Here is a 57,671-nt window from a genome sequence, read left to right on the forward strand (position 1 = left end):
ACCTTGACCAAAAAGGGCGGGAGGAATACAGGTGATCGAAGTAGACCGGGTAAGCAAGCGGTTTGGACACCTGACAGCGGTCGATGACGTCTCCTTTTTCGTGGAAAAGGGAGAAGTGTACGGGCTGCTCGGAGAAAACGGAGCGGGCAAAACGACGACGATGAGGATGATGGCTACCATCCTCCGACCGACGTCAGGTGATATCCGGATTCGCGGTTACTCAGTTCTGAGCGAGCCGGTGGAGGTACGCCGCCGCATCGGGATATTGTTTGGCGGAGATGTGGGCCTTTACAGCAGGCTTACGGCTCGGGAAAACATTGCTTATTTTGGCAAGCTGTACGGCTTGGCCGACGATGCCCTCGAAAAGCGGGTCGAACAGCTGGGCGAAATGCTGCATATGAGCGAGTTTATGGATCGCCGGGTGGGCGGCTTTTCACGCGGGATGAGGCAAAAGGTAGCCATTGCCCGCACGCTGGTGCACGATCCGGATGTCATTTTGCTGGATGAGCCGACGACCGGCCTTGATGTGACTGCCGCCAACATGTTTCGCCGGATGGTGGCCCATTTGCAGGAGGAGGGCAAGACCATTCTGTTTTCCAGTCACAACATGGGGGAAATCGAGAGGCTGTGCAATCGGATCGCCATTATGCACAAGGGCAGGCTGAGCTATGCGGGGACGATTGACGCCCTCCGTGACCAGGTGAAGATGAATGATCTGGACGATATCTTCATGACCATGGTAGAAGGAGGGGGGCGGTAGTGGGAACGAACATCGTCTGGACCGTTTTCCGCAAAGAGCTGACCGATCTTCTTCGCGACCGCAAAACCTTGATTGGCACATTTGTCATACCCATGGTAGTTATTCCTTTTGTCTTTTTTTTATTGGGCACGTCTTACAACAACGTTGAAAAGGAAGCACGCTCCTACGTACCGATTTCGATCAGCGGTCAGTCTGTGCTTGTCGACTACCTGAAACAGACTCCTGGTGTGAAACTGTTGAACTCGCCGAATCCGGAAGCGGACTTGCAGCAGGGCAAGCTGCGGGCCATCATCTCCATCCCGGACGGCTTCGATCAGCAGGTAAAAGCGGGGAAGCCCGTAAAGCTGGCGGTCGCTTACGATTCCACCAACCAAAAATCAGTGTACGCCCGTTCCATCATTGAAGAAGCGGTAAAAAAATACAGCTCCGAGATTGTGGCCAAGCGGTTGCGTCAGGCGGGCTTGTCCGAGCAGGCGATCAAGCCGATCGAGACCGTATATGACAATACGGCGTCCAAGGACCGTCAGGCGGGCGGCATGCTGGCCGGGATCATCCCCTTGATGCTGGTGCTGTCGCTGGCCTCTGGCGGAATCGCTGCTGCTACAGACCTGGTGGCGGGAGAAAAGGAACGCGGGACACTCGAGGCGCTGTTGACTGCTCCCATCGCGGCGAATCAACTGCTGACAGCGAAGCTTCTCGCGGTCATGGTCATGAGCTGTATCAGCGCGACAGCATCGCTGCTTTCCCTCTCGTTTGTGTTTCGGATGGGCCCGCTGACCAAAGCGGAAGCGGCGTTTTCCTTCAGCTTTTTGGAGCCTGGCTCGCTCGTGGTTTTGGCGGGAACCATTCTCTTGCTGGCGGCGATGTTTGCCGGTCTGGAGCTGACTTTGAGCACGATAGCCAAATCGTTTAAAGAAGGACAGACCTATATGACTGGTGTGGTCGTTCTGGCCATGATCCCCTCCTACATGATGATGCCGCTCAATCCCGTGGACATCCCCGAGTGGTATTACGTACTTCCCGTTTTCAGCGGTGTTGCGTTGTGCAAAGAGGTCTTTTACGGAGCGATTGACCCTTGGCACGTGATCGTCGGATTAGGGACCTCGCTGTTGTATGTGGCTGGCATTCTGGCCTTGTCCGCCCGCCTCTTCCGCCGGGAGGGTGCAGTGATTAAAGGATAGGCAGGCTGTTCGGCCTACGCCGCTATGCAGTGCCCCAGCGTAGGCCGGGAGAGGTGAAACGCTCAGAAAGGCCAAATGACGGGCGACATCGCTCGGATATTTTTCACAAGCTGGATCAATACGCAGAAAGCTGGTGACAGAAAATGAACGCGCTCTATGCAGGAGTGCTCTACGTATTTGCGTCCGCAGCAGGATTTGGCGTCATGTCCATCTTTGCGATCTACGCCTACGAGGCAGGGGCGTCGGTGTCTACCCTGTTGTTCCTGCGCTTTTTGCTGGCGGCGCTGCTGTTTTTTGTCTGGATGGCGGTAAAGCGGGAGCCGCTCAGGATTAGCAGGCAGCAGGGATTGGCCCTGTTTTGCCTGGGAGGAGTCTTGTACACGCTGCAGTCACTGAGTTTTTTCTCGTCAGTGCAGTACATTCCGGCCTCTATGGCGGCCCTGCTTTTGTACACCTTTCCCGTCTATGTGGCGGTCTTGAACTATTTCGTCAATAAAGAAGCGCTGCGAAAGCAGACGATCGGTGCCATGGCTTTATCGCTTGCGGGACTTGTTCTGGTTCTCGGCCTTTCATTTGACGGCATTCAGCCGCTCGGAGTCGGACTGGCTCTGGCTGCGGCAGTACTGTACTCCGTCTACTTCATCGTCGGCAACCGCGTCGTGACAGGTCTTTCTCCATATGTAACGAGCGCCTATGTGTCGTTGTTTGCGGCCATCTCTACCTTTGGGCTGGCGCTCAAGGACGGGGAGCCGGCATTGGATTTCAGCGGTCAGGGGTGGCTCGCATTGGGGGGCATCGTTCTCTTTTCCACGATCCTCGCGATGGGCTGCCTGTTTCGCGGAATTCAGCTCATCGGCTCTACGCGGGCGTCCGTGCTCAGCACGCTTGAGCCCGTGGTGACAATCGGTTTTTCGGCACTGCTGTTCGGGGAGAGACTGGGGTGGCTGCAGATGCTGGGCGGGTTTGCGGTTCTCCTCGGAGCCGTTCTGATCGTGCGCAGCCAAAACAGGCAGGCAGGCCAGCAGACGGAGGAAGCAGATGCAAAACAGATTACGTGATTGGCTGGGGGATATTGGTTAGCTGGAGAAAAGGCCTTGTACGAATTTTGTTTAACAGATTTCCCCTGCTCCCTAGGAGTGGTATGGTCCGTTTATCGGTGTTTGCGAGGGGCTAGAGGTGGGCCAGAGGCAGTTTAAAGGTGTTTGCCGGGGCTAGGGGCTGGCCAGTTCGGTTTATCGGTGTTTGCCGAGGCTAGTGACGGGCCAGTTCGGTCTATCGGCGTTTGCCGGGGTTAGGGGCTGGCCGGGGCATTCAGTGTATCGGCATCTACCGGGGCTTGGGACGGGTCGGCGAATAGCCGTGCTGCTCCCGGTATGCTTTTCGCTCCCCGGTAAAATCCCACCACTGTTTATCGCTTCCCGGATTTTCCGCATGGTGGATGACACAGCGGAGCTGGTCCTCGACGCACGGATCGATCTGGCAGCCGTATTTGCCCTCCAAGGCGTCGATGAGGTCGGCGCCTTTTAGACCGTGCAGTTCGCTTAGGCTGTAGTAGCCGAGCAGCACCAAATCCTCGGCCAGTTTCGGGCCAATGGAGGGAACGGACTGGAAGGCGGCGAGAGCGATCAGCTCCCTTGCTCGTTCAAAAGAAGTGCCGAGCTGAGCCGACAAGTGTTCGGGATGCTGTGAACCGACCTCTGTCAGCAGCAGCTTGGCGCGGCGCAGTTGGGTTCGTTCTGCCTCGGTCAGCGGCAATTTTGGCGTTTTTGTTTTTGCTTGTGAACGGATCGGCATGGGAGAACTCTCCTTTTTTTCTATTCATCATTTATTGTTCATTATTCATTGTTAAGTGCCAAGTATCGCGGGCCAAACAAAGACGGAGGCAAGAAAGAAGACAGTCGTAAAGGGAAGGACTAGCTTCCTATGTATGCAAAGGACGCCGGGAGAACAGAAGCCCTCGAAGCGTCCTTTTTTCGTTCCCGGGAACAGTTACGTACGGGAACGGATCAGCCAAGCCGCGCCAATCACACCGGCGTCATTGCCCAAGGTCGCGGGAAGAATCTCCGTCGCCTCCACGACATATGGGAACGGCACAAAGCGGCAGAACGACTCGCGAACGCGGGCAAAGAGAAAGTCGCCCGCAGCCGCAACCCCTCCGCCAATAATCAGCTTGGCCGGGTTCAGCAGAATCGCCAAATGGGACAATGCCAGCCCGAGATAAAGTCCCGCCCGGTCAACGATGGCAAGCGCCCCTTTGTCTCCTGCCCTGGCGGCATCCAGAACATCTTTAGCCTTGACCTCTCCGTTGCGGGAAAGCAGCTCGGCCAGATAAGGGCTTGTTCCGTTTTCAGCCGCTTCTCGTCCAGCGCGTATGAAAGCAGTAGCTGACGTGTAGGTCTCCAGACAGCCCGTTTTTCCGCAGTTGCAGAGCGGACCGCCCTCCGGTGCCATCGAGATGTGGCCGATCTCTCCGGCAATGCCGTTGATGCCTTCGACGATCTGGCCATTGCAAATGACGCCGCCGCCCACACCTGTTCCAAGCGTAATCATCACCAGGTCTTGAGCGCCTTGGCCGGAGCCTTGCCACATTTCGCCCAAAGTAGCGGTGTTGGCATCGTTCTCTACAGCTACCAGCAGTCCTGTACAGGCGGCCAATTTGTCGCGCAGTCGAACAGGGCTGCGCCAGTTCAGGTTGACCGCTTCCCGGACGATTCCGTTTTTTCCGTCTACAGTGCCAGGCACCCCGACGCCAATTCCTGCCACGTGCTCTCTATGCAAACCTTGACCTTGCAGCAAATGATCCATCATATCGGCTACTTTTTGGACGATTCCGTCTTCGCCTTCTGCTACCGGCGTAGGCTCCTGTGTTTTGACCAGCATAATCCCGTCCATGTTCAGCAAAGCCATTTTGATTGCAGTGCCACCGATGTCGACGCCTACGATGACCGTATTCACATCAAGCTCCTCCATTCATACCCGAAGGTTATCTTTTCCTATCTTATCATGCCGTCAGCAGCATAGCGATTCCCAAAAATGGCTATACAGGATATGATGAGTAGAGAGAATACCAAGAGCGTGACAGGAAGAAGGGAATGCGTTGAAACGAGCCAGATTGATATACAATCCCAGCTCCGGGCGGGAAATCATTCGCCGCCGTCTTCCGGAGATACTGGATCTGCTGGAATCGGCTGGATATGAGACGTCGTGCCACGCGACAAAAGGAGAAGGCGATGCCACCGAGGAAGCTGCTCGTGCCGTTTCCCGCGGTTTTGACGTCATCATCGCTGCAGGCGGAGACGGTACCATTTACGAGGTCGTCAACGGCATGGCCGAGAAAAAGACTCGCCCTGCCCTCGGGATCATCCCGTGCGGCACCAGCAACGATCTCGCCCGAGCCCTCGGCATCCCCCGCTCTGTTGGCAGAGCATGCCGCATCATCGCTTCTGGAAAAAAGAAAAAAGTCGACATCGGACGGATCAATAACCGTTATTTTATCAATATTGCCGGCGGGGGATCATTGACCAACCTGACGTATGAAGTGCCGAGCAAGCTGAAAACCGTCATGGGCCAGCTCGCCTATTACGTCAAAGGGCTGGAAAAACTGCCTTTTCTGCACCCGATTCACGTGCGGCTGGAGACGAAAAATGAAGTCCTCATCGACGAAGAGATCATGGTCTTTTTGATCGCCAACAGCCATTCGTTCGGCGGCTTCGACCGCCTGGCGCCAAACGCCAATCTCAGCGACGGCAAGCTCGACCTCATCGTCGTGAAGAAAACGAACATCGCCGAGTTTATCCGTCTGGCGACGCAGGCTATGCGAGGGGAACACCTGAAAGACCCGTCCATCCTGTATTTTCAGACCGACTACCTGAAAGCGACCACGCCGGGAGGACAAACGGTGCAGCTCAACATGGACGGCGAGCTCGGAGGACAGCTTCCTTGCGAGATCAAGGCGCTGCCGGGGCATTTGGAGTTGTTTGTGCCGTAGCGGAAATGTCAGGGAAGAAGAGAATATGAACAGTGAACAAGGAAAAGTGAATAGTGAACAGAGAAAAATGAACAGTGAACTAGCAATAATGAAGCAGTAACAGGCATGTGGGTCAAACGTGCAAAAATGACGGGGCGTCATGCAGCGAAATGGCGCCGCTTCCGTTTTCTAAAAGGAGAAAAGATTTGTGGCTAAGACAGCAAAGGATCAGCGTGGAAAACAGGCGGCAGCCAAGGCGAAACAGCCGAAGCAGCCAAGGCAAATAGAGCAGGGGAGACTAAAGCAGCCGAAACAGCAAAGCGATGCGAAGCAGCAAAACCAGAGGAACCAGCACAATCCTGCAGAGCAACGAAATCAGGCAAAACAGCCAGCGCGGCCAAAGCACCCCAAGCAGCTAGCGGGATTGCCCGTGCAATTGGGGCAAATCGTAGACGTGGACATTACCGGATTGAGCCACGAAGGAGCCGGTGTCGGACGGGTGGAAGGGTACACCTTGTTTGTGCCGGGAGCACTGGCGGGAGAACGGGTTCGCGTCCAGGTCAATCACGTCAAAAAGAATTTCGGTTTTGCCGAGCTGCTGGAAGTGGTGGAGAAGAGTCCGAGCCGGGCTCTCCCGCCCTGTCCGGTGTACGACCGCTGCGGCGGATGTTCGCTGCAGCATCTCGCCTACGAGGAGCAGCTCGTCCATAAGCAGCAGATCGTCAAGGACAACCTGCGCCGCATCGGCGGCTTCTCCGTAGAAGGGGAGGGTGCTGTGACGGTTCATCCGACACTGGGTATGAGCGATCCGTGGAGATACCGCAACAAGGCACAGGTCCCGATCGGCGAGCAGAACGGGGCTTTGGTCGGCGGCTTTTACGCAGAGCGCTCCCATGAGATCATCGATATGGACGAGTGCATGATCCAGCATCCCGCCAACGACGAAGCGGTAGCGGCCGTCAAGAAGCTCGCAGCAAGGCTGCAGATCAAGCCATACGACGAAGTGAACCATACCGGACTTTTGCGTCACGTGGTCGTCAAGGTCGGCGCTCGCACAGGCGAGGTCATGGTCGTCCTGGTGACGACGGAGGAATTTATCCCGCAAAAGGAAAAGCTGGTCGCGTCCATCCGTGAGCAGCTTTCCGATGTGAAAAGCATCGTGCAAAACATCAACCCGGCCAGGACCAATGTCATTTTCGGGGACAAGACGGTTACGCTGTGGGGAAGCGACGTCATCTACGACTATATCGGACCGATCAAGTTCGCTATCTCTGCCCGCTCGTTTTATCAGGTGAATTCGGTGCAGACCGAGGTTTTGTACAACAAGACGCTGGAGTATGCCGGGGCTACGGGAACAGAGACCGTGATCGACGCCTACTGCGGGATCGGGACGATATCGCTCTTTCTGGCGCAGAAGTCCCGCCATGTGTACGGGGTGGAGATCGTGCCAGAGGCGATTGCCGACGCGAATCGCAATGCCGAGCTGAACGGGATTGAAAATGTGACGTTTGAGACCGGACCAGCCGAGGCTGTCATCCCGGCCTGGAAGGAGCAGGGCATCCGCCCGGATGTGATCGTGGTCGACCCGCCGCGCAAGGGCTGTGACGAGGCGCTGCTGACGACGATCCTGGAGATGAAGCCGGAGCGTGTAGTGTATGTCTCCTGCAATCCGTCGACGCTGGCGAGGGATTTGAAGGTGCTGGCGGAGTTGTATGAGGTGAAGGAAGTGCAGCCGGTGGATATGTTCCCGCATACGGGGCATGTGGAGTGTTGCTCGCTGTTAGTGCGGAGGGATATTGCTGTAAACTAAAAAATATATATTCCCCACTATAAAAAAGAGGCATTATGGGCTGAGCAGAACAGGAGGTAAACGATGACAAGAGATCGTTTAGCAGAAGCCATTCGCCTGCGGGAAGAAGGGCGGGCCAAGCAAGACCAGGTGATTCTGCAGGAAGCCAGAACACTTCTTTTAGAGTTGGCGGCAGCATACCCCGATGACGCGGAGATACTCTTTCAGACCGGAGTGGCGCATGACAACTCCGGGTTGGGGGCACAGGCCGTTCCGTACTATATACGTGCCCTTGAATTGGGACTCTCGGGACCGGACCTGGAGAGATGCTTGCTCGGTCTGGGCAGCACCTGCCGCTATTTGGGAAACTACGAGCAAGCGGAGGAGGTACTGCGACGAGGTGTGAAAGAGTTTCCGCATAACCGGGCGATCCAGGTTTTGTACGCGATGGTTCTGTACAATACGGAACGTTACAAGGAAGCAATGGAAATCGTTTTGACTAATTTGCTGGAGACCACAAATGATGAGAAACTTCAGTATTTCAAACGAGGACTATTATACTACTCAACGCATCTTGACGAAAGATCATCATGAATGAGCAACCAAGTTTAAACGTACTGTTAAGTTTGACGAGATACATTTCTAAACTCCACCATACGTATACATAACGCAGCCAATTCGGCTGTGTTTTTTTTCGCAGTTCGTGGAGTTGATGAAGGGGCAGATCGGATGCTTCGTTCCACACGTAGTTTGCCTGGCAGGACGAGCAAGACAACGAAATTGTCGATGAAATTGCTGGGTGCAACAATACGAGACGATCCAGAAGTCAGAATTACTCATTTACATACATTCTGTATGTATGTATAATGAGCTTACCATACCGAGAGGGGTTTTATCATGAAAGTATCCAGCTTTTATCCCGTCGTTCTAACAGAGCAAGTTGCAACCACGGCCGCATTTTACATAGAACACTTTGGATTTGAGAAGGTCTTCGAGGCGGATTGGTATGTAAGCTTGAAAATGTCCGGCAATGACATCCCATTCGAGTTGGCAATTCTCGACGCAGCTCATCCGACCATTCCCGACGAGTATAGAAAGAAAGTAAAAGGGTTAATCCTTAACTTTGAAGTTGACGACGTTGATGCCGAATACGAACGTCTGATACGGGGAGCCAAGCTTCCCCTCGAGCTTGAGATCCGAAGCGAGGATTTTGGACAGCGGCATTTCATTACTTCCGACCCCAACGGAGTCTTGATCGATGTCATAACCGTCATTCCTCCGACAGGTGATTTCAACAGCCAATATGTCGAAGAAATCTGGAAATAAGGGGCCGCCAACATTGGGAGTGAGCAGGGAATGTTCACTGAAGGTTACTTCCTGATGCCTGTCGCCAATTTCGTGGAACCATATGGGGTGAGCATTTCCAGATTTCAATGGACGCCTTGTATGAAATTACAAAACGCCATACCGCGGAATATGCAATCCGCCCTTATCTCTACTGCTATCCGGAGAAATGTATGGAGACACTTAAAACCTGGTCGTACGATCCCAATTTTCATGTGCGTCGTTTGGTCAGTGAAGAAACTCGACCTCGTCTTCCTTGGGCGAAGCGGATGAACGCACTCGGCGGAGATCCCTTGCGAAATCTTGACTTGCTTGAGCCTTTGTTGAATGACGGTTTGGGCTATGTCAGACGGTCTGTGGCCAATCATGTGAATGATTTGACGAAGGATTACAAACGGGTCACTATAACATGGATAGCCGATAAGCTGTGCAGGGGGTGGGAACATGGTCCGAGCGTGGTCCGTCATGCATTAAGGTCGCAAGTGAAGTCCGGAGATCCGGATGCGTTGGCAATAATAAAGGAACTGTAGTAATCTTGGGAGCATATGTGCTGATGAATGGAGAAGTTGTTTAACATGAGGAGAAGCAAAGCGGAGACAACGGAAACGATACGTAAATTGATCGAAATCGCCAGAACCCATTTTACCGAGTATGGTTATGCGAATACGGTATTGGAATCGATTGTCCATGAAGCGAAACTAACGCGAGGCGCGGTTTATCATCATTTTCGCAGCAAGAAGGAATTGTTTCGAGCCGTATTGGAAGATGTCCAACGAGAAGTTGCCAAGAGAGTGGAAGCGGAAGCCTCGACGAGCGAAGATCCATGGCAGCAGCTCTACTTAGGTTGCCGGGCATTCATTATGGCTGCTGTTGAAGAGAGCAATAGGCGAATCATGTTGGTAGACGGTCCGGCGGTTCTCGGTTGGGAAACCTGGAGGGAAATGGACCAGAACCACTCCATGCGTTTATTGAGAGAGCAGCTTGCTATCATGCAGAAACAAGGACATTTTCGAATGATTCCCCTCGATGTCCTGACCCATTTTATTTCGGGCGGTTTGAATGAAGCGGCCCTCTGGCTTGCCAATGAATCCGCGCAGCCGAAAGCTTTGGATGAAACAATGGAGGTTCTTTCTGTTTTCTTGGAAGGATTCAAGCAAAATACAATTCACTCCCCCGGTGCGACGTGAACCAGCTTATGGTAGTGAAATTGGTGAGCGGGAGATCGCATCGCTGGCAACGATACGGTTTAGGGTTAGATTCTCCCTTGTCTCACCACACAGACCAAAGATATAGGTAATTTCCCAATATTTACGTACACAAGTCATGTGGGGAGTGTGGCGCTACTATTTTGATGTTCTATTGCCCAAACCTAAACGAAAACATCTTTACTAGAATCAGGCTATTTTATTGGACAGGACGCTTCAATTGTGTTGTTTACTATGCGTCAGGAATGATTCATAACAAGTTCTACCGGTGCGAGCCCCTTCCAACCATTGGAAGGGTTTTTGTCTTTAAAATGGAATAATAGTCCAAGTCAAGCCGATTGAACGGAGGAGTACAATGGGACACCGAGCGAATCTGATCATTGTGAGAAATCATTCATACGAGTTGTATTACAGCCACTGGTGTGCAAACACCTTGCCCAAAAATATATTTTGGGGAGAACAATACGCTATCAAATTTATCGAAATGCAGACGAAGGTAGATGAGTCTGGATGGTTGAATGATGCTTGGGCTGAAGGCGGAGCCATTCTTGATGCAGATAAAAAAAAGGTAATGTTCTATGGGGGCGAAGATATACGCTACAACATTCCGCTAAGAGATCTCTATGTAAAACTTATGGGATACATTTGGGAGGGGTGGGAAATCAAATGGGCTTACGAAGGTATTGTAGACCTGGCAGCCTACGTAGGTTACCCAAAGGAAAAAGTGCTAACGGGTCGTAAAAACGATTGCGCTCATACGAGCTTAGCTCCTCCGGAGGAGAAAGACTGGGTTGATACAGTGGCAAGCGTAAAGTTTTCTCCAAACGAAATGCTACTGTTTCCATTATGGGGAGGGATCGATAATTATTTGCCATATGGACCTGATTTGGTAAATCGAATAGATAAAGCCTATGGGTATCCACGTATATCTTTAAGTGAATGGTCCCATGATTTTCCGATCGGAGGCTTCCATATTGATATGGAACGGAGAAGATTGGAATTTTGGCATGCAAATGTAATCCCAAACATCTCCCAACAACTTCAAGAGAAATGGTCTGATTGGGAGGTTGTCAATCATTATGGAGATTACGAATCGCAATGCAGGTGTACAGACGGGCTGTTGCAGTTCCAGGATATGAGCCACCATCACTTGCTGGAGACCTTGAAGACTCAACTGCTGAAAGAATCATCGAATCCAGTGGATTCATTAGCTCTCTTCGTTCAAAAAGAGGCAGAGGCAGGAAAAAAGGTAGAAGTAAACCCTTACGCTTTGAAGCATGACACATACGAGCTGTCCAGGAATGTGAAAGAACAAATACTAGACGAAGCTATGGAGAAGCTACAATTCTAGTACACGGAGCCCTCCCGACAGAGTGTATTGCTGAATGATCGGGTCGACAAATGGGATAACTGAGAGGTTTACACTACAGCAGGGGAGAAAGCGGGGGAACTGCTGGTCTGAAAGGCAGCCGAAAGTCCCTCGAAAGAAATTATGCTTCAAAAAAACTGCCCGACCAAAAGCGGGCAGTTTTGACATCAAGCAATGGATGTGATCGGATGTTTAACGTATGGGGGGTAGATGTTACCCTCATTTGCTCTTACAAATAAACCGCCATCATAGATCTCGCTTTTTACTTCGATCCCCTCATAGTCAGGAGTGAAATGGAACGTTACTTTTTCCGTATCGCTGCCTGCAATCTTGGTCAAAATATCGTGAATGTTGACTTCCTTCGTGCTAATGACATCGAAAAGATCGAGGTAATTGTTTTCCTTTTTATAGATCGCAAGAACGTCCTCGTTTTCCAAGTAATACAGATCGTCGCCAAATACGTTCAGGCAATAAAACATGAAGATTCCTTGAGCGCCATCCGTTCCAAAACGCTGAGAAACAGGCAGCCTTTCTGAAGCAAGCCTGTAAATGAAACGAAGATCAGCTTCATCCTTTACAGTAAGCTTTCGAATGCCTGTATCCGCACTAGGGCTCGGACTTGGCGTAAAATCCATCGAAAAGAGATGCTCTTCTGCCGGTTTGAATCCAAACCGGGGATAAAAATCGAGAACCGTTTTGTTCGCAAAAAGGTACATGAAATCATACTGATTTTCATATTCCTCTAAAACCTTGTTCATCAACCTTGCAGACAGTCCCTGTTTTCGATATTCCGGATGAGTCATGACCGTTCCGATTTGTATCGCTTTTTTCTTCTCGCCATCCATAATGAGCGAAAGCAGGTTAACAGAAACATTTGCGACAACGGTTTCTCCCTCAACAAATGAAAAGGGTATGTACCGTTCATTCCAAAACCCTTTTTGATACCACGTTTCAAATTGGATGCCAAAAGTGCTGGCAGCAAGTTCGGATAAACTCCTTCGAAGTGCCTCGTTGGTTTTATAATTCTTCATAAATGCAAGTTCACGCATTCCAGTTGCCCCCTGAATTAAAAAATTGAGGATAAACAGGCAGTTCGAGCAAGCTTCTCTCCTAGCTTACCACTGTCACACCTCGCCGGCTTATGAAGATTGACGATTACTTGCGTGGAATATAGCGTATTGCAGCAAAAAGGAAAAGGGAAAAAGTGGAGAGTGAGCGAAAGTAACATTATCCCAATCAGCCATTTCACCGTAATTCTCGGGATGATCTTAGGCAATTGCGAAAAGCCTGCTGTTTCAATACTTGTAGCACGATACCAACGACGCCGAAAGGGAAGGATCACGTATGGATACGAATGCCGTTTTCGATGAGTTTCCGATCATAAAATCCGACCGTTTCATCCTGAAAAAGATTGATGCCAATCATCTGGAGGATGTATTTGAGATTTACAGCAATGACAAGGTGTTTGAATATTGCGGAATCATCCCGAAGCACAATAAAGAGACGGTGAAGTCGATGATCGGGCATTTTGAGAGGGACTTCAATAAAAAGTCCCGAGTAAAATGGGGCATATTCACTCATGTTGAAAGCGACAAACTGGTTGGCATCATCGAAGCATTCGATTTTAACCAGAAGGTGAATATGGTGACGATCGGGTACTTTTTGGCGGAAGCGCACTGGGGGAAAGGGATTGCTACAGAGGCTGTGAAAGCATTGGTACGATTTCTGTTTCATGAAGTGAACGTAAACCGAATACAGGCCGAAGTCATGCCTCCAAACGAAATTTCAAAGAAGGTATTGATAAAGAATGGGTTTGTCAAAGAAGGCACACTGCGACAAGCAACCGTATGGTCGGGGAAGGGCGTAGTTGACCTGGAGATCTACAGCATTCTAAAAAATGAGTATAAAAATGAATAAAACAAAAGGGTTTGATATGTATTTGACACAAAAAAACGGAAAGCGGGGAAAAAAGGGCGCGTACCAATTCCCTTCCCGTGCTGATCAGGGGCGACGAACAGCATCTCGAATTTCGGCCCATTCAGTCCAATAAATCCGGTTGGTTCTTGAAGCTCGTTTACTGCCACCCAGACCTCAAGTTCTTTCATTGCTTCGTTTTGAACGATGTTTTTGTAAAACTGAATATCTTCTTCCGTCAGGAAAGTGTGGGTGCGAACTACAGCCCGGTACCAAATATCTACCAATCTTTCATGATCTTTTTCTTGGCAACCGGCAATTTCACCCTCCCATAATATGCTGACAAACAAATCAGCCTCTTCAAACGAGAAGAGGCTGAATCCTTTTTTCCTTCCATCGTATTTCCTTCACATTGCACATCTTGCGAGTAGCGAAGCGGCATAAATTCAACGTTCAGATTGTTTGTCTCAAAATGCTTGAACTGTTATACGAAAAGATAATCCTACTCGTCTTTGAACAATTCAACAATCTCCCGGAAGACCGTAATCTCTTCTCCCAAATCCTCTTCGGAAGAATTCACGCTAGTCTTCACGATAATCATATTTTCATTCTGGTTGACGTAAATATTTTGTCCATAAATGCCGTTGGCCAAAATTTCCTTATTGTCCGGGTCGGGGCTTGGCGGAATCCACCATTGATACTTGTAGAATGGGAAGCCTTCACTGCCGATATACGTTTCTTTTACCCAATCCTCGGAGATGATCTGTTTTCCGTTCCAGTTGCCGTTATTCAAGTACAGCCGGCCAAACTTGGCGTAATCCCGCAGGGAGGCATTCAGATAGGCAAACGTCATGTCATCGCCGTGCAGGTCGGTGTTCCAGTATGCGGAGTGTTCCATGCCGAGCGGCTTCCAGATTTTTTCCTCCAGATATTTGGATGGCTGCTTGCCTGTTGTTTTCTTGATGAGCATGCCAAGCACTTGCGTATCGGACCCTTTGTAGGTAAAGGTGCCGGGGGATGCGTCCGAAGGCAGGGTCGTCATCATCTCATTGAAGGATTCCTTCTCCACAAATAGTCGATTGTACCATTCGGTGATAAAAGGCTCTTCATAGACCGGATATTTGACGCCGGAAGCCATGTTGAGAATATCCTTGATCGATACGCCGTCATAACCGGAATCCTTCAGCTCCGGAAGATAATCCGTGATGGGATCATCGACGCTGTTTATGTAGCCTTCGTCAATGGCGATGCCGACCAGTGCAGAGGTAAACGACTTGGACATGGACCAGGATGTATTCAATGTTTTCTGGCTATTTCCGTGGTAATATCGCTCGGTAACGATTTTATCGTCTTTGATGACAAGCAGGCCGGTTGTTACCGTTCGCTTCAGCAGATCTTCAAATTTGTGCTGCTGCTTGTTGTAGGTATAGGTGAAATTGGGCAAATCGCGGAGCTTCTTTTTGAACGTAAAGGTGTTCTTCTTATCGTTTTTGATCTTGTGGCTGGGAAAAATTTTATTCATGGATCGGAAGTTATTAATGATTTTATCTTTGTCAAAAAGTGTTAAAAATTTGGTGTGATCATACTTGGAACGAACGGAAGACTCGTTATCCTCTTCGATAACAGAATCTTCGAGATTGCCCTCTTCGGTAACAGAATCGTCGAGGCTGCCGTCCTCGGTAACGGAATCTCCGACGCCATCTTCTTCGGTAACGGAATCTTCCAGGCTGTCTTCTTCAGTAACGGAATCTCCGAGACTATCTTCTGCGGTATCAGAATCTCCGACACGATCATCCTCTTGGTCGAGGTCTTGTCCGATCTGAGAATCAGGATTAGGTGTTTGTGCAGATGCATGCGATGGCAAAAGAAAAGAGTGAGTGGTGAGTACACCTACCAACAAGGCGCTGACTGCCAGTGGCAACAACTTCTTTTTCTTGGACATGAATAGAAAACACTCCTTTTTATTTTGTAACAACATCACAAATATGTATATATATTACATTGCAATTCCGGTAAGAACAACAATTTATTTGAAAATATAAAAACTTTTAAAAAATTCTTTAAAAAACCGTTAGACTTCTGGCCACTGGAGTGTTCTTGAAATAGAGTGGAAACTCTTGCTTCTTGAGATAGTTGCATGAAAAAAAGCGACCGCCAAGAAGCATAGAGGACATTTCTTGGCGGTTGTTTCTGTTTGGAGTATGGAATGTGTGTTCATAACAGGCCACGAGACTTCTCGCTTTTCGGAAATACGGTATACGACAGAGCGAATATGCTGTCGATGACAAAAATCAAGGTCCAAATCCTGCTGAGGTTATTGACTGTCGGATTGGCAAAAGGCAGGAGGCCTTCCTTGGCTGAGAAAAATTCACGGAAAAAATCGCCCATACTTGTTATTTCGTAGAACCGTGAGGACAGCCCGAACAAAAAATAGAAAACCAGGTGGGCTATTGCATAGACAGAGAAGTGAATGTAAAAATGTTTCCGTTCTTTTTGGGCGTGTTCCCTTCCCACCAGCTTCTTCGGCGGTTCGATATTGGGAGCAGGCAGTCCCTTCCACTTGGCAACATAGATTTGGATATAGTAATCAAGCTTTTTGAAGTCGCTTTTTCCATACGTGATGGCATATACAAAAACAACCAGCACAACGATTTGATAACTGGAAAACTGCCCTGTATGCAAGTAGTCAAAAAAACCTAAAGAAGCGATCCATAGGTCATTGACGATAAACAGCAGAAAAAAAACAAAGCTGAGAGTTTTTTTGCCGAACCAATATCTGGCGATCAAGAACGTAATGATGGAAACCCAAAAGATGACTTCCGCGACAATAAGGAAAGCCCATTTATGCGTTAAAATATAATCCATTTGCTGCCTCCTTTTAAAAAAAGTGTGCGAGTACATGCTGTGTTTATTCAACATGCTGATATAACCAGGTAAACAATCCCTCCCATCCTTTTTTCCCTGAACATAGATGAACTTGCCAGGAAGGCACTGTTCCTTTTTTCAAGGAATGGAGCAATCCTTTCGCCATTCCCTACTGAATTGTATGTGGCCGGACTTTTTGCAGTAATCATTGGCTGTTGCTCACGATTTATATACTGAGAGTATACACCACATGGTGCTTTTATCAAGAAAATAATGTAAAAATAGGGATTTAGATACTTTGTATGCTCCCAGCTATGGGATGAATGAATTACTTCCCTTGCAATCGTTGGGTTGTGAATTGTTGCGGGATTTACGGATGTCTGAGAAAACCTCCCTTTGTATGATAGGTGTAAATTGTTGGAATAAAGGGGACTCATCATGAAAAAACGTGTAGTTGTTACCGGGATGGGTGTCGTTACGCCAATAGGAGTAGGTGTCAAAACTTTTTGGGAAAACGTTGTACGGGGCGTGAGCGGGGTTGACTACATTCAAGCTTTTGATGCCGAAGGGTTTCCGACGACTATCGGTGCAGAAGTAAAAGGCCTTGACCTCGATGAATGGTTTACCCCAAAAGAAAAAAATCGGATGGAAACTTTTACACAGTATGCGATCGTGGCTGCCAAGCAAGCTATCTCCCAGGCAAAATTGGACATGCGTCAACTAGACCCCTACCGCGTGGGAGTGATTGTCGGAACAGGCATGGGTGGAACGAGGCTCATTCTGGAAAACTATCAGGACCTGCTTCAGCACGGGTATCGAAAAGTCAGCTCTTACTTGGCATTTGCCTCGCTGGTGGATGCCCCGACAAGCGAAGTTTCGATCATGGTAGGGGCAAAAGGCAAAAGCGGGGCCTGGGGTTCCGCATGTGCAACAGGAAACAACTGTATTGGCGAAGGCTGCCGAGCGATTCAATACGGAGAAGCGGATGTTATGATTGCCGGCGGAACGGAAGGCCAATTCACGCCTATTGACTTGGCCTCTTTTTGTAAAATAAAGGCTTTATCCACTCGGAACGACAATCCGCAAGCGGCCAGCCGCCCTTTTGACAAGGACCGGGACGGCTTCGTGATTGGTGCGGGATCGGGAATTGTTGTGCTGGAGTCGGAGGAGTCTGCCAAGAAAAGAGGAGCCACGATCCTCGCGGAAGTAGCCGGATACGGCTCCACTACAGATGCCTATCACGTCACGGCACCTGATCCGGAAGCGAAAAGCGCGATTATGGCGATGAAAAATGCAATTGCGGATGCCAATCTTGCACCTGCTGACATCGACTACATCAATGCCCACGGTTCCAGTACGCGATTGAACGACCAAATCGAAACGCTGGCGATAAAGAAGCTGTTTGGTGAAAAGGCCAGGTCCATTCCCGTCAGCTCCATAAAGTCGATGACAGGGCATTTGCTGGCAGGGGCCAGTGCAGTCGAGCTGATTGCCTGCATCCTGACTCTGCAGCATCAAATCGTGCCGCCAACGATTAACCTCCACGAGCCCGATGAAGGATTCGATCTCAACTATGTGCCAAATGAGGCGCAGGCGCATCGAGTACGGGCCGTTTTGAACAACTCGTTTGGTTTTGGCGGGTACAATGCTTGTATCGTTGTTAAGGAATGGCAAGGGTAAGTTGTGGGAGGGAGAGCTATGAGCGTGATTCATATACAAGAAAATCGCATGAAGCTAGAGCAGTTTTCCAACATGGACGCATGCATTCATCATTTGATCGAACAGCAGGCGGCGATGACACCCAATCAGACAGCAGTCATTTATGAAGCAAGTGAGCTCAGTTATCAGCAGTTGAATGAAAAAGCCAATCAGTTTGCTCATTACCTGGTACAATGCGGGCTGCAAATTGAAGAGCCTGTCGCTGTTTGCATGGACCGCTCTCTGGAGATGGTCATTGTATTGCTGGGAGTGCTAAAGGCCGGAGGCGCCTACGTTCCCATTGACCCGAACTATCCGAAAAAACGTTTGGAATATATGTTGACGGATGCGAAGGCCCCCATCATTGTTACGACGCAGAGCAGAGAAATGATCTTTGCGGATCAGCAATTGGGAGATGCAAAGCTTGTTGTTGTCGACAAAGGGGAGGAATGGAGCAAGCAGCCCTCCCGTAATCTTGACATACCAATGACAGGCGACAACCTCATCTACATGATTTATACGTCGGGCTCCACTGGAAATCCCAAAGGGGTCATGAATACACACCGGGCTTTAAACAACCGTCTGCAGTGGATGCAAAAAGAGTTTCAATTAAACAGTTCTGATCGCATCCTGCAAAAAACGCCGTTCAGCTTCGATGTGTCAGTCTGGGAATTTTTTTGGCCGTTGCTTGCCGGGGCAACCCTTGTCATGGCCAGACCAGAAGCGCATAAAGATCCCGAATATCTGATCCAAACCGTTCAAGCGATGAACATTACGACCATGCACTTCGTACCGTCCATGCTGCAAATTTTTCTCGATACGTATCAAACAGAAACGCCGCTCCCGTCTCTCAAGCGGATTATTTGCAGCGGGGAAGCACTGACGAAGTCGATGGAGCTCGCCTTTTTCTCAAAATTTGACAAGGTTGAGCTGTACAACTTATACGGTCCCACAGAAGCGGCTATCGATGTCACCTACTGGAAGTGCACAGGCGATAAACGTGAAAAGGCAGTGCCCATCGGGTTTCCGATCAGCAATATTCGCTTGCATATTATCGATGGGGAAAACCTGATAACGGAGCCAGGGGTCGCAGGCGAACTGCATATTGGCGGAATCGGACTTGCAAGAGGCTACCATAACAAACCGGAGCTGACCGAGGAAAAATTTATTGCTGATCCCTTCCACGAAGGCGAGCGTCTGTACAAAACGGGCGATTTGTGCAGATACCGCGAAGACGGTGCCATCGAATATATCGGCAGGATCGATTTCCAAGTAAAAATACGCGGATACCGGATTGAACTGGGTGAAATTGAAGCAGCCATGGAGCGCTTGCCCAATATCAAGCAGTGTGTCGTTACTGCCGTTCGCGAAGGCGACCACACCTTCCTTGTTGCTTATGTGACCGTCCTGGACGACGAGAAATGGGAAGAAAATAGCGTTCGTAAACAAATGGAGGAGCAGCTGCCTGATTATATGATTCCTTCATTTTTTGTCCGCTTGGATGGGTTCCCCTTATCGTCCAATGGAAAGGTTGATCGAAAAAGTCTGCCTGCTCCCCAGAAAAACAGGATTGTTCCTGCAGAGCGTCAACCACAAACGGAGACCGAAAAAATAGTGGCTTCATTTTGGAAAGAGCTTCTGTTTTTAGACGATGTAGGTATTGATACACCGTTTCTCCATGTGGGGGGCAACTCGCTTTTTGCTGCCCGTTTTGTGACTCGCTTAAAGCAGCGGCTGCCAATCCATCTTACGTTGAAAGATGTTTTTCAGCATCCTACCATTCGTCAATTGAGTGCATTTATCGATTCACAATCTTTTATCTCGGAAGAGCAGACTTTGCTGCCGGCGAAGAACGACGAGAAGAAAAGAGAGTTGTCGTTTGCGCAAAAGCGGCTCTGGTTTATTAATGAATGGCAGGGAACCAGCTCCTTGTACAACTTGCCTACCTATTTCGAAATAACAGGACCCTTGCAGTACGATGCTTTTCTTGCCAGTCTGGAGCATTTGCTTGCGCGGCATGAAGTATTAAGGGTCAACTTTATCGAAGAGGACGGTCGTCCTTTCCAAGTGATTGATGATTCGAAGAAAAGCAATTTGGAACGGATCTCTTTATCTGATCAGCCGTATGAGTTAGCGAAACAAACAGCGCTGCAAGCGATGGAAGAAGACGCGAAGATTCCATTCGAACTGACATCCGACCCGCTGTATCGGTTTAAGCTGTATAAGCTGTCTGATAACCAGCATCTCTTTTATTACAATGTTCATCATATCGTCTGGGATGGCTGGTCGAACTATGTTTTCCAATCAGACCTTCTCAAGAAATACAACGAAATAGTAGGCGGCACAGACTGTGAAGTACAGGAAGCTATGGAAGGGCAGGTCCAATATAGTGACTACGTGACCTGGCAGAATGCTTTTATTGATTCCCCGGTTTACCGGGAGCAGATGGACTTTTGGAAAACACAACTGGGCACCGAGGCTCCTTCTATCAAGTTGATGGCGAATCAGAAGAAGACGCATCCGGATGGTCATAATGGGGCCGTCAGCACGTTCCAGATTCCGAACCAGGTGTTAGAGCAACTGAAAGCGTTTTGCAAACAGAACAATACGACCCTTTTCATGGCGATGCTTTCGCTCTTTAAATTGTTGATTTATCGCTTGTCACAGGAAAAGGACATTGCGATTGGGACAACGGCTGCAGGGCGAAATCACGCCAAACTGGAAGGGTTGCTCGGATTTTTTGTAAACACATTGGTGATTCGAAATGAAATTCGCGAAGGCACCAGCTTTGTTGAACTTGTCCAGCAAGTAAGCGATACGGCGGTAAAAGCGTTCTCCCATGGAGACGTTCCTTTTGACAAAGTGGTGGAGGAGCTTCAACCGCATCGTTCAGTCAACCAGCAGCCTCTGTTTCAATATATGTTCACCTTCCAGGATTTCGCGTTTGACCCGGCGCAGGGAAATCAACTGGCGGTCAGCGAACCGATTTCGCTCCATAACGACACCGCCAAGTTTGATCTGACGCTGTTCATGGAACGGAGTGGCGAAGAATATATCGGAAAATGGGAATATCGGACAGACCTGTTTGAGGAAGAGACGATCAAACGATTTAGTTCGCATTTCCTGCAGCTATGTGAGCGAGTATTGGCACAGCCATTTACTGCTGTTGAACAGCTTCCCGTGCTGAGCGAGAGAGAAAAGGCGTTCATGATTCACACGTTAAATGAGACAGCATGCGAATTTCCGGATGTTGCCTTGCATGAATGGTTTGAAGCCCAGGCGATGAAAACGCCGGACAACATCGCCGCCGAGTATGAAGGGGAGTGCCTGACCTACAGGGAGCTTGATGAGAAGGCGAATCAACTGGCTCACTTGCTCCGTGAAAAGGGCGTAGCTCCCGACACGCCGGTAGGCTTATGCATGGAACGGTCTTTGGAACTGGTCGTGTCCATGATGGGAATCCTGAAAGCGGGCGGTGCTTTTCTGCCAATTGATACGGAAGTCCCTTGGGAACGGGCTTACGCCATTTTGCAGGATGCGGGGGCTTCGATTTGCATAACGCAGCCAGGGACAAGGCTGCAGGAAACAAAAGATATCGAGCTGCTTTCCTATCTGATACAGGAGAGCCTTTTGGAAGGATATCCAGTCACGAAACCGGATGTTCAAGTCACCCCTGACCATCTCGTTTCGATCTATTACACGTCAGGCTCAACGGGAAAACCCAAAGGCGTCAGCAACACGCATAAAGGCTGGGTTAACCGGATGAACTGGATGCAGAACAAGCATCGTCTACAGGCACACGAAGTCGCATTGCAGAAAACAATCCTGACGTTTGATGATTCCGCCGTCGAGATTTTCTGGCCGTTGACAGTCGGAGCGAAGATCGCGTTTCTGCCCAAAGGAGCGCACCGGGACCCGGTCAGTATTATCGAATATGCAATCAAGCACAACGTTTCCTTGCTTCAGTTTGTTCCGAGCATGCTGAAAATGGTGCTGGAGCAAATCACACCGGTTCAAAGACAGCAGTTGACGAACCTGCGCATTGTCGTATCCAGCGGGGAAGCATTGCATGCCGACGTGGTCCGCTCGTTCTATGAAAAGATGCCAGGCAAGCTGTTCAACACATGGGGAGCTACGGAGGTCTCGATTGATTCCACATGTTTTGATTGCGAGCCGGATGTGGAGAACAGCTCTGAAATTGTTTCCGTCGGACGTCCGATCGACAATAACCGCATTTATGTACTGGACAAGTTTTTAGAACCGGTTCCGCCTGGCGTCCCTGGTGATTTATACATTGCCGGCATCGGCCTGGCCAGAGGGTATATCAACAATCCGGAAAGAACGGCTCAGTCCTTTATTCCCGATCCGTTTTATCCGGGGGAGTTCATGTACCGAACCGGTGATAGAGGGTACTTGAAACCAGATGGAAACATTATGTTCCTCGGCCGCCAGGACAATCAAATCAAGCTAAGAGGAATGCGTGTCGAACTCGGTGAGATCGAAACCACGCTGAGGGCTATCGCGGGGGTTTCCGAAGCTGTCGTCATCGTCCATAAAACCGAGTCTGACATTCAATATTTGGCTGCCTACTATACGTCCGCAGAAGGCGACATACAACCCGGCGTATTAAAGCATGAGCTGAAAAAGGTGCTGCCTGATTATATGGTTCCCAGCTATTACGTTCAACTGCAGGCGTTCCCGTTAAATGCGAATGGGAAAATCGATCGGCACCAACTGCCAAAACCATCCGAGCAAAATCTTGCTGCTGTTGGCGCTTACGTTGCCCCCAAGAACGACAAGGAACAAGCTATTTTGTCCATTTGGCTTGAGAAATTGGGCGTACAAAAAATAGGAGTCCAAGATAACTTCTTCGAGTTAGGCGGACATTCCTTATTAGCGGTTCAGATTATCTCGGAAGTAAATAAAAAGTTTGAGTCAAGGCTTTACGTGAAAGATCTGTTCGAAAATCCAACGATTGAAACATTGGCTGGCGTTTTGGAAAAGCGCAAGAACAGTGATGCGAGCAGCCCGGTTATGGAATTGGCTGATCGCAATCAACCGTTCCCTCTTTCGGATGCCCAAAAGCGGATTTGGTTTTTAGACCAGCTCTACCAAGACACAAAACATAATATGCCGCTCGTTTTAAAATTCCATGGATCTGTCGATTCAGAGAGATTGCAGGATTGCCTGAACCAACTGATTGACAGGCATGAATCATTGCGCACCGCTTTTCTCAATAAAAACGGCGAGCCAATCCAACGCATCTTGCCCCACGCCACAATTTCTTTGCAGGTGGAAGAGTGGGGAGATCGGGAATTGCAACAGATCGTGCGACGAGAAATGTCCATTCCGTTTGATCTTGCTGCGGCACCCTTGGTCAGAGGCACTCTGGTGAAAGGGAAGTCGGCGGATGTCCTGGTGCTTACCTTCCATCATATTATCAGTGATGGCTGGTCTCTAAAGGTTGTGAAAGAAGAGCTTCTGAAGCTGTATGCGGGTGAACGGACATTTTTAGAGGAAAAGCCTGTGCAATATGTGGACTACCTGTTAAGACACAACGATTTTATCAATCAGGCGGAATCTCAGGAGCAGCTTTCCTATTGGAAGAAAAAGTTTGACGGAGAGATTCCCTTGCTTCAGCTTCCCATTAGCAGAAGCCGGCAAAGGGAGGGCAAGACGGGAAATGAAACGCTGAGAAAATCTTTGTCCATGCAAGTATCAAGCGACATAAAAGCTTTCAGTCAGGAACAGAGAGTCACACCTTTTATGACGCTGCTATCCGTATTCGGCGTACTGCTGTCCAGACTGTCCCAGCAAACCGATTTGATCATCGGCACTCCCGTAGTCAATCGGAATACCTCAGAATTGGAGAAGTCCGTAGGTCTCTATTTGAATACATTGCCATTGCGGATGGAACTTGATGCAAATGCGACATACAGAGATGTGTTGGATCAGGCAAAACAGACGGTGCTGGAGGCGTTTGCCAATCAGGATATTCCTTTTGAAAAAATTGTGGAAGAAGTGAATCCGAAGCGGAACCTTAACCGCAATCCGTTATTTGATGTGTCCATTAACTATCGCAGCTTCGATGAACCTAAGACATACGCAGCCGATAATGTGGTCGTGGAAGAGATCGAAGTGGATGAAATTGAATCGAAGTTCTTCATGACGCTCTATATTGAGGAAGCCGCAGACGGATTCCATCTAACGCTCGCCTATCAAAATCAATTGTTTGAAAAAGAGCGGATGGCTGAGTTTCTGAATCAGTATATCCACTTGTTGCAGCAGGCGATGAAACTGGCAGATCAATCCATCCAATCCTACTCATTGGTCACTGAACAAGCCAAACGCATTTTGCCTGACCCAACGGCGAGACTTCAACAGATCGATTATCCACGTATTATTGAACAAGTGAAGTACTGGAGTGAGCAGGCTCCCCATCAGGTTGCCGTAGAAGATAACGAAAAATCGTATACCTATCGGGAATTGTTCCAAGATTCCCTGCGGATTGCAAAAGGTTTGCGCCGCCGAAATGTACATTCCGGAGATGTAGTAGCTCTATATGGAGATAGAAGCTATGAAATGATTATCTCGATGATGGGCGTACATTTGGCAGATGCCATTTTTATGAACATGGACACGCAAGTACCGGAAAAAAGATTCGAGTCCATGCTACAGATTGCAAACGCACGCGTGATCGTAACGAGCGAGACACTGGGCCAAACATACAAAGACGCACTGGCAGCAAGTGGAGTCCAATCATTTGAAGTGAGTGACCTGCTAAAAGAAGAAGCAGAGACGGGCACTGATCTGCCTCCAGCGTATACTTGTCCGGATGCCTATATTTTCTTTACATCAGGAACAACGGGAGAGCCGAAAGGAATCCTGGGTACACACAACAGTATCTCTCACTTCTTGAACTGGCAGCGGCAAGAATTCGGTGTCACGACTAAGGATCGCAACGCGCAGCTCATTCACATTACATTTGATGCGTACCTGCGAGATGTCTTTTTGCCATTGACAAGTGGAGCGTCTCTCTTCATTCCTTCGAAGCAAGAAACAGATATGCTCGATTGGCTGGCGAAAAAAGAGATTACGATGCTCCATACGGTCCCATCGCTCGCGGGCCATTGGCTCAAGCAATCAGCAAAGACAAAGTCATTGCCGTCATTGCGACATGTATTTTTTTCAGGAGAACCTTTGCTTGCCAGTCTCGTTCATGCTTGGCGTGAAATCACGGATGCCCAAATGAATAATTTCTATGGCCAGACAGAGACGACTCTGATCAAGTGCTTCTATGTAGTTCCAAAGGAGCTTGCCGAAGAGGTCCAGCCGCTAGGCAATCCAATGCCAGACACGCAATTGCTGATTGTCAATCAGGAAAAACAGCTATGCGGGATTGGGGAACCTGGAGAGATAATGGTTCGCACTCCTTATCGGACGAAAGGATATTTGAATAAGGAACTAGAGGCGTTTATCCCCAACTTTTTTGATCCAGAAGATGATATTTACTTGTATCGCAGCGGTGACATGGGACGCTATCGACCGGATGGAAGCTTGGAAATCATAGGTCGAGCAGACGATCAAATCAAAATAAGGGGCGTCCGTATTGATAAAAACGAGATTGTCGCAGCTATTCTGAGACAGCCATACACGAAACAGTGCATCATTTTAGATGCAAAACAAGCAGATGAGATCCAGTTGAATGCCTATATCGTAATGGAGGACGGCCACAAGCTCTATCCGGATCAGCTGCGGAAAGTTTTGCGCAATGAATTGCCACTGGTTATGATTCCGAACCGATTTATCCAGATTGATGAGGTGCCTGTAACCTCCATAGGCAAAATCGATCGAAAAAAACTGGCGGCTCTTGAAGTTTTTGAAGAGGCAGAATCAGATGACGTTTTCCAAACTCCTTTGGAAATGGAGCTGGGAAAAATTTGGACAAAGTTGTTGCCTGTGTCATCCGTAGGGCCCAACAGCAATTTCTTTGAATGCGGGGGGCATTCTCTGCTCATTGTAAAAATGATATCACGCATAGACAGCCTCGGTTATGAGATCAGCTTAATGGATGTCTTCGAATATCCCACGATCAGAGGCTTAGCTGCCCTCATGCCAGAGAGAAAGAAAAAGGATCTATCTATTCGAAAAGTCACACGGATTAAGCAAAAGTTATAAACTTCATTATGAATGAAGGCAGGGATAACATGGGTTCGCTATCCGTAGAAAATGAAGTCTATCTGCTTCCGTCTTCCTATGGTCAAAACCGAATTTGGTTTTTTGAACAAATGCTTCCAAATAGTCCTACCTACCATATACCGATTCTCCTGAAAATAACAGGAGATCTACAGCCAGCCGTATTAGAGAAAACGATTCAAAAAATAATAGAACGACATGAAGTTCTTCGCACTACTTTTTTAGAAGTCGAAGGGGAACTGAAACAAAAGGTTTCCCTTCACTTCCCTTCTTTTCGATTAGACGTGAAGACAAAAGAGGAGCTGGAAGAAGAGAAGCCTTTGACGGAGCATCTCAAGGAATTTGCTCTTGAGCCATTTGATTTGGAAAAAGGTCCGTTAATCAAATTCCAGCTTGTCCAGCTAAGCGCTGACCAATATTATTTGCTAGTGAATATTCACCACATTATTTTTGATGCTTGGTCTTTGGAAGTATTGCAGAAGGAAATTGTTACCATCTATACGATGGTTGAACAAGGCCGAGAAGCTGAATGCGGGGAACTTCCCCTCCAGTACGCAGACTACGCAAACTGGCAAAAGGAAATGTTCGAGGGAGAAACGCTGCAAAAAAAGTTGAATTTTTGGCAACAGCATTTGGATAATATCCCCTCCTTGCTGGAGCTTCCAACGGATCGGCCGAGGCCTAAAGAAATAACTTACGCAGGAGACATTGTCAAATTTGACTTGCCATTGGATGTAATTGAGCCCATAACGACTTTTTGCCGGACCCATCAAGCTACCCATTATACATTCTTTCTTGCCACGTTTAATGTGTTGCTTTACCGGTATACGGGACAAAAAGATATTGTGATCGGGACACCGATCACCAATCGACCTAATCAGATGATTCAAGATTTAATCGGTTTTTTTGTAAATACACTACCGGTGCGGACGTTTATCAGACCGTATAGCAGCTTTTTGAATATCTTGAAAACCACGATCAAATCATTTCTGCAGACCTATGAAAATAGCGAGGTTCCCTTTGAAAAATTAGTTCAGGAGTTAAAACCTGATCGGGACAGCAGCTACCATCCCATTTTTCAAGCGCTGTTCACTCTCCAAGACTATCAGAAAAAGGAAGTAGAAGTTCCGTTTACGATGGAATATGAAAAAATCAGCACAAATACTTCGAAATTTGATCTCGTGCTGTACATGTCATGCAGCAAACAAACGATGTCGGGTGAGATCGAATACAGTACGGATTTGTTCAATCGAAAAACAATGGAGCGTTTCGCTCAACACTATATTACGTTGATCCGAGAAATCTTGAAAAATCCTGACAAGCCCATTTGCAAATTGAACATTTTGACAGAGGAAGAGAAAAACCATGTTATTGAAAATAACGTCATTCTTGCCGAAATGGGAACAGATCTCATACACCATCTAGTAGATAAACAAGCCCTCAAACACGCAAGCAAGATTGCAGTAAAGGGACATGATCATTCGTTTACGTACGAGGAATTGTATAAAAAGTCGAACCAAATAGCCCATGAGCTGATTCGACGCGATATTCAGCCGGGTAGCATCGTGGGAATCCGGTTGAAACGCTCCCCCGATCAAATTGCTTGTATATTGGGTGTTTTGAAAAGCGGCTGCGTGTATATGCCGATTGATCCTTCCTTGCCGGTTGAACGGGTTGAAATGATGGTAGAGGATTCCAAAGCGGCCGTAATTATTACAGACGATCTTTCATTCAATGAATGGAAAGAGAAAACAATCCTGGAACCCGATGTGGTTTTTAACAATCAGACTGCCAAAGATGCAGTGGAACTTTCTCTGCCACCGGAAGAGGCAGTTGCCTACGTCATCTATACTTCGGGAACAACAGGCAAACCCAAGGGTGTCAGCGTTACGCATGCGGCCCTAATCAACCACGTTCAAGGATTTATTCAGGAGTTCCAGATCGGGGAAGGCGAGATGTTTCTGCAAAACATCAGCTCCAGCTTCGATCCATCCATGAGTGAGATTTTTTGCTCGCTGGTAAGTGGGGGAACATTGGTAATTACTCATCCCGACAAGCAATTTGACATTGATTATTTAGCAGATGTGATAGCGCATGAAGCAATTACGGTAACACATTTGTTCCATAGCTTGATAGAAAAGCTGTTGGATCTTCCTTCCTTCAGGCAAAATAAAACCCTCAAGTATATATTTACCGGGGGCGAAGCATTGCCTAATCAGCTTGTTCGGAAATTTTATGAAAATATGAAAGGGGAGGTTGCATTCGTCAATTTATATGGACCAACAGAAGCGTGTGTGGCCGCAACCTATTGGAGATGTCATCCTGAGCAACAATACCCTACCGCTCCAATCGGCATCCCCTTCCCGAATTATCATCTCGTTGTGTTGGATGAAAACTTGCAGGCAGTCCCACAAGGTGTCGTCGGGGAGTTGTTTATTGGCGGGCATAGTGTTGCCAAGGGGTATGAGAACAATCCAGAGTTGACGGCTGAGGCCTTCCCCCTATTAGACGTGGCAGGTGTGACACGTCGATATTATCGCACGGGAGATTTGGTTAAACAGCTGGATACAGGAGATTACCTCTTCATTTCAAGGAAGGACACGCAGGTTAAGGTTCGGGGTTTCCGTATCGAGCTAGATGAAATTCGTCATGTATTGCAGCAACAGCCTGAGATTGAAGAGGCCGCTGTTCTTGTTGAAGAGGTAAAAGGGGATAAAAAGATCTTTGCTTTTGCCGTGAAGGAGCCCGGCGTGGAGATTTCTGCGAATGAATTGAAAAAACGTTTGGCCAAAAAGCTGCCTTATTATATGGTTCCGCATGTAATCAGGTGGCTCACGGAACTGCCGGTTTCCATTAATGGAAAGCTGGATAAAAAGCGGTTGTCATTTGACGTCAGCGACTTGGCAAGTGGCGAGAAAATACCGCCTCGCAATCAGATTGAGCAACAATTAGCTGATATTTGGAGGGAAGTTCTGGCTATCGACGACATTGGAATAAACGAAGACTTTTTTGATTTGGGTGGGCATAGCATCAAGGTCATCGAGATCGTGGGTCTAACGAGAAAAAGAATGAACATTCAGCTGTCCCCTTCTCAATTATTTCTTTATCGAACAATTGAAACGTTAAGCGAGTTTATACAGAGTGATCAATCTCAAGCTGGCAGCGGACTGATTCTCAAATTAAAAGAAGGCCGTTCCGGTGATCCCCCACTGTTTCTTGTTCATCCAGGGGGAGGGGGAGCAATCTGCTACGTTCCTCTTGCAAGAAATATAGCTCGGGATATCAACATTTACGGCATTCAATCACTAGGGTATGAAAAAAATGTTGAACCTCTGCAAGATATACGGGAGATGGCAAAGCTGTATGTCCATGAGGTACAAAAGATTCAACCGAAGGGCCCTTATCAGTTGGCAGGGTGGTCTTTTGGAGGAACAATCGCTGTTGAGATGGCGAGAATTTTTGAATCAAAAGGGGAAAAGGTGTCGTTCCTGGGATTGCTGGATGCCTACCCGTTTGATCAAGTAGCGAAAAAAAAGCACCGCTTGGATCCGTTAAGCGTGTGGGCAGACAGCTTGTCCATAGAAATCGAGCAGTTTAGCAGCAAACCGAAATTGGAAAAATGCCAGATTATTTTGGAAGCTGCCAAACAAAAAAAGCTATTGCCTCAAACGGCTGAATTGGAAGACGTATTTCGAATTATTACGGTAATGGCAGCAAATAACATGGCAAGCGATCACTATACATTTTCTGCTCCGATTAAAACAGATTTACATGCCTTCACTTGTCAGGAAGTCGATCCCAGAAAACTCCATGAGCTGGTGGATGTTGATAAATGGAGGGGAAGAACAACAGGGAAAGTGTACACCTACCCGATAATGGGGCATCACAATAATCTCATGTCGTCTCCTCAAGTCGAGTATCTCGGACAGAAAATCTCAGAAACTTTGAAACGGGGATAAGCTCATGAAAACACAGGTGACCGGGCGCGTGAAAAAAGCACCGCATGACACGTATACAGCAGCTGTTCTTTACCCGCAGTTTGAATATGAACTGGAAAACTACACAGAGCATTATATCCACATAGAAAAGGCTCTCTTGCAGTCTTACGAGAAAGCGAACATTCTCTCAAAGGATGAGGTCCGTTCCCTCTTGCAAGCAATAGACAGGATTGAGCGAGATGCTTTGTTGCAAAACTCGAAAGAAAATCTAACGGACATCGCCTTGACGTTGGAAAGAGCGATAGAGAAACAGTTGGAACAACCCGTGGTGAAATGGCATATTGATCGAAGCCGTAACGATTTTCAGGCATGTGCCCAACTGATGTTTGCCCGGGAGCAATGGATGCATCTGATTGAAAGAGTTGAAATACTGCGGGATGTCATCCTGGACAAAGCCAAGACATATGATTCCGTAATCATGCCCGGGTACACACATTTTCAGTCAGCTCAAATTATTAGTGTTGCCTTTTATCTTACGGCAGTCAGCAAACACCTTCTTGAAACAGAAAAGAGGATGCTGGGCGCATTAGAATCAATGAACAGGTACTGCCCACTCGGTTCCGGGGCTATGTCTGGTCAGGAGTATCCAGTGGACAACCTGCAATTGGCAAATGCTTTGGGATTTTCATCATACATAGGTCACGCCTTGAGCGGGGTTGCTTCGCGGGACTGGTTATTGGACATTGGAAGCTGCCTGACTTTCTTTGCGAACAATATGAGCCGCTTCTTGACTGACCTGATGAACTGGGGGAGCAGCGAGTACCAATTTATTGATTTTCCTGATGAACTCGCTGGCATTTCATCATCGATGCCACAAAAACGCAATTTTCCTATCTTGGAAAGAGCGAGAGGAAAAACGAGCCATCTCATCACCTACCATGTGGATTTTTTGCTGGGACAACGAAATACGGCCTATAGCAATCTGGTCGAAGTTTCCAAAGAATCAAGCAAAAATCTCCTCTCCCTTTTCAATGAGACGCACGTATTGTTTGATTTACTGATGCTGGTGTTTGAAAACATTTCTTTTCAGAAAGAAAAGATGCAGCAATGCTGCACAAAGGATTACTACGGAGGTTTTTCACTGGCAAATCGAATCACTGAAAAAAGCGGGATACCGTATCGCCAAGCGCAGGTGATAGCAGGACGATTTATCACACAGTCGATCCAAGCCGGACACTCCCCTCAGCATGTTTCGGTTGAGACCTTGCAAGAGATTTGTCATGAGTACGGCTTTGAAAACCAAATTACACAGCAAGAGTTGCAAGCGCTCTTTGCGGTCCATTCTGCCTTAACCATGAAGCGATCAACAGGGTCCACAAATCCGGATGCCGTAAAAGACATGATTGCCTTGCAAATGCAGGAGGCCGCCCAATGCAAGCAGGTATTCAATGGGATTTCCACCGAGGTCAAACGGAGATTGGAAGAATTGGATAGATGGATGATGTCTGAAGGTAAGGAGTATAGCCGATGAGACTGAAAGTAGGCAAAGGGGAAGCTCATGGCACATTTGGTGAGTTGTTGCAAGGCGTTTTGCCAAGCGGTCAGGACTTTTTGGTAACGTTTCCTGTTGACAGGTACTCGACATGCCAGTTTGTCTATTCCGCTCAGGACGAAGATCTGTGTGTACATCCTTCCTGGAAGAGGAAATCTCTGTATTTTGGCCAGAGAATTCTTGATTATTACCACTTGCCCATCAAAGGCACATTGTATCTGGAAAGCCAGCTTCAACAAGGAAAGGGATTGGCGAGTTCTACAGCAGATATGATGGCGACTGTGAAAGCAATTGAATCCTGTTATGACATAAACGTTCCTACCGAGGTGATCGAGGAGATCCTTCGCGATATCGAACCATCCGACGGCATCATGTACCCGGGCATCGTCTCTTATTATCACAAAGAAGTGAAACTGAGAGAATGGATAGGAGAATGCCCACCGTTGACTGTGATTGCTTTGGATGAGGGAGGAGAAGTAAATACAGTCGATTTCAATTGCAAGCCCAAACCATTCACTGATGAAGAGAAGCAAGAATATGGCATGCTGCTTGAGAAGATAACAGCTGCCATACGTGCTCAAGATGCAGAGGCAATTGGCGAGGTCGCTACCAGAAGCGCGGAATTAAACCAGAAGCTGCATCCGAAAAAGATGTTTGCCGAGGTGAAAAGAATATGCCGTTCAATTGAAGGAACGGGGATTGTAACGGCTCATAGCGGAACATTTATCGGGATCCTCCTTTCTGAAAACGACAGTGCGTATTCTGAAAAAGTAAAAGAAGGACTGTCTTTGTTGAAACAGCTTGGCTGCCCGACAGAAATATTCCATTCCATGTCCACTATAGAAAGAAAGAAGGTTCTGGTGTAATGGACAAGAGTCTGATCGAACTGATTGGAACAACGCCGTTAATTCGGCTGCGGTTGGACGAGAACAGCAAAGCCCCTGTCTATGCGAAACTAGAGCTGCTTAATCCCTACGGCATGAAAGACAGGGTAGCGAAAGAAATGATTATGGATGCCAAGAGAACCGGGCAGCTGCAAGAAAATGCACCGATTGTGGAAAGCTCGTCAGGAACGCTGGCTTTGGGCATAACCATGATCGGCACTTATTTGGGACATGAAGTCCACATTGTCACCGACCCGCGCATCGATGAACTAACGTTGGCAAAACTCAGAGCATTGGGAGCGCAGGTCCATATTGTAGAGAAAATGGAGCAGGATGGCGGCTGGCAAAAAGCAAGGCTGAACTACTTGCAAGGTTTGCTGGACAAATATCCAAATGCCTATTGGCCAAAACAGTACGAAAATCCGCAAAATCCGCTGGCCTATCAACAACTGGCCGATGACCTGGTTAAAGAGCTGGGACGCGTCGATTATCTTGTCGGATCGGTTGGAAGTGGAGGCTCCTTATGCGGGACTGCCAAAGCGTTGCGGGAAAGAAATCCCGACTTGACGGTCATAGCTGTAGATGCCGTAGGCAGCGTTATCTTCTACCAAACAGACAATCCGAAGCGATTGCAAAGCGGCCTGGGCAACAGTTTGCGCTCACCCAATGTTGATTTTTCCGTAATCGACGAAGTTCACTGGTTAAACGATGAAGAAGCCTTCACATGGACACGTGAGCTCGCCAAACAGGAAAAAATCTTTGCGGGGAACAGCTCAGGCAGCGTGTACGCCGTATCAAGGTGGCTCAGCAGCCAGGTATCCGAACATTCAGTGATCGCGTGCATCTTCCCGGACAGGGGGGACCGATATATTCACTCGATTTACAACGATGATTTTTTCAATGTCCATCATCTGAATAAGGACAACCTGCGTCTTTCACCCAATCGCATGGAAGAATTAAAGGATGTCTCCGATTGGACCTACTTTCACTTTAACAAGGGGAAATTTCGGCATGAAGAGAAAACTGCTGTTTATTGAGTCAAATACGACTGGCACAGGCATGCTTGCTTTGGACAAAACAAAGGAATTGGGATATGATCCCGTGCTGTTGACCAATAAGCCGAGCCGCTATGAGGGCTTGTCTGACCAAAGCTGCGAAATCGTCATCTGCGATACAAACGATACGGAAAAGCTGGCTGATACAATTCAGCTCCGTTTTACCCTGGAGGATATCGCAGGAATTACGACGACAAGCGAATATTATATTTATACCGTTGCGCTTCTGGCTAAGCGATTCGGTTGGCGTGGCAATTCTCCCGATACGGTGAAAACGTGCAGGAGCAAAGCTGCTGTTCGCGCATTGCTGAGGGACACTCCCGAGCTTTATCAGCCCTGGTTTTTTACAGTCGACAACGTGCAGAAACTAGAGGAGATCAAGCAGCAGATACAATTCCCGTGCATCGTGAAGCCAGTGGATGACAGTGGCTCCAATCAGGTGGTAAAGTGTCTCTCCTACGAAGAGCTGTATCAGCGGGTGACGGACATATTGGCTGTGAAAGAGAATGTCCGTAGGCAACCGGCGGCTGGGGTTGCTTTGATCGAAGAATACGTGGAAGGACCTGAGTACAGTGTCGAAGTTTTCTCTTATGAAGGCCGACATTCGATCATCGGAATTACAGATAAAAGCATTGGGGGAGAGCCTTACTTCATAGAAACAGGCCATATTTTCCCATCCTTGTCTACCGACCAGATCAAAACAATCGTGGAAACGGGTGTGCTGTCCCTGCTGGAAAAGCTGGATTGGCGTTTTGGCCCGTGTCATCTGGAAATAAAAATCGTCAATCAAAAGGTTTTCCTGGTTGAGTGCAATGGACGATTGGCCGGGGGGATGATTCCGGAACTGATCCGGCATGCGACCGGTATGGACGTGTTGAAGGATCAGCTCAAAGCAGCGGTTGGCTTGTCCCCCGAGCTTGGCCGTCCGCCTATTCAATATGCAGGGATTCGCTTTCTGATCCCGCAAGAAACAGGCGAAATTGAGGAAGTGACCGGTATCGAACAGCTTCAGCAAATGCCAGGTGTGAAGGAAGTCGTATGCAGGGCAGAGCCGGGAAAGCTGGTGGATAGAATCGTAAATGCATACGGACGCTTGGGTTACATAATCGCAGTGGAAGCAGACGCAAGCAAGCTTCATCAGCTGCTGAATCTAATTGAAAAAGTCGAACTAAAGATGAAGGAGCGTGTGTCTGTTGCTAAACTTTCTGAGTGACACGGTTACCTTGCCGACGCAGGAAATGATGGATGCCATTCAACATGCCATGCTGGGAGATGACGTGTACGGACAGGATCAAACCGTAAATGAATTGGAGCGATTAGCCGCCAGCATGCTGGGGATGGAAGCTGCTTGCTTTATGCCCAGCGGCACAATGGCGAATCTATCATCGATCATGGCCCATTGCCCTCGTGGATCAAAGGTTTTGGTAGGCAATGAATCAGACATCTACATTTATGAAGCAGGCGGCGCTTCCGTATGCGGCGGGATTGTTTATGAGCCCATACCGACTCAAGCGGATGGACGCTTGTTGCTGGAGGATCTTGAAAGAGCGTTCCCCGTTGATGAAGAGGACCCTCAGTTTGCTTTGCCTGCTTTAATTTGTCTGGAAAATACCCACAATCGCTGTGGTGGAAAAGTTTTGCCGATCGCTTATTTGCAAGAGGTAAAGGAATTTGCAACAGAACGCAATGTTCCTGTCCACATGGATGGTGCCCGCATTTTTAATGCGGCAGTTGCCCTTGATGTGGATGTCAGGGAAATCACACAATATGCCGATTCGGTTCAATTTTGTTTATCAAAAGGATTGTCTGCCCCAATTGGTTCGATTGTAGCGGGAACTCAGTCTCATATAAACAAAGCGAGAAAAGTAAGAAAGATGTTGGGCGGAGGAATGAGGCAAGCGGGAATCGCCGCAGCGCCTGGTATTGTAGCTTTGCAAACAATGATTACGAGGTTGGATCAGGACCACAGGCATGCGAAACAATTGGCCGATGGATTGGCAAAGATAAACGGAATCGAATTGAATGCCCAAGAAGTGCAAACAAATATCGTCATCTTTCGCGTAACAGATCCTCGTTATACATGGAATTCATTTTTGCAGATGGCCAAGTCTCATGGCGTGATTTTTTCAGAGATGGGCTATGGGAGGATTAGAGCAGTTGTTCACAGGCATATAACGAGTGATGATATTAATAGAGCGGTTCAATTAGTAGAAGAGATGATGAAGAAAGGCCCGTCATAGCATACTGATTCTCGGTATGCTCTATTTTTTGTTCCCCTTCATCCAAGTGGTTTCGATCCGCAAGACGCTTGCATATTTTCTGGGTTTTTTGCAAAATGATGCGGCCTTCTTCTTTTTCTCCAAGCTGGAAATGGATTTCTGCAAGACTTCTTCCTGCTCGGGCGTACAATCGCTCGCGAAGCTCATATTTGAAGATGGAAACAGCATGCTCCAGATATTCTCTGGCATGTTCAAGGTTGCCCGTATGGCCATAAACAATGCCCAGCATATGATAGATTTCTCCTGCCGAATAATGCAAGTGATGAGAATATAAGTAGTTGAGCAATCGATAGCCCAGCTCCAGGCAGAGATCAAATCGGTTTTGGTGGTAGTGCATGTAGGCCAAGTTGTAGCCCAATCTGGGGAAAAGGGTTTTGTCCTCTACAAAAGGGAGGTTCTCCAATACATGCATGCTGCTTGTTAACAGTTGGTATGCCTCCGCTTTTTGATCCATTTCGATCAGTAACAGCGCGAGCGTGTTGGCAATATTGATATCCAGCTCATTGACGATTTTGTTGTTGGAAATCAACTTTCGAAAGGTTTGCTCCGCTTTTCGCGGATGGCGGTCAATCCGGTAATACAGAATGCCCTTTTGCCATTCGATAAATCTCAGGAAGCTGCTGTCTCGAAAGTTTTGGTTCTTTTTGATAAAAGCGGTAGCTTCCTCGACGAGGTACTGGAGAGTGGTGTAATCATGAAAATATAGACTTTCCCGGCACAACCGATGAATCTTTGCAACAAAATGAATGAGCGTCTCGTTTTCATAAGAAAGCAGATAATCCACGGGAATCTTTAGTTTCCGGCATATGCTCTGCAAAATGTCCAAACGTGGTATATGGCTCCCCTTTTCAATCCGAAACAGAGTGGACTCGTCACAAATGTCTTCGGCGACATACTTTCTGGAATAGCCTCGTTTCTCTCGAAAATACTGAATTTTATCCCCAAGCGTTTTCATGACCAGTCTCCCTTGTATATCCTCTTTTACCAAATATTGCATGTTTGCATATACATTTTAACAGAATTCTCCCGTATATTTGAAGTATAATTTTTCAAAAATGGGAGGAATAAGATGGGTAGGAAAAAAATACTAGTAAATTCGCTTCAATTATTCCCGTTGTTTCAGCAAACGCCTGTTTGCGGAACCGACATCAGATTACTAGCTACAATCAAGTAGAGGTGAATAAAGAATGGGTGTCCGAAACATCTTAATCGTAGATGAGAGAGAAGGAAAACAGCCATTTTATTCAAATTTACTGTCCGAAAATAGATATGACTGCCATTTTTTGAACAATGAATATTTGCTCTCGGATCCCGTTTTTTTGGAAAAATTCGATTTGGTCATTTTGAGTCTCACGAAGGATAATCTCTCGTTCCATTTAAAAAATAAGCACACTCGGACGATTATCCTGCTGAGCAATAAATATAAGCACTACGTAAAATATATACAAGGCGCACAAGCCATCTTGATGAAGGACTGCCCCAGTGAACTAATGATCGCGATCAATGCTGTGGAAAGAGGAAGCTGCTATTTTTCCAGTGAGTTCATGGAATCTCTCTTTTCTAGCTGGGGAAGAGAAGGGATCGAAGATGATATCGAGATGGATCTCCATTTGCCGGAAACGTTGACAGAAATGGAACTTCGTGTGGCTGAGGAATTGGCGAATGACAGAACCAATCAGCAAATAGCAGATACGCTCTATCTCAGCAAAAGAACGGTGGAGTACCATATTGCTGCATGCATGCAAAAATTAGGGGTAAAAAGCAGGGTAGGGTTAGCTGTGAAAATGACAAAAGCCAATTTGTTTAGACAAATATTGAATAAACGAATACTTTAACAGGTTTCGCAAAGTAGCGGTGCCGACGATGAACAGCTCTGTCATGAAAAATGGCAGAGCTGTTCATACTTTGCGGGAATTACGGGGGCACTCTCCGGGTTGCTTGTTTATGATGAAGATACGACTCTAAAGCGGAGGAGAAGAATCGATGAGGGGTAATTTCGTTAGATTGCAAGCTCTCGAAGAAGAAGATTACAAGCTCTTCTCTCAATGGGTTTGCCCATCCAAAGTCAGTGCGTTGGCAAGAGGGGGGCAAGACTTTGTGACTGAGGAAGAGGTCAGAAGAGATATCGCAAACGGAAATACACGCTACGCCACAGTGGTAACCCACGACGGGAAAAAAATCGGGTTCGTATCTTGGCAAACGCTGAGATACGAGGGGAGCTACATGCTAGGCGGCGTGATAGGAGATCCGGAATTATGGGACATGGGCTACGGTGCGGAAGCTTCGGTATTGCTCATGGACTACCTGTTCCACTTTAAAAATGCGCATAAGATTCAATTCATTAACGGTTTATTCAACATGAGATCCATCCGCTTTTTGATCAAGAACAAAGTGGTGATTGAAGGGATCCTGCGCGATTACTTCTTTTTGGATGGAGAATACCATGACGCGGTTATTTCATCCATTTTGCGCGAGGAATACTACAGTTACGGTGAGCCGCAACCAGAAGATATGATTCCGAAAAGCGAAAAGCAGCAAATCCGGGAGGAGCTGTACGAGTATCTTCAAGGGTATTGGAAGGAAGTGTGTTTGCCAAATTTGTTGAGGCAAGGTGAGAAGGTTGGAAGCTAAAAAAAATGTCGTGCTTGTAACCGGCGCTTCGAAGAGTCTTGGCAAGGCGATTGCAGAGCATTTCGCCGAGTCCGGAGATCAGGTCATCTTGGGATACAGGAGTTCATTGGAGGAAGCTGCCCAAGCAGTTGAAGAGATTAAGGCGAAAACCGGCAATGAGGCAGTTTCATTCGTCAAACTCGACGTAATTGACAGACAGCAAGTACAGGATGCCGTGAAAGAAATCATTGGGCAATTTGGAAGAATAGACGTTCTTGTAAACAACGCGGGAGTCAGCTACGGAGGGGCGCTGATTCCGAGCAATCCTCTCGAAAAATGGGAGGAAATCGTCCAGATCAATGTCATGGGGACCATCAATTGCATCCACGCCGTTTCTTTTCACATGCTGCTGGAACAAAAAGGAGCAATCGTCAACATCGCATCGGTCGCTGGCTTGATCGGGGTGGATCGTTTAAGCGCGTATAGCGCGAGTAAAGCAGGGGTTGTCGGGCTGACGCGTTCATTGGGGAAAGAGTACGCCCCGTACAACGTGAGAGTGAATGCGGTTGCTCCCGGCTATACGGAAGATACAGGCATGGTGGATCGCATTCCTGAAGACCAGATGAACAATTTCAGGAAGCGCATTGCCATGGGAAGGCTGGGAACTGCCAAAGAAGTAGCAGAGGCGGTTTCCTTTCTAGCATCGGACAAGGCCAGCTATATAACTGGGCAAACGCTAGTCGTCGATGGAGGCTTTATGTAAAGAAGGAGCGTGAGAAACAATGAAAACGGCACTGATCTTTCCGCCTTTGGTGAAATTGAAGCAGGGGAGCTTTTTGGACCTTTACGAGAGCTTTCCCAGCGTAAGGGCCAAGTTTGAAGAGGCAAGCGAAATTATGGGAGTCGATCTTGCCGCCAAATTCTTTTTTGAGAGTGAAGCGATGACGAATTTCGGCGTGATTGCCAGGCCCAGCATCGTCACAATCAGCACGGCTCTGTTTGAATTGCTGCGGGAGGAGATCGGGCAGCCGGCGTACTTCCTCGGTCCAAGCCTGGGTCAAGTAACGGCTATTCATTGCGCAGGGGGATTGCCCTTCCCGGAAACGCTTCGCATGCTGAAAAGGATGTGTGAAATGGAGGAAGAGGAGTTTCCTGACAAGCGATACGGCGTCTACTTCTTCTACAACATTGATATCGCTATTCTGGAGCAATCGATCCAAGAGCTTACAGCGATGGGCAGATTTGTCGAGCCCTGTGTGACGGTAAACGCCACGCAAATGATCGTGAACGGTGATCAGGAGAGCTTGGAGCTGCTTCACCAAAAAATAAGTCCTTACGGTGGTCTGGGTGTCACGATTCCGTATGGCCCGCCTGGACATTGCTCGCTTCTTCAAAACGTCAGGATGCGTATGGAAAAAGAGGTGCTGCCGCATATTACCTTCCGCTCTCCCGACGTTCCCTTGATCAGCAATGTGAATGCCGAGGAAATTTCCGATGCTGCCGGCCTGGCAACCGAACTGACAGAGCAATATACCAACAGTGTCTGCTGGTATAAATGCCTGCAGCAATTGTGGAGTAAGGGTGTGGAAAAAGTAATCATGCTCGGTCCCGGAAACTTTATTCACAAATCTTTGGGATTCACGGATATACCATTTGCCGTTCAGAAGCTGCTGGACAGTCATGATGTTGAAGCAGCCCTGACAGCAAAGCAGAAGTAAGGAGGCCCGTACATGATTGGATTGGTATTGCCCGGTCTAGCTCCTTCAAGCTATGAAGAAGTGAAGGATTTTATTGAAACAAACCCGTTTGCGAAAAAGCGTTTCCAAGAAGCAAGCGACATCATCGGGTACTCCTTGGCCGAGGCGTTTCGAGAGGCGACAGAAGACCAGCACGAAGTGATTGAATCCGCCTTTTTGGCGAACTCGATTGCTTTGCTCGATTATTTTTACGAACGATACGGTTTGCACCCGGATTATTCGATTGGAGCAAGTTTTGGCGGCATGTCCGTTGCCGTTCAGTCAGGCGGCTTGACCTTTGGGGAATGTTTGTGGCTGACACACGAAAGCGCAAAACATTCAAAAACCTACTTCCAGCAAATGGATGCGGAGTATCACACTCATTTTATTTTCAATTTGTCCCTTGAGGAGACGGAGGAGTTAATAAACGACTTCCAAGCAAAGGGAATGGAGCTGGAGTTGGTCGGGCATCTGGAAAAAGTCGTTTGCTTATGTGGCGAGAAAAGCGTTGTCCAATCTCTAAAGGAAGTCATCAATCAAAGAAGCAAGTGCTTTTCGTTACATACGATGAAACAGCCCATTCACAGCCGATTGCTGACGGAGCTCAAGCACCAGCTGCGGGACAAATTCTATAGCCAGGTTGTCTTCAAGCCGCTGCAAGTCCCTATTATTTCCGATGTTGACGGACATATTTACAAACAATCCGAAGAGCTGAAGCAAATGCTTCTGGATGGCTACGACCATCCCGTCAGGTGGGATCTCGTCAGCAAATCCATGAAGCAAGAGCATATCGAGACCGCGTATGTGGTTGGTCCACGGAATTTGTTTACACAGTTGTTGAAATACGAATTTGAAACGATTGGAATATCGCCTGACACCGTCATGCATCAGGTGGGAATTTCATGAGGTGCAATCCATGGCTCATATTATAAAGTCGGATGAGACAAGCTGCTCAAAGGAAAGGTTTTTGGGGGATGTACAAAGCTGTGTCGCCCAATTGAGAGGCAGTCATATCACTGATGAGGACAGGGTAATCGTCACAGCCGAGAACTCCTATGAATTTTTAGTCGCCTTTTTCGCCCTGGTTGAAATAGGCTGCTCCATTGCTTTGGTTGATTGTATGGCAGATGCGCGGGAAATCAATGAAATTGCCCTGGATTCAGAGAGTCGAATATGCATTTCCGACCGTCCTTTGCTGCTATCGGATCCGATCAGGACGTTTCTGCTTTCGGAAATCGTGAGAGACGGGGGAGGGAATCCAGCCAGCGAACTGTCATTTTCGACTTGGTCAACAAGAGAAGATGCCCTCATCCTTTATACGTCCGGTTCGACCGGCAAGCCAAAGGGGATTGTAAAGTCCGGCCATTCTTTTCTTTCCAACCTGGAGGAAAGCATGGAAGTCATGAAATACAAAAGCGAGGACGTGCTGCTGCCCCTTATCCCGTTTACGCATTTTTACGGATTGTCGATCGTTTTCATCTGGTGGTTTGCGGGATGCGACTTGATTTTATGCAATTACAAAAACATCCGCACCGTTCTGAAAGCAGTAACGGAAAGAGGAGTTACCGTTGTAGACGGCATTCCTTCGACCTATTATATGCTGACCCAAATGTGCAAAAAGCGGGAAAAGCTGTGTGCAAAAGTAAGGGATTCCGCGGTTCGCATGTGGTGTGTGGGCGGGGCGCCGCTATCCGAGGAATTGGCTGTAAGCTTTTACGACTTGATAAAACAGCCGTTGCTGGACGGATATGGTTTGTCCGAAGTCGGCAATGTCGCTCTAAACACGGGAGATTATCGGGATGGCTGCGGAAAACCGCTGCCCAGCGTGAAGATCAAGGTGGTGGACAACAGGGGAAATGAGCTTCCATCAGGGGAAACAGGCGAAATCTATGTCAATAGTCCGGGCGTCATGAAAGAGTATCTTCATTTGTCTGAAAAGACGGAAGAAGTGTTGGCCGATGGTTGGTTCAAAACCAACGATTTGGGATACCTGGATGAACGCGGAAATCTGCATGTTTTGGGGAGAAAGGGAAATGAAATTGTCCGCAAAGGCTATGTCATCTACCCGGCGCATATCGAGACCAGGCTGGAGAATGAACTGAAGCTGCGGGCGAGAGTTGTATCTCTTCAGGATGAGAAAAAGGGCGCATACTTGATCCTTTTCGTTGAAACCCGGCAACCATTTACGCAGCAGATCGAGAATGCGATCAATGAGGCACTCGGATCTATTTTAAAACCGGACAAAATCATGTTTTTGCCCGCTTTTCCCTATCGTCCAAACGGAAAGGTTGATTTTGTGGCATTGCAAAATCAGGCAATTCAATGGAAGAACGCTAGAGAGGAGGAAGGGAAGTGCATGGTACAACAGTAGACCTGGAGCTGTCTATCCCGCTTGGCCAGCGCAGAGAAGCGATCATCCGCTGCATTCATTTCATCGAGTCCAATCCGGAAATGATCAGAGAGATCCTGACGGAAATCTCGACGTACCAGACGGCGGAACTGGAGATTCAAGCATCATTGGGGGCTTTGAAAAATGCCTTCAACGAGGTGCACAACAATCGGCCTCCCCTCATCAATCGAATGTCCGTATTTATGCCTTCAAATGTTATTCTGTATTCTTACGTTTTGTATTTGCTGATTCCCTCGCTGTATACCGAGAGTATTGAATTTCGGAGTTCTGCTTCGGTGCTTCCCCAAGTAAGGAAACTTCATCATTTGCTGCAAAACATACACCAGTTGCCATTGAAACTATTGGAACTCTCCCACAGAGAATATATGAAAGCGTCCGTCTTGCATGCAGATGTCGTCGTGTTTACCGGTACGTATCAAAATGCGGAAAGCATCAAATTCCAATTGGCCAAAACGCAAATGTTTATCTTTTTTGGTCAGGGAATCAATCCTTTTATCATATCCGAAACGGCTGAATTGGAAAAAGCGGTTCACGATCTCATCCAAGCCCGTTTGTACAACACAGGACAAGACTGCATGGGACCGGATGTCATTTATGTTCCGGAAACCATAAAGGATTCGTTTCTGTCTTTATTGACAGAGAAGCTGGACGCGCTCAAATACGGCAGCAATGTGGACAAGGACGCGGCATACGGTCCCATACACTATACCGGAACGCTGGAAATGGTAGGTCAGCATCTGACCCAATACAGCGAAAATATTGTGTACGGGGGGAGGATCGATTACCGGGATAGGATCATTCAGCCGACAGTTCTCGTAAGCACAATTGCAGAGAAATTGAAAATCCTCGAGTTTTTTTCGCCGGTATTTAATGTAGTCATCTATAGCGAGGAAGAGGATGTAAAACGGATCGTAACCCAGGAGTATTTTGTGGAAAGAGCATTGGGGGCTACCTTCTACGGCCGATCAGACAGCCCGATCATTGAGCTTCTTCGGAAAAAACATACCGTTTCCGTCAATGAAACACTGTTTGATATTGAAAATGGCAACGCTCCCTTCGGAGGCTACGGTCCCATGGCCAACTTTGTGTACTACCAGGGGGAATTGATCATTAAACCCATTTTGATTTCGCAAATCTTGCATGAATATTGGCAACGAGGTGACCAATGAACCAAATCAGTGTATACGACGCAATAGCGCAGGGACTGCGAGCGTATGGAGTGGAATTGGTGTTTGGGCTTCCCAATGACGAGCTTTACATGATGAATGCCATCGAGGATTGCGGGATTGAATTTTTGGTTGCCAAGGATCAGCGCAACGCCGTGTTTATGGCGACAGGCTACGCATTAGCCTCGCAAAAAACGGGCGTTTGCATCGTGGGAAAAGGCCCTGCCGTTTCCAACGCGATCACAGGCTTGTTGGAGGCAAACTCCCAAAGCTGCCCGCTGTTGATCATTTCATCAGGCACTCCAACGCGCTCCTATGGAAACCAAAAAGCATTTCAAGAAGCAGACCAAATGGCGTTCGTTTCCCCACTGGTGAAATGGAGTTATCGCTTGGAGAACAAAGACGCGATCGGATGGGTCTTGCGAAAAGCGATATTTATGGCTGAACAAGGAACACCCGGTCCGGTATACGTCGAGATTCCCGAAGATATTGGCAGCCAGCTGCTTGATGAGGCAAAGCTGAACTTTTTTCCTCTTTCTGTCTTAAGGCCGTTGCCAGAACCATCTGGCATCAAGCGGGCTTGCGAAAAGATCATGCTTGCCAAAAAGCCGGTGTTATTGCTGGGCGGAGGATGCAAACGGATCAAAACCCGCGGCGTCCTGGAAGCACTCGCCGAACGATTGGGAGCTCTGGTTCTTGTCACTGCTTCAGGCAGAGGCAGTTTTGATGAAGAACATCCGCTCTTTTGCGGGCTGGCGGGGCTGTATCTGCACCGGCGTGTCAAAACGCTATTGCACGAGGCGGATCTGGTGATTGCCATGGGCAGCAAGCTGGAGGAAACGGCTCTGTTTGGCTGGGAGGAGAAGCTCCAGGCCATAGACAGCATTCAAGTGAATCTAAACGAAGAGCATTTTCATCTGGACTACAGCAGCATGTACATGGTTGGTGATGTGGAAGCAGTCGCAAATGAGCTCCTCGCGCAAGTTCGGGAGCAGCCGGCTAATCGCCAATGGCAAGCGGAGATAGAGGGCTGCAAGCGAGACATGTTTTTGGAAAAGGCGGAAAGGCAGCGAGATTCCTCCCGGTTGAGAATCGCGGATATTCTCGATGAACTGCAAGCCCGCCTTCCTTCCAACAGCATCTATGTGCATGAAAACGGGTTGCAGGACATGTGGTCTTATTTCTTTCCGTATCTCGGGCTTGGCAAAGAGCAAAATGCTTTTGTCCCGAGTGAACAGACAAGCCTGGGCTTTGGGGCATCTGCCGCCATCGGGGTAGCCAAGGCCAAGCCGCGGCAGACTGTCGTTGCATTCGTAGGAGATGGCGCATTCAATCTGTTCCGAAGCGATCTGCCAACAGCGTTAACGTACCAGATTCCACTCATCTATGTCGTGTTGAAAAACGGCGGGTACGGGTGGCTTGAATTCCAGCATATCAATACGGGAAGACAGGGGAACCCCCGATTTTTAAACCAGACCTTGCAGATGATCGACACTCTTCATCCACATTTGACAGTGATACCGCTGCAAAAAAGCGAAGAGATCACACATGTTGTTGTGCAAGCTCTGGAAGCATATGAGAAAAATCAAATCGTCGTGATCGAAGCGATTGTGTCGCTTGATGACGTACCCGATCCCATAAAAAGACTACATGGGGATTTTCCCGCAAAGGAGCTGGTGTGAATGAAGACGGGAACGTTAACGAAGCCATCCACTGTCAACCAAAGTGGGCTGGCCACTTCCTTTAGCATTCAAGGATCAGGCTTTTACGTACCAGAAGACATTGTGACAAACGAAATGCTCACGCGAACCTTGGACACGACTGACGAATGGATTCAGGATAAAACCGGGATTCGCGAGCGCAGGTACTTGCAAAGCGATATGGCCACATCTGATATGTGCGTCCATGCCAGCTTAGATGCGATAAGTGATGCAGGCATTACTAGTGAGGATATCGATGCGATTGTCCTGTGTACCACGACTCCGGATCAACAGATTCCTTCTACCGCGCTGATCGTCAAGGAAAAAATAGGTGCAAAAAACGCGATTCCCTTTGATTTAACGCAGGGGGCTTGTGCAGGAGGCATTTACTCCATCCTTTTTGCTTCCCATCTTTTACAGAATCAGTTCATCAACAATGTGCTGGTTATCGGGGCAGAAGTCCTGTCTCGATACATCGATCCGACAGACCGGATTACCAAGACGTTTTTTGGGGACGCTGCCGGAGCGATCCTCCTTCAAAAAACAGGTGAAGGCAGCGGATTGCTGGCATGGGATCTAGACTCCTATTTAAATCTGGCAGTCACCCTGCACGGCGGAGGTACTGCACGGATGCCAGAGGGAGCAGACCTCAAAACCAGCCATTTTATCAGGATGAACGGCAGAGAGGTCTGGAAGACGGCCACCCGAAACTTGCCCCTCTCGATTAAAAATGCCGTGCATAAGGCCGGATTGCAAGTATCGGATATTGATCACTTTATTCTGCATCAAGCCAACCTGAATATCATCAAGAAAACGATGGCGGCATTGGACGTGCCGATGGAGAAAACGACCGTAACCATTCAGGACTATGGAAATACGGGGGCTGCTTCCATTTTTTCCGCTCTGCATAAATCTTTGGAGGAAAAAGCCATTAAACCAGGGGATTATCTGGTGATATCCGCCATTGGCGCCGGATTTTTATGGGGTTCACTATGTTTGCAATATACAAAAAACGAGTAAAGGAGAATGGGTTATGATTAAACAAACGGTAAGAGAAAAATTTTTGGAAACATATAAATTGAACGTTTCTTTGGAAGAAGTGAAGGATGATCAGCCATTGTTTGGTCCCGACTCGCCCTATGGCCTTGATTCCATGGATGTTCTGATGTTCATCAATCTGATCAAAAAGGAATATGATCTGGACATTGGTGCTGTCAATACAGACACGTTTAAAACGATTAACAGCATTGTGGCCTTTATTGAAAAGCAAAAGGGCGCACAATTGTCAAAATGATCGCAGAAAGAAGGGGGGCCTCCCCCTTTTTTTCATGGATGCGGATAATTGCCGGTTTAAGGAGGCAAAGCCGTTTCAGATAAAGAACGTTTCTACATGCAAACTATCGTGAAGGAAGTCGGGAACCAATGGAAAAGAGGGTTGAAATCTATTGGCTTCATGTCGATGAAGAAATGCAGCCTGCACATCTGAAGAGCTGTTTGGAAGTACTGGATCAAGAAGAAAGAACGGTGTATGAGAGATATCTCGTCGATTTCAAAAAAGTAGAGTTTTTGCTTGGACGGATGCTGCTCAAGAGCATGATCGGACAAAAAAGGGGAGTCCTCCCGGAAGAAGTCAGGTTTATCAAAAATGAGTACGGGAAGTTGTTCCTGGACAGCCGCCACGTGGCGGGTAGCATCAAGCGACCGTTGTTTTTTAATTTGTCCCATTCAGGTAGAATGCTGGTATGCGCCTTTTCCGAGATCGAGAAGACGGGGATCGACGTCGAAGCGGTCAAAAAGGATTGCTGTTTTGAAGTAATGCGGACTGTTTTCGTGCCAGAGGAAATAGCCTACGTCGAGCAGCAAGAGACACCTTCCATGAAGCGAGAGGCATTTTATCAGGTTTGGACGAGAAAGGAAGCAGTGATGAAGGCGCTTGGGAAAGGCTTCTCGCTGCCGCCTCTGTCTTTTTCCGTGCCGCTTGCCCGGGGCAGAGTCGACGAGCAGCCGTTTTCCTATTATACATGTGCACCTTTGGAAGGGTATATGGTTTCGGCAGCGGTAGAGCGAGAGGAAGGAGCGGACATTCGGTACGAGGTCCAAAAAGTCGGGTTGGCCGAATTGAAGGCAAGCGTACGGTCCCGTACACCCAGCAGTGCATTCTACGGATAAAATATCTATAGACGCGGTTCACATCGATCTTATCGTATACCAAAATCCAGAAGATACCACTCGAATGAACAGGTCTCCAATTGTTGAACACAGGTCTTGCGATTGGGGGGCTTATGATTCGGGCAGGTGTCTTTTTTGTTGCAATAGCTTTATCGTCTGTCAGTGTCATTGCTATTGCCATATAAACAGGAAGCTGTTGAAAAGAAGCTAAGAAAAACTCAGCAATAGGAAGAGCCAAAAAAATTTACGATAAAAGTGAAAGATAGTCGGAAGGCCCTCCGTCTATACAGTGACAAGGAGGTGGAACCCAGTTGGATGATAATGTCGGCGCACGTATCGAGCAATGGTTTCTGGCATACAGCAGCGATATTTATCGCTTTCTCGTTTACTATACCGGACGCACGGATATAGACGATCTTGTACAAGAGACCTTTATTCGCGCCCTGAAATCACCTCAGCAAACAGAGATTGCAAACCCGAAAACATGGCTGTTTGCCATTGCCAGAAATGCGGCCATTGATGAGAGGCGCAGAAAAAAACTGATCAGCTTGCTGCCGGAAACATTCCTGCAGCATCTTATTTCCCGGGACAAGACACCCGAAGAGTCTTTAGAGTTGAGCGAGAACAAGCGCATGCTCTACGACATCATCAATCAGTTGAAACCCTCTTACAGAGATGTGTTGATATTGCGCGGGATCAAGGGATTGTCCAGCAAGGAGACTGCGGAGATATTGGGATGGAGCGAAGCCAAAGTGAATCTCACTATGCATCGGGCGATGAAAGCTGTTCAGAGCAGCAGGCAAGTTTCTGTTATGGAGGCGATGAAAAATGCCGTCACGAGATGAACAGAGAATCTGGGAGGATTTAAGGAGTTTTCCTGATCAAAAACTTTCTTGGGAGCGAAAACAAGTGATGTTGGAGAACATTCGCGAAGAGCGAAGAAAGATCAGCAAGCAGCAAAAGCGAGCAAAATACGTATGGGTGGCGAACGGGCTTGTCGCATGCGCAGCGGTGTTTTTCGTTATCTGGATGAAACCATTCTCTACTCCGGTAGAAAAATCGGCGAGTCATGCTTCTATCGACCCGGCCTATGTTGAGGCTGCCCAAAAGGCAATTAAATCGGCAGGAATCAACAAGGAAATTCTCTTTGATGAGTTTGAGAAAGATGGAGATTACGATATTATCCGGAAAGCGGATCGAGAGGCCATTGTGACATTTTACCCGAATACGACAAAAGTTCGTACCATCTTGGTAGAGTGTGCGGTCAATGAGTTGCCGACGAGTTATCAAAAATATGTCGATACCGCCCAAAAGGCATTCAAAGAGGCCAATCAACAAGTCGTTTTTCAACAAGCCCGTTTCTTTAAAAGCGATGAAGGAACAGACCTGTCATTTTATTTAGAAAATCAACAATACGTCAGCGTCGATGTGAATACAAACAGAGTGACCGATTACTCCCTGGATTACAAGCTGGATGATGTGGATAAAAAGTATGTGTATCAGGCCCAAAAAGCGCTCATGCTCCTAACGGGCAAGCAGAGCTTCTCATTTTCGCATGCCAATAAACGTTCGGGTAAAGTAGAAGAAGTGTGGACACTCAAGAATGAAAACGAGCGGTATACTGTCCGGATCGGTGCGAAATCCTCCCGAATATACAAGGTTGACCACGTAACGGACCGATATAAAATAAACTCGAAAGAAGAAGCGATCTCAGTGACTAAGCCGCTGATTGCAAGCATATTTGGAATCGATATCGCCGGGTACAAGGCGGATGGCGGCAAAGATTGGGGAGGCTATGTGTTGACCAGCGAAGGGAAGCCGGTTATCAGGGTTATCATTCATGATTTACATATCGGCGATATCTCAGGCATTTACGTTGAATGGGACGAATGACGGGAAAAGCTACTGACTTGTTGCATGGTCGGTAGCTTTTTTGTGTCTTGGTTTTGATCGGCAGCATTTATCCCCCTTTGCCAGCAACCGCCAAAATGGTTTATACAGCTTGGACATCTCATTGACCTATTGCTACAATAATATGGGAGAGTTGTTAGCGGCTGTTGTCCCAAAAATAGTTACAGCTGAAGCAAAATAGGAGAGATATGCTTGAAAGCGATTATCGTAGACGATGAGAGGCTTGCATTGAGAAGAATGGAAAAGCTCCTGAAGGAACAGAACGCGAACACTCCCATTCACTTGATGGGGTCTTTTCAAGATCCGCATGCCGCATTGGAGGCCGCGAAGCAAGAAAAACTGGATGTAGCGTTCCTGGATATTCAGATGATCGATATGGATGGATTTGAATTGGCTGAGCACTTGTTGAACATTCAGCCGCAACTTCACATTGTTTTCGTTACCGCCTTTCAAGAGTATGCCGTGAAAGCCTTTGAAATGAACGCACTCGACTATTTGTTGAAGCCTGTCCATCAGGGCAGATTGGCTGTGACCCTGCAACGGGTGGCAGAATCCGCCGGGAAGACCCCGGTCAGCTACAGCAGCCAAAAACATATGACACTCTGCTGCTTGCAAAGCTTGCATTATCTCGATCAACAAGGCAACGAACAATATCTTCCCTGGAAAACACTGAAGGGGCAGGAGCTGTTTGCGTATCTGGTACACTATCGGGATAAGACAGTGAGCAAGCAGGTTTTGATAGATTTGCTCTGGCCTGATTACGATTCAGTCCGGTCGAGGACACAACTGCATACGGCCATTTATCAGATTCGGAAAATGATTAAGAGCATTGGCTTCGATTTGGAGATTAAATACAAGGATGAAGGGTATCGGCTGGTGTGGGGAGATGTGAAGCTGGATGTTGAGGAATGGGAAGCCTTGGTGCGAGATGCTCCCAAAGTTACAGAAGAGACATTGGAACAGCACTTGTCTATCATGGCCAAGTACACAGGCGATTTTCTGGAGGAGCATCCGTATTTGTGGGCAGAGTACGAGCAGGAGCGCTTGCGGTTGCTCTGGTTGAACCATGTCAAGCAAATTGCTGAATATTACGTATCGGTTGAACAATATACCGAGGCGATTTTGATTTATCAAAAGATACGTGAAAAGTTTCCAGTAATGGAAGAGGGCTACTTCTATTTAATGAAGATATACGCCATGTTGAACCACCAAGGCGAGGTGAGCAAGCAGTTCAAGCTGATCTCGACCAAGCTGAGAGAGGAATTCGATGTTGCTCCCAGCAAGGAACTGACGGAGTGGTATGAACAATGGAAAAAAGGGGATCAAACCTAAAACGGACAGGGACGGGCAAACCATGAAAATGAGACTGTTATCAATGCTTCTGATCGTGGCCGGAATCGTTGTGCTGAGCTATCCAACACTGGCTGAAGAGTATCAGGACTACCGGCAGCAAAAGCTTGTCGAGGAATGGCAAAACAGTTTGCAGAATATTTCCAATGGGGAAGAGGCCGCTGGATCAAATCCTGCACCGGCAATTCCTTCCTCAACAGAAGATAGCGAGACAGCGATAGAAAGTGCCGATGCTGCGACCGAGAAGGAGAACGGGAAAAAGCCGGCACCGGACTTTGGCAGCTATAAGAATATGGAAGGTATTTTGACGATTGAAAAGATTGGTCTAATGCTGCCCATTTTGCACGGTGCATCAGATAACAATATGAAAACGACGGTTGCGAGCATCGAAAACACCGGGAGGGCCGGGGAAGTCGGCAATTATGCCATCGCTGGACACAGAAACTTTACATACGGTCGAAATTTCAATCGATTGGATGAGATGGCTGCAGGAGATAAGATCGAGGTTGACAACGGCAAGAGCAAATTTTCCTATACCGTTACAGAGAAATTGTATGTAAAGCCCGAAGAGGTGTGGGTTTTGGAAGGGAACGGAAAAGATAAGGAGATTACGCTCATCACCTGCCATCCGATGCACAATCCGACACACCGACTGATTATTAGGGGAAAAATGACAGAGTGATTGATATTTTTCAAGAAAAGATAGGATGAGGCTCCCTTTTCTAGTAAAGTTATGCTATTATTTTTTTAGTATATTTGATTTTAAAACTTTCAAACGATAATGGCAAATCTAATGAAAATTAGAGACGCAAAGCTATAGGGCCTTCCTTGTGTATGCAAGATGGCAGCCAGCTACCGAAAGGGGAGTTTTTTTGTGTTTTTTCGACGACTTTCGATGACAGTGGTAGGCATGTGTTTGCTGGCGGCTCCAGCGACTGCGTGGGCGAGCTCCGCTCCTTCCTTTATTGATGTAAGCGAGCTCAATAATGGAATCGTCAAAGTTCAACACCATCATTCGGCACAGCCAGTCAATGAAAAAGTAAAAATCACGAAAGACAACCAGAACTTCTATTATAGCGTAAAAGACAACAACCGTTTCCCACTACAGCTAGGAGATGGCAAATATACGATTACACTCCTGCAACACGTTGCGAACAATAAATACCGTTCGATAGAAAGCAAGGAAGTGAACCTGACGGCATCAAGCCCGCAGGCCGTTTTCCTGCAACCGATCCAGATGATCTACTGGAACGACAAGACGAATGCGACCGCAAAAGCCAGAGAGCTGACCAAGGGCTTGAAGACCGACAAGGAAAAGGTACAAGCTATCTACAATTATGTGATCCAAAACGTCCAGTACGATTACGCAAAAGCCAATCAAGTTACGAGTGAATACATCCCTTCGGTAGATGCGACATTGACTGCAGGGCAAGGCATCTGTTACGATTACGCATCGCTGTTTGCCGCCATGCTGCGCAGCCAGGGGATTCCTGCCAAGCTGGTGATGGGACGGAAAAACGACATCCCGCAATACCATGCCTGGAATGAGATTTACTTGAAAGAGACGAACGAATGGATTACGGTCGATACAACATATGATTCGATTATGGTAAAGGGAACGAAAAAGCCGGCCATGATCAAGAATAAAAGTGAATATGTCATAGAAAAGCAGTATTAGGACACGATGCAGGAACTGCTCAGAAGCCGCTCCCTCTCATAAAAGAGGCGGGCGGCTTTTCGTTTTCTCCTATTCAGAATAAATTCAGAGTGATCTTTTATAGTGTGTTTTGTGGCTTAACAGCCAAAACCATACAAATTTTGATGTAAGTCGCCACCAAGAAAGAACAGCTTTAGACACTTACAAATAAAGAACAATGGAGAGGAGGAAGCAACGAAAAAAACATGCTCTCAGGATTGTGCAAGGTGTCATATTCTTCTTCCCCGGCGAAAAGGGGACTGGCAGCATTATCAAAACTTCATATGGGTAATCGCTGCTAGAGTCGTACGACCTTGCCAATTTAAACATGCGAGGTGAACGTAGTTAAGATGTGGCAGCGAAAGAAGCTTTTATCTGTTTACTTAGTATTCGCTTTGCTGGTGAATCTCTTCTTGCCATCCGCGTTTGTCAGTGCCAATGAAGTACCGATGAACGCAGGAATCACCAGTGAAGAAGGTGCCCCAACAAGTGGCGAGGTGTCCGAGCCGGGAACGGATCAAGAACCAGGTGCGGAGAATCCAGAGCCAGGTGCGGAGAATCCAGAGCCGGGCACGGAGAATCCGCAGCCGGGCACGGAGAATCCGCAGCCAGGTACGGAGAATCCGCAGCCAGGTACGGAGAATCCGCAGCCAGGTACGGAGAATCCGCAGCCAGGTACGGAGAATCCAGGAACCGGAACGAATCCGGTGCCAGACCCGCCACCGCCTCCACCGCCCCCAGCACCACCTGTGGAGCCCGAAAAATCACCAGAGAACATCATAACAAAAGTGGCGATGAAGGATGAGGAAGGTAATAACATTACCGAGATTCGTCCTGATCAGGGATCAATGGTAAAGATCATCTTCGACTGGCATCTTCCGGAGGGGCACACCTATAAGGGTGGCGACACTTTTACCTTCGATCTGCCGGACAAATTTAAGGTAGACCGACTTTTGGATGGACCTCTCACGGGGGACGTAGGGACATTTGAAGTAACACCGGAAGGCACCGTTACCTTCACTTTTAGCGAAGATGTGGAGAATGACGAATTCGTCGGTACGTTTGAGGTTTGGCGAACCTTTGACGAAAGCAAATTTTCCGGGGGAACGAAGCAGCAGATCGAATTTCCGTTCGGAGAAACGATCAACGTTCATTTCAAAGCCAATATCCGGGAAGAAATGGACAAGCAAGGAACAGCCAAGAAAATGAACCCAAGCGAGATCGACTGGGTTGTCGATTTTAACAAGGGCGAGCAAAAGATTACAGGCGCGACCTTCCAGGATAGCATACCTGCCGGACTTGAACTCGTTTCTTCTTCTGTCGAGGTATATGAGCTGGAGGTCATGCTGGACGGAAGTGTAAGGCAGGGAAGTGCTGTGACGATACAGCCAACAGTCTCCGGCAATCAGTTCCAGCTGGTCTTTGGAGATATCGATAAAGCGTATCGCGTCAAGTACAAAACAAATATCCTTGAGGCCAAAAATACGACATACACCAACAATGTGTCGGTTACGGGCGGTTCGTACGCAAAGGACGATTCAGCATCCGTCAGTGTGGCATTCAGCGAACCGCTCGCGAAAAAGTCTCTTGATTACAAGTCTTCTACACAAACCCTCACTTGGTCCATTGAGTACAATTACAATGAGCAAGTGATTGCACCGGGAAGTGCCTGGATTGTCGATACCTTTGAAACTGAGCAGACTCAGGAATTCCTCAAGGACACACTGAAAGTCTACGAGGTTACCATCGACGAAAACGGTAAGGCGACCCGGGGAAACCAAGTGGCTTCTAATGAATACATCATAGACGATACACTTCCAAACGGCTTTAAACTGGACTTTCCGAACGGCGTTCAGTCTGCCTATGAAATCATTTACGACACAAAAGCGAAGGACCGTGTTCGCAAGAGTGTCAATGTGACGAACAAGGCAGAGATGTACGATGGCACGACTAAACAGGCAACGAAAGGGATGTACCAGGTCATCTTTTGGAAGGACGCCAAAAACGAGGACATCAACTACAGCACCAAGACCATTCTCTGGAAGATGTATCTGAACTATGACAACTATCAAATGGACGAAGTTGTCATCACCGACCACTACAAGGGCCAAGGGATTGAGCTTGACAAAGATAGCCTGAAAATTTCCGGATTGACAGAGGGGACAGATTACACGATCGAGCCCATCAACAATTATCGCGAAGGGTTTACGATCAAGTTCAATCATCCGATCAGCACGAAAGTGGACATCGAGTACAAGACAAAGTTTGACCCGAACTACTTCAATGCCCATGACATTACCAACCATGGAAAGCTGACATGGCTTGAAAACGGAGTGTCATACGAGAGGGAAGATTCGGCAACGGTTTCCTCGGACCGTTACACCAAGAACAACGGGAATAAAACGGGGACGTATAACCCTAAAACGAAAACCATCACCTGGATCATCGATGTAAACTACAATCTGCAAGAGATTAACCAGGCGGTGATCAAGGATTTCTATCAGGGAGAGCAAACATTTGTCAAGGAATCCCTGAAGGTGAATCGTTTGAACCTCCAGGGTGGAGCCGACCAGGTAGAGGTTAAAGAAGGGCTGCCGAGCAGTGCGTATTCGTTTGAAGGCGGGCTGAAGAACAGTGAAGGTCACGAAGGCTTTGCACTGACGTTTAAAGATCCCATCGACTCTGCATATCGCATCACGTACCAGACGAGCCTGAAAGGCCATGAGGTCTTGGCAGAATACATGAACGATGCAACCATGAGCGATGGCGGCGGGCCGGCGTTGTTTGCCCAATCCGCTTCGGTGAAGCCAAAGCATGGTGGGGAGTATATCCTTAAACAAGGCAAGCAGGGAACAGGGGCAGATGCAGAAAATGCGTTCTGGACCATTTACCTGAATCGAAACCAGTCCTGGATCGATGCCGGTGCGAAAGTAACGGACAAGCTGTCTGACAATCAAGTGCTCCTTCCGGAATCCTTCCAGCTCTATCAGACGGTGGTGGATGCCAACGGGGTAGTGAGCAAAGGCGAACCAGCCGATCCCGCGGACTACGAACTGAAAGTTCTTACGCCAGCGGATGGGGAGCATAGCTTTGAATTGATCTTCAAAAAGCCGATTGAGAGCGCCTATATTTTGGAATACAAGTCGTTCATCATCGCGGAAAATGGAGAATACATCAAGAACAGCGCCGCTTTTGCCGGAAGAACGTCCCTGGCTGACGATGGCAGTGGACAAGGTGGAATCAAAGTCAGCTTGTCAGGAGCTGGCGGAGGGGCGTTCCCTGCTGGGAAAGCATTCATCAAAATCGTGAAAACGGATGCCGCATCAGGTGAATTATTGGCAGGAGCCACATTCGAACTGTATGACAAGACAGGCAAAATGCTGCTTGAAACGCTTGTAACCGATGAACAGGGAGTAGCAGTAACAAAGAAAAAATACAGCTTTAAAGAGTATGTACTCAAAGAAAAATCGGCCCCATCTGGGTATCTCGTCGATGAAGCGTACGCAAGCGGCAAATTGATTGCTTTCAAAGAAGACAAAGAAATTTCGGTTACAAACCAAAAAGGCGACTGGAGCTTTAAATTGACGAAAGTCGATTCGGAGGATGGCGAGAAGAAGCTCGAAGGCGCTGTCTTCAAACTCCAGCGGAAAAACGGCGATAAGTTTGAAGACGTTGCTGACCACACTTCGCTTGTAACTGACGCAAACGGAGAGCTCTATCTCGCGAAATTGGAGCCTGGAGATTATCAGTTAATCGAAACAAGTGCGCCGAAAGGGTACAAGCTGGATGAAACACCGATTCCTTTCACGATTCGGCCAAATCAGACTGCCGTGATTCCATGGACGATGAAGAATGTTGCGAATCGCGGTTCAGTAGAACTCGTGAAGGTAGACGAGTTTGACCATAACATTACGCTGGCAGGAGCGGTATTTGAGCTCCGCGATGCAGACGGCAAAACGCTGCAGTCGAACCTTTCAACAGATGAAAATGGCAAACTGGTGATACCAGACCTGAAGGCAGGAAAGTATCAATTTGTCGAAATTACAGCTCCAACTGATTATCTGGTCAGTCAGGAAACATTGGAGTTCGAGATCGTAAATGAAGGCGAAGTCGTACAGAAAATCTTTACGAACAAGCTGATCCCGGGTTCTGCAACACTGACCAAAGTCGATTCCAATCGACCAGACGTCAAGCTGGAAGGTGCGCAGTTCAGAGTGTTGGACGAGAACAAGAAGCCGATCCTGAGCGGACTGTCCACGGACAAAATCGGTGAATTGCACGTTCCAGATCTCAGACCTGGCCTTTATTATTTCGAGGAAACACGAGCACCCAGCGGTTATGTCATCAAAGACAGACTAACTGAATTCGAGATTAAAAAGAATGAGATTACAACCGTAACGATCGGGAACGTCCGCTACTCTGGCGGAGGCGGCGGTGGAACGCCACCGGTAGACCCACCCAATCCGCCGGTAGACCCGGAGAAACCGGAAAAGCCTGAGAAACCAGGCAAGGACAAGCCGGACAGACCGGATCGGGACGAGCCTGAAGAGAAACCAGAAATACCGGGCGTTCCGTCCAAGCCGTCCAAGCCTGGCGAGCCTTCCAAGCCGGAGGTGCCTGTCACGCCAACTCCGGTAGAACCAACACCGGAAAAACCTGTAGATCCAGCGCCGGTGACACCGGTAGATCCGGTGCCAACTACCCCAAGCCCGAGCGTGCCTACGAGTCCAACGAAGCCTGTTGAGAAGGTAGACAAGCCTGTCGGTTCGGTGAAAGTGCCAGAAGGCGGAACGCCAACCATCGGCAAACAGCCTAAGCATGGTACTGTCACAGTCGATCCGAGCGGCAAATGGGTATACACGCCTAACGGCGGTAAAAAACAAAAAGATTCGTTCTCGATTATTGTCAAAGATAAAGACGGCAATGA

The 57,671-nt window shown here is 47.8% G+C and carries 42 protein-coding genes and 1 riboswitch (1 of these 43 only partly in view); of the genes, 35 read left to right on the forward strand and 7 right to left on the reverse strand.

Annotation, left to right across the window (positions count from 1 at the left end; all coding sequences use genetic code 11):
* Nucleotides 1–31: 31 nt before the first annotated feature.
* From EDM54_RS00565 to EDM54_RS00575, 3 genes are all read left to right on the forward strand, one after another.
* Entirely contained in the window at nucleotides 32–760 is a 729-nt protein-coding gene (locus tag EDM54_RS00565; protein WP_003389384.1) for an ABC transporter ATP-binding protein, read from the forward strand.
* On the forward strand, nucleotides 760–1,941 hold the full coding sequence (locus EDM54_RS00570; protein WP_003389382.1) for an ABC transporter permease: 1,182 nt from the start codon (nucleotides 760–762) through the stop codon (nucleotides 1,939–1,941). Before EDM54_RS00565 ends, EDM54_RS00570 begins: the two co-directional genes overlap by 1 nt.
* Before the next feature lie 143 nt (nucleotides 1,942–2,084).
* Entirely contained in the window at nucleotides 2,085–2,999 is a 915-nt protein-coding gene (locus EDM54_RS00575; protein WP_024983569.1) for a DMT family transporter, read from the forward strand.
* A 268-nt stretch (nucleotides 3,000–3,267) separates the two neighbouring features.
* On the opposite strand, the gene EDM54_RS00580 is transcribed toward EDM54_RS00575, so the two are convergent.
* Together EDM54_RS00580 and EDM54_RS00585 are read right to left on the reverse strand one after the other, a co-directional pair.
* Nucleotides 3,268–3,735, reverse strand: a complete 468-nt coding sequence (locus EDM54_RS00580) for a helix-hairpin-helix domain-containing protein (protein ID WP_122957587.1) — start codon at nucleotides 3,733–3,735, stop codon at nucleotides 3,268–3,270.
* Nucleotides 3,736–3,930: 195 nt separating this feature from the next.
* Nucleotides 3,931–4,911, reverse strand: coding sequence for an ROK family glucokinase (locus EDM54_RS00585; RefSeq protein WP_003389378.1), 981 nt, complete (start codon nucleotides 4,909–4,911; stop codon nucleotides 3,931–3,933).
* Between the two features lie 127 nt (nucleotides 4,912–5,038).
* Between EDM54_RS00585 and EDM54_RS00590 the strand changes: the two genes are divergently transcribed.
* The 6 genes from EDM54_RS00590 (at nucleotide 5,039) to EDM54_RS00620 (ending at nucleotide 11,597) form a co-directional block, all read left to right on the forward strand.
* Complete coding sequence (locus EDM54_RS00590) at nucleotides 5,039–5,929, forward strand: diacylglycerol kinase (RefSeq protein WP_003389377.1); 891 nt, start codon at nucleotides 5,039–5,041, stop codon at nucleotides 5,927–5,929.
* A 403-nt stretch (nucleotides 5,930–6,332) separates the two neighbouring features.
* Nucleotides 6,333–7,718 (forward strand): 23S rRNA (uracil(1939)-C(5))-methyltransferase RlmD, encoded by a 1,386-nt coding sequence (gene rlmD, locus EDM54_RS00595; RefSeq protein WP_122957621.1) that lies wholly within the window; start codon nucleotides 6,333–6,335, stop codon nucleotides 7,716–7,718.
* Nucleotides 7,719–7,781: 63 nt separating this feature from the next.
* Entirely contained in the window at nucleotides 7,782–8,291 is a 510-nt protein-coding gene (locus EDM54_RS00600; protein ID WP_003389375.1) for a tetratricopeptide repeat protein, read from the forward strand.
* A 303-nt stretch (nucleotides 8,292–8,594) separates the two neighbouring features.
* Entirely contained in the window at nucleotides 8,595–9,023 is a 429-nt protein-coding gene (locus EDM54_RS00605; RefSeq protein ID WP_003389374.1) for a VOC family protein, read from the forward strand.
* Nucleotides 9,024–9,616: 593 nt separating this feature from the next.
* Nucleotides 9,617–10,228 carry a TetR/AcrR family transcriptional regulator gene (locus tag EDM54_RS00615; RefSeq protein ID WP_003389369.1) on the forward strand — a complete coding sequence of 204 codons (612 nt, stop codon included), beginning with the start codon at nucleotides 9,617–9,619 and terminating at the stop codon, nucleotides 10,226–10,228.
* 373 nt (nucleotides 10,229–10,601) lie between these two features.
* A complete protein-coding gene (locus tag EDM54_RS00620; protein WP_039070029.1) occupies nucleotides 10,602–11,597 on the forward strand; it encodes a hypothetical protein in 996 nt (331 codons plus the stop codon).
* Between the two features lie 185 nt (nucleotides 11,598–11,782).
* Here EDM54_RS00620 and EDM54_RS00625 read toward each other — a convergent pair whose 3' ends face one another.
* Complete coding sequence (locus EDM54_RS00625) at nucleotides 11,783–12,664, reverse strand: GNAT family N-acetyltransferase (protein ID WP_122957589.1); 882 nt, start codon at nucleotides 12,662–12,664, stop codon at nucleotides 11,783–11,785.
* Nucleotides 12,665–12,959: 295 nt separating this feature from the next.
* Here EDM54_RS00625 and EDM54_RS00630 point away from each other — a divergent pair, with 295 nt between their 5' ends.
* Nucleotides 12,960–13,532 (forward strand): GNAT family N-acetyltransferase, encoded by a 573-nt coding sequence (locus EDM54_RS00630; RefSeq protein ID WP_003389366.1) that lies wholly within the window; start codon nucleotides 12,960–12,962, stop codon nucleotides 13,530–13,532.
* Here EDM54_RS00630 and EDM54_RS00635 read toward each other — a convergent pair.
* From EDM54_RS00635 to EDM54_RS00645, 3 genes are all read right to left on the reverse strand, one after another.
* Nucleotides 13,496–13,879: a GNAT family protein gene (locus EDM54_RS00635; protein WP_003389365.1), complete on the reverse strand. Its 384-nt coding sequence runs from the start codon at nucleotides 13,877–13,879 to the stop codon at nucleotides 13,496–13,498. The two genes, EDM54_RS00630 and EDM54_RS00635, sit on opposite strands and share 37 nt — an antisense overlap.
* Nucleotides 13,880–14,031: 152 nt before the next feature.
* Nucleotides 14,032–15,471 carry a serine hydrolase domain-containing protein gene (locus EDM54_RS00640; protein WP_255320294.1) on the reverse strand — a complete coding sequence of 480 codons (1,440 nt, stop codon included), beginning with the start codon at nucleotides 15,469–15,471 and terminating at the stop codon, nucleotides 14,032–14,034.
* 272 nt (nucleotides 15,472–15,743) lie between these two features.
* Nucleotides 15,744–16,394, reverse strand: a complete 651-nt coding sequence (locus tag EDM54_RS00645; RefSeq protein WP_003389363.1) for a hypothetical protein — start codon at nucleotides 16,392–16,394, stop codon at nucleotides 15,744–15,746.
* Between the two features lie 438 nt (nucleotides 16,395–16,832).
* Here EDM54_RS00645 and fabF point away from each other — a divergent pair, with 438 nt between their 5' ends.
* From fabF to ltaE, 8 genes are read left to right on the forward strand one after another with little or no spacing between them, the layout of a single operon-like run.
* Nucleotides 16,833–18,074, forward strand: coding sequence for a beta-ketoacyl-ACP synthase II (gene fabF, locus EDM54_RS00650; RefSeq protein WP_003389362.1), 1,242 nt, complete (start codon nucleotides 16,833–16,835; stop codon nucleotides 18,072–18,074).
* 18 nt (nucleotides 18,075–18,092) lie between these two features.
* Nucleotides 18,093–26,270 carry a non-ribosomal peptide synthetase gene (locus EDM54_RS00655; protein ID WP_122957590.1) on the forward strand — a complete coding sequence of 2,726 codons (8,178 nt, stop codon included), beginning with the start codon at nucleotides 18,093–18,095 and terminating at the stop codon, nucleotides 26,268–26,270.
* Nucleotides 26,271–26,299: 29 nt separating this feature from the next.
* Complete coding sequence (locus EDM54_RS00660; RefSeq protein ID WP_170208344.1) at nucleotides 26,300–30,247, forward strand: non-ribosomal peptide synthetase; 3,948 nt, start codon at nucleotides 26,300–26,302, stop codon at nucleotides 30,245–30,247.
* A 4-nt stretch (nucleotides 30,248–30,251) separates the two neighbouring features.
* On the forward strand, nucleotides 30,252–31,757 hold the full coding sequence (locus EDM54_RS00665) for an argininosuccinate lyase (protein WP_003389359.1): 1,506 nt from the start codon (nucleotides 30,252–30,254) through the stop codon (nucleotides 31,755–31,757).
* Nucleotides 31,754–32,644 (forward strand): GHMP family kinase ATP-binding protein, encoded by an 891-nt coding sequence (locus EDM54_RS00670; RefSeq protein WP_003389357.1) that lies wholly within the window; start codon nucleotides 31,754–31,756, stop codon nucleotides 32,642–32,644. Before EDM54_RS00665 ends, EDM54_RS00670 begins: the two co-directional genes overlap by 4 nt.
* Nucleotides 32,644–33,699, forward strand: coding sequence for a cysteine synthase family protein (locus tag EDM54_RS00675; protein WP_003389356.1), 1,056 nt, complete (start codon nucleotides 32,644–32,646; stop codon nucleotides 33,697–33,699). The genes EDM54_RS00670 and EDM54_RS00675 overlap by 1 nt, the downstream gene beginning before the upstream one ends.
* Entirely contained in the window at nucleotides 33,674–34,930 is a 1,257-nt protein-coding gene (locus EDM54_RS00680) for an ATP-grasp domain-containing protein (protein WP_024984239.1), read from the forward strand. The genes EDM54_RS00675 and EDM54_RS00680 overlap by 26 nt, the downstream gene beginning before the upstream one ends.
* Complete coding sequence (gene ltaE, locus EDM54_RS00685) at nucleotides 34,911–35,957, forward strand: low-specificity L-threonine aldolase (protein WP_003389354.1); 1,047 nt, start codon at nucleotides 34,911–34,913, stop codon at nucleotides 35,955–35,957. The genes EDM54_RS00680 and ltaE overlap by 20 nt, the downstream gene beginning before the upstream one ends.
* Here the strand turns inward: ltaE and EDM54_RS00690 are convergent.
* Nucleotides 35,905–36,951: a helix-turn-helix transcriptional regulator gene (locus EDM54_RS00690; RefSeq protein ID WP_003389353.1), complete on the reverse strand. Its 1,047-nt coding sequence runs from the start codon at nucleotides 36,949–36,951 to the stop codon at nucleotides 35,905–35,907. The two genes, ltaE and EDM54_RS00690, sit on opposite strands and share 53 nt — an antisense overlap.
* 232 nt (nucleotides 36,952–37,183) lie before the next feature.
* Here EDM54_RS00690 and EDM54_RS00695 point away from each other — a divergent pair, with 232 nt between their 5' ends.
* The 17 genes from EDM54_RS00695 to EDM54_RS00775 form a co-directional block, all read left to right on the forward strand.
* Nucleotides 37,184–37,831 (forward strand): response regulator transcription factor, encoded by a 648-nt coding sequence (locus EDM54_RS00695; protein ID WP_003389352.1) that lies wholly within the window; start codon nucleotides 37,184–37,186, stop codon nucleotides 37,829–37,831.
* 148 nt (nucleotides 37,832–37,979) lie between these two features.
* Nucleotides 37,980–38,627 carry a GNAT family N-acetyltransferase gene (locus EDM54_RS00700; RefSeq protein WP_024984241.1) on the forward strand — a complete coding sequence of 216 codons (648 nt, stop codon included), beginning with the start codon at nucleotides 37,980–37,982 and terminating at the stop codon, nucleotides 38,625–38,627.
* Nucleotides 38,608–39,369 (forward strand): SDR family NAD(P)-dependent oxidoreductase, encoded by a 762-nt coding sequence (locus tag EDM54_RS00705; protein WP_231504325.1) that lies wholly within the window; start codon nucleotides 38,608–38,610, stop codon nucleotides 39,367–39,369. Before EDM54_RS00700 ends, EDM54_RS00705 begins: the two co-directional genes overlap by 20 nt.
* Before the next feature lie 19 nt (nucleotides 39,370–39,388).
* On the forward strand, nucleotides 39,389–40,324 hold the full coding sequence (locus EDM54_RS00710; RefSeq protein ID WP_031932066.1) for an ACP S-malonyltransferase: 936 nt from the start codon (nucleotides 39,389–39,391) through the stop codon (nucleotides 40,322–40,324).
* 12 nt (nucleotides 40,325–40,336) lie between these two features.
* Nucleotides 40,337–41,248, forward strand: coding sequence for an ACP S-malonyltransferase (locus tag EDM54_RS00715; RefSeq protein ID WP_024984243.1), 912 nt, complete (start codon nucleotides 40,337–40,339; stop codon nucleotides 41,246–41,248).
* A 10-nt stretch (nucleotides 41,249–41,258) separates the two neighbouring features.
* On the forward strand, nucleotides 41,259–42,713 hold the full coding sequence (locus EDM54_RS00720) for a class I adenylate-forming enzyme family protein (protein WP_122957593.1): 1,455 nt from the start codon (nucleotides 41,259–41,261) through the stop codon (nucleotides 42,711–42,713).
* Nucleotides 42,695–43,921 (forward strand): aldehyde dehydrogenase family protein, encoded by a 1,227-nt coding sequence (locus EDM54_RS00725; protein ID WP_003389346.1) that lies wholly within the window; start codon nucleotides 42,695–42,697, stop codon nucleotides 43,919–43,921. Before EDM54_RS00720 ends, EDM54_RS00725 begins: the two co-directional genes overlap by 19 nt.
* Nucleotides 43,918–45,600, forward strand: coding sequence for a thiamine pyrophosphate-binding protein (locus EDM54_RS00730; protein WP_122957594.1), 1,683 nt, complete (start codon nucleotides 43,918–43,920; stop codon nucleotides 45,598–45,600). The genes EDM54_RS00725 and EDM54_RS00730 overlap by 4 nt, the downstream gene beginning before the upstream one ends.
* On the forward strand, nucleotides 45,601–46,638 hold the full coding sequence (locus EDM54_RS00735; protein WP_024984244.1) for a 3-oxoacyl-ACP synthase III family protein: 1,038 nt from the start codon (nucleotides 45,601–45,603) through the stop codon (nucleotides 46,636–46,638).
* A gap of 13 nt (nucleotides 46,639–46,651) precedes the next feature.
* A complete protein-coding gene (locus tag EDM54_RS00740) occupies nucleotides 46,652–46,912 on the forward strand; it encodes an acyl carrier protein (RefSeq protein ID WP_003389343.1) in 261 nt (86 codons plus the stop codon).
* A gap of 128 nt (nucleotides 46,913–47,040) precedes the next feature.
* On the forward strand, nucleotides 47,041–47,787 hold the full coding sequence (locus tag EDM54_RS00745; RefSeq protein WP_024984245.1) for a 4'-phosphopantetheinyl transferase family protein: 747 nt from the start codon (nucleotides 47,041–47,043) through the stop codon (nucleotides 47,785–47,787).
* A 311-nt stretch (nucleotides 47,788–48,098) separates the two neighbouring features.
* On the forward strand, nucleotides 48,099–48,632 hold the full coding sequence (locus tag EDM54_RS00750; protein ID WP_003389340.1) for an RNA polymerase sigma factor: 534 nt from the start codon (nucleotides 48,099–48,101) through the stop codon (nucleotides 48,630–48,632).
* A gap of 67 nt (nucleotides 48,633–48,699) precedes the next feature.
* The gene (locus EDM54_RS00755) at nucleotides 48,700–49,680 is read left to right on the forward strand and encodes a hypothetical protein (RefSeq protein WP_255320297.1); all 981 of its coding nucleotides are present in this window, start codon (nucleotides 48,700–48,702) and stop codon (nucleotides 49,678–49,680) included.
* A gap of 210 nt (nucleotides 49,681–49,890) precedes the next feature.
* The gene (locus EDM54_RS00760; protein ID WP_122957596.1) at nucleotides 49,891–51,030 is read left to right on the forward strand and encodes a response regulator; all 1,140 of its coding nucleotides are present in this window, start codon (nucleotides 49,891–49,893) and stop codon (nucleotides 51,028–51,030) included.
* Between the two features lie 22 nt (nucleotides 51,031–51,052).
* Nucleotides 51,053–51,730 (forward strand): class D sortase, encoded by a 678-nt coding sequence (locus EDM54_RS00765; protein ID WP_031932071.1) that lies wholly within the window; start codon nucleotides 51,053–51,055, stop codon nucleotides 51,728–51,730.
* A 91-nt stretch (nucleotides 51,731–51,821) separates the two neighbouring features.
* Nucleotides 51,822–51,908: riboswitch (cyclic di-GMP riboswitch) on the forward strand.
* Between the two features lie 14 nt (nucleotides 51,909–51,922).
* Nucleotides 51,923–52,726, forward strand: coding sequence for a transglutaminase-like domain-containing protein (locus tag EDM54_RS00770; RefSeq protein ID WP_003389336.1), 804 nt, complete (start codon nucleotides 51,923–51,925; stop codon nucleotides 52,724–52,726).
* Between the two features lie 368 nt (nucleotides 52,727–53,094).
* A protein-coding gene (locus EDM54_RS00775) for a collagen binding domain-containing protein (protein ID WP_122957597.1) crosses the window boundary here: on the forward strand, nucleotides 53,095–57,671 show its 5' portion. 187 nt of this gene lie beyond the right edge of the window; 4,577 of the gene's 4,764 nt are visible here — the first part of the coding sequence; it begins with the start codon at nucleotides 53,095–53,097; the stop codon falls past the right edge of the window.

The sequence above is a fragment of the Brevibacillus borstelensis genome (assembly GCF_003710865.1).
In the GTDB taxonomy this organism is placed as follows: Bacteria; Bacillota; Bacilli; order Brevibacillales; family Brevibacillaceae; genus Brevibacillus; species Brevibacillus borstelensis.

What these genes read in the sequence shown, in the direction of transcription:
- EDM54_RS00575 (WP_024983569.1), top strand. Translation starts at nt 2,085, where the DNA reads ATGAACGCGCTCTATGCAGGAGTGCTCTACGTATTTGCGTCCGCAGCA.
- EDM54_RS00580 (WP_122957587.1), bottom strand. Translation starts at nt 3,735, where the DNA reads ATGCCGATCCGTTCACAAGCAAAAACAAAAACGCCAAAATTGCCGCTG.
- EDM54_RS00585 (WP_003389378.1), bottom strand. Translation starts at nt 4,911, where the DNA reads ATGGAGGAGCTTGATGTGAATACGGTCATCGTAGGCGTCGACATCGGT.
- EDM54_RS00600 (WP_003389375.1), top strand. Translation starts at nt 7,782, where the DNA reads ATGACAAGAGATCGTTTAGCAGAAGCCATTCGCCTGCGGGAAGAAGGG.
- EDM54_RS00605 (WP_003389374.1), top strand. Translation starts at nt 8,595, where the DNA reads ATGAAAGTATCCAGCTTTTATCCCGTCGTTCTAACAGAGCAAGTTGCA.
- EDM54_RS00615 (WP_003389369.1), top strand. Translation starts at nt 9,617, where the DNA reads ATGAGGAGAAGCAAAGCGGAGACAACGGAAACGATACGTAAATTGATC.
- EDM54_RS00620 (WP_039070029.1), top strand. Translation starts at nt 10,602, where the DNA reads ATGGGACACCGAGCGAATCTGATCATTGTGAGAAATCATTCATACGAG.
- EDM54_RS00625 (WP_122957589.1), bottom strand. Translation starts at nt 12,664, where the DNA reads ATGCGTGAACTTGCATTTATGAAGAATTATAAAACCAACGAGGCACTT.
- EDM54_RS00630 (WP_003389366.1), top strand. Translation starts at nt 12,960, where the DNA reads ATGGATACGAATGCCGTTTTCGATGAGTTTCCGATCATAAAATCCGAC.
- EDM54_RS00640 (WP_255320294.1), bottom strand. Translation starts at nt 15,471, where the DNA reads ATGTCCAAGAAAAAGAAGTTGTTGCCACTGGCAGTCAGCGCCTTGTTG.
- EDM54_RS00645 (WP_003389363.1), bottom strand. Translation starts at nt 16,394, where the DNA reads ATGGATTATATTTTAACGCATAAATGGGCTTTCCTTATTGTCGCGGAA.
- fabF (WP_003389362.1), top strand. Translation starts at nt 16,833, where the DNA reads ATGAAAAAACGTGTAGTTGTTACCGGGATGGGTGTCGTTACGCCAATA.
- EDM54_RS00655 (WP_122957590.1), top strand. Translation starts at nt 18,093, where the DNA reads ATGAGCGTGATTCATATACAAGAAAATCGCATGAAGCTAGAGCAGTTT.
- EDM54_RS00660 (WP_170208344.1), top strand. Translation starts at nt 26,300, where the DNA reads ATGGGTTCGCTATCCGTAGAAAATGAAGTCTATCTGCTTCCGTCTTCC.
- EDM54_RS00665 (WP_003389359.1), top strand. Translation starts at nt 30,252, where the DNA reads ATGAAAACACAGGTGACCGGGCGCGTGAAAAAAGCACCGCATGACACG.
- EDM54_RS00670 (WP_003389357.1), top strand. Translation starts at nt 31,754, where the DNA reads ATGAGACTGAAAGTAGGCAAAGGGGAAGCTCATGGCACATTTGGTGAG.
- EDM54_RS00675 (WP_003389356.1), top strand. Translation starts at nt 32,644, where the DNA reads ATGGACAAGAGTCTGATCGAACTGATTGGAACAACGCCGTTAATTCGG.
- EDM54_RS00680 (WP_024984239.1), top strand. Translation starts at nt 33,674, where the DNA reads ATGAAGAGAAAACTGCTGTTTATTGAGTCAAATACGACTGGCACAGGC.
- EDM54_RS00690 (WP_003389353.1), bottom strand. Translation starts at nt 36,951, where the DNA reads ATGAAAACGCTTGGGGATAAAATTCAGTATTTTCGAGAGAAACGAGGC.
- EDM54_RS00695 (WP_003389352.1), top strand. Translation starts at nt 37,184, where the DNA reads ATGGGTGTCCGAAACATCTTAATCGTAGATGAGAGAGAAGGAAAACAG.
- EDM54_RS00700 (WP_024984241.1), top strand. Translation starts at nt 37,980, where the DNA reads ATGAGGGGTAATTTCGTTAGATTGCAAGCTCTCGAAGAAGAAGATTAC.
- EDM54_RS00710 (WP_031932066.1), top strand. Translation starts at nt 39,389, where the DNA reads ATGAAAACGGCACTGATCTTTCCGCCTTTGGTGAAATTGAAGCAGGGG.
- EDM54_RS00715 (WP_024984243.1), top strand. Translation starts at nt 40,337, where the DNA reads ATGATTGGATTGGTATTGCCCGGTCTAGCTCCTTCAAGCTATGAAGAA.
- EDM54_RS00720 (WP_122957593.1), top strand. Translation starts at nt 41,259, where the DNA reads ATGGCTCATATTATAAAGTCGGATGAGACAAGCTGCTCAAAGGAAAGG.
- EDM54_RS00730 (WP_122957594.1), top strand. Translation starts at nt 43,918, where the DNA reads ATGAACCAAATCAGTGTATACGACGCAATAGCGCAGGGACTGCGAGCG.
- EDM54_RS00735 (WP_024984244.1), top strand. Translation starts at nt 45,601, where the DNA reads ATGAAGACGGGAACGTTAACGAAGCCATCCACTGTCAACCAAAGTGGG.
- EDM54_RS00740 (WP_003389343.1), top strand. Translation starts at nt 46,652, where the DNA reads ATGATTAAACAAACGGTAAGAGAAAAATTTTTGGAAACATATAAATTG.
- EDM54_RS00745 (WP_024984245.1), top strand. Translation starts at nt 47,041, where the DNA reads ATGGAAAAGAGGGTTGAAATCTATTGGCTTCATGTCGATGAAGAAATG.
- EDM54_RS00755 (WP_255320297.1), top strand. Translation starts at nt 48,700, where the DNA reads ATGTTGGAGAACATTCGCGAAGAGCGAAGAAAGATCAGCAAGCAGCAA.
- EDM54_RS00765 (WP_031932071.1), top strand. Translation starts at nt 51,053, where the DNA reads ATGAAAATGAGACTGTTATCAATGCTTCTGATCGTGGCCGGAATCGTT.